At 71.6% G+C, this 43,998-nt stretch carries 42 protein-coding genes and 1 pseudogene; 25 read left to right on the top strand and 18 right to left on the bottom strand.

Annotated features, from left to right (window positions below; genetic code table 11):
* Positions 1 to 84 precede the first annotated feature (84 nt).
* From AB0B98_RS22875 to AB0B98_RS22890, 4 genes are all read left to right on the top strand, one after another.
* Positions 85 to 696 carry a class F sortase gene (locus tag AB0B98_RS22875; protein WP_357365129.1) on the top strand — a complete coding sequence of 204 codons (612 nt, stop codon included), beginning with the start codon at positions 85 to 87 and terminating at the stop codon, positions 694 to 696.
* A gap of 155 nt (positions 697 to 851) precedes the next feature.
* Positions 852 to 1,952 carry a magnesium and cobalt transport protein CorA gene (locus AB0B98_RS22880; protein ID WP_357365131.1) on the top strand — a complete coding sequence of 367 codons (1,101 nt, stop codon included), beginning with the start codon at positions 852 to 854 and terminating at the stop codon, positions 1,950 to 1,952.
* A 169-nt stretch (positions 1,953 to 2,121) separates the two neighbouring features.
* Positions 2,122 to 2,547: a YchJ family protein gene (locus tag AB0B98_RS22885; RefSeq protein WP_357365132.1), complete on the top strand. Its 426-nt coding sequence runs from the start codon at positions 2,122 to 2,124 to the stop codon at positions 2,545 to 2,547.
* Between the two features lie 372 nt (positions 2,548 to 2,919).
* Positions 2,920 to 3,306, top strand: a complete 387-nt coding sequence (locus tag AB0B98_RS22890; RefSeq protein ID WP_357365134.1) for a VOC family protein — start codon at positions 2,920 to 2,922, stop codon at positions 3,304 to 3,306.
* Between the two features lie 46 nt (positions 3,307 to 3,352).
* Here AB0B98_RS22890 and AB0B98_RS22895 read toward each other — a convergent pair whose 3' ends face one another.
* On the bottom strand, positions 3,353 to 4,681 hold the full coding sequence (locus tag AB0B98_RS22895; protein WP_357365136.1) for an MFS transporter: 1,329 nt from the start codon (positions 4,679 to 4,681) through the stop codon (positions 3,353 to 3,355).
* Between the two features lie 403 nt (positions 4,682 to 5,084).
* The gene (locus tag AB0B98_RS22900; protein ID WP_357365138.1) at positions 5,085 to 6,197 is read right to left on the bottom strand and encodes a hypothetical protein; all 1,113 of its coding nucleotides are present in this window, start codon (positions 6,195 to 6,197) and stop codon (positions 5,085 to 5,087) included.
* A 210-nt stretch (positions 6,198 to 6,407) separates the two neighbouring features.
* Here AB0B98_RS22900 and AB0B98_RS22905 point away from each other — a divergent pair, with 210 nt between their 5' ends.
* The 4 genes from AB0B98_RS22905 (at position 6,408) to AB0B98_RS22920 (ending at position 10,689) form a co-directional block, all read left to right on the top strand.
* Complete coding sequence (locus AB0B98_RS22905; RefSeq protein WP_357365140.1) at positions 6,408 to 7,517, top strand: N-acetylmuramoyl-L-alanine amidase; 1,110 nt, start codon at positions 6,408 to 6,410, stop codon at positions 7,515 to 7,517.
* 88 nt (positions 7,518 to 7,605) lie between these two features.
* Positions 7,606 to 9,180, top strand: coding sequence for an FMN-binding glutamate synthase family protein (locus AB0B98_RS22910; protein WP_357365142.1), 1,575 nt, complete (start codon positions 7,606 to 7,608; stop codon positions 9,178 to 9,180).
* Positions 9,181 to 9,571: 391 nt separating this feature from the next.
* Entirely contained in the window at positions 9,572 to 10,096 is a 525-nt protein-coding gene (locus AB0B98_RS22915) for an N-acetyltransferase (RefSeq protein ID WP_357365144.1), read from the top strand.
* A gap of 11 nt (positions 10,097 to 10,107) precedes the next feature.
* On the top strand, positions 10,108 to 10,689 hold the full coding sequence (locus tag AB0B98_RS22920) for a GNAT family N-acetyltransferase (RefSeq protein WP_357365146.1): 582 nt from the start codon (positions 10,108 to 10,110) through the stop codon (positions 10,687 to 10,689).
* On the opposite strand, the gene AB0B98_RS22925 is transcribed toward AB0B98_RS22920, so the two are convergent.
* The gene (locus AB0B98_RS22925) at positions 10,581 to 11,558 is read right to left on the bottom strand and encodes a YafY family protein (protein ID WP_357365148.1); all 978 of its coding nucleotides are present in this window, start codon (positions 11,556 to 11,558) and stop codon (positions 10,581 to 10,583) included. The two genes, AB0B98_RS22920 and AB0B98_RS22925, sit on opposite strands and share 109 nt — an antisense overlap.
* Before the next feature lie 61 nt (positions 11,559 to 11,619).
* Between AB0B98_RS22925 and AB0B98_RS22930 the strand changes: the two genes are divergently transcribed.
* The 3 genes from AB0B98_RS22930 to AB0B98_RS22940 all read left to right on the top strand — a co-directional run bounded on the left by AB0B98_RS22930 (position 11,620) and on the right by AB0B98_RS22940 (position 13,822).
* Positions 11,620 to 12,090: a VOC family protein gene (locus AB0B98_RS22930; protein WP_357365149.1), complete on the top strand. Its 471-nt coding sequence runs from the start codon at positions 11,620 to 11,622 to the stop codon at positions 12,088 to 12,090.
* A 56-nt stretch (positions 12,091 to 12,146) separates the two neighbouring features.
* Positions 12,147 to 13,334, top strand: coding sequence for a DNA polymerase IV (gene dinB / locus AB0B98_RS22935; protein WP_357365151.1), 1,188 nt, complete (start codon positions 12,147 to 12,149; stop codon positions 13,332 to 13,334).
* Between the two features lie 122 nt (positions 13,335 to 13,456).
* Positions 13,457 to 13,822, top strand: a complete 366-nt coding sequence (locus AB0B98_RS22940) for a hypothetical protein (RefSeq protein ID WP_357365152.1) — start codon at positions 13,457 to 13,459, stop codon at positions 13,820 to 13,822.
* 104 nt (positions 13,823 to 13,926) lie between these two features.
* Here the strand turns inward: AB0B98_RS22940 and AB0B98_RS22945 are convergent, their stop codons facing one another.
* Positions 13,927 to 15,336: a nitrilase-related carbon-nitrogen hydrolase gene (locus tag AB0B98_RS22945; protein WP_357365154.1), complete on the bottom strand. Its 1,410-nt coding sequence runs from the start codon at positions 15,334 to 15,336 to the stop codon at positions 13,927 to 13,929.
* A gap of 109 nt (positions 15,337 to 15,445) precedes the next feature.
* On the opposite strand from AB0B98_RS22945, the gene AB0B98_RS22950 reads away from it, so the two are divergent.
* Positions 15,446 to 16,564, top strand: a complete 1,119-nt coding sequence (locus tag AB0B98_RS22950) for a sensor histidine kinase (protein WP_357365156.1) — start codon at positions 15,446 to 15,448, stop codon at positions 16,562 to 16,564.
* Positions 16,564 to 17,217 (top strand): response regulator transcription factor, encoded by a 654-nt coding sequence (locus AB0B98_RS22955; RefSeq protein WP_357365158.1) that lies wholly within the window; start codon positions 16,564 to 16,566, stop codon positions 17,215 to 17,217. Before AB0B98_RS22950 ends, AB0B98_RS22955 begins: the two co-directional genes overlap by 1 nt.
* 58 nt (positions 17,218 to 17,275) lie before the next feature.
* Here the strand turns inward: AB0B98_RS22955 and htpG are convergent, their stop codons facing one another.
* Positions 17,276 to 19,204 (bottom strand): molecular chaperone HtpG, encoded by a 1,929-nt coding sequence (htpG, locus tag AB0B98_RS22960; RefSeq protein ID WP_357365159.1) that lies wholly within the window; start codon positions 19,202 to 19,204, stop codon positions 17,276 to 17,278.
* A gap of 149 nt (positions 19,205 to 19,353) precedes the next feature.
* Between htpG and AB0B98_RS22965 the strand changes: the two genes are divergently transcribed.
* Positions 19,354 to 20,052 (top strand): SDR family oxidoreductase, encoded by a 699-nt coding sequence (locus tag AB0B98_RS22965; RefSeq protein ID WP_357365162.1) that lies wholly within the window; start codon positions 19,354 to 19,356, stop codon positions 20,050 to 20,052.
* A 61-nt stretch (positions 20,053 to 20,113) separates the two neighbouring features.
* Here AB0B98_RS22965 and AB0B98_RS22970 read toward each other — a convergent pair whose 3' ends face one another.
* A complete protein-coding gene (locus AB0B98_RS22970) occupies positions 20,114 to 21,565 on the bottom strand; it encodes a M28 family peptidase (RefSeq protein ID WP_357365164.1) in 1,452 nt (483 codons plus the stop codon).
* Between the two features lie 202 nt (positions 21,566 to 21,767).
* Between AB0B98_RS22970 and AB0B98_RS22975 the strand changes: the two genes are divergently transcribed.
* A complete protein-coding gene (locus AB0B98_RS22975; RefSeq protein WP_357365166.1) occupies positions 21,768 to 24,539 on the top strand; it encodes an ATP-binding protein in 2,772 nt (923 codons plus the stop codon).
* A gap of 14 nt (positions 24,540 to 24,553) precedes the next feature.
* Here AB0B98_RS22975 and AB0B98_RS22980 read toward each other — a convergent pair whose 3' ends face one another.
* On the bottom strand, positions 24,554 to 25,312 hold the full coding sequence (locus tag AB0B98_RS22980) for a hypothetical protein (protein ID WP_238669584.1): 759 nt from the start codon (positions 25,310 to 25,312) through the stop codon (positions 24,554 to 24,556).
* Positions 25,309 to 25,809, bottom strand: a complete 501-nt coding sequence (locus AB0B98_RS22985; protein ID WP_357365169.1) for a SigE family RNA polymerase sigma factor — start codon at positions 25,807 to 25,809, stop codon at positions 25,309 to 25,311. Before AB0B98_RS22985 ends, AB0B98_RS22980 begins: the two co-directional genes overlap by 4 nt.
* 138 nt (positions 25,810 to 25,947) lie before the next feature.
* On the opposite strand from AB0B98_RS22985, the gene AB0B98_RS22990 reads away from it, so the two are divergent.
* On the top strand, positions 25,948 to 26,778 hold the full coding sequence (locus tag AB0B98_RS22990; RefSeq protein WP_357365170.1) for a DUF3152 domain-containing protein: 831 nt from the start codon (positions 25,948 to 25,950) through the stop codon (positions 26,776 to 26,778).
* Positions 26,779 to 26,791: 13 nt separating this feature from the next.
* Here AB0B98_RS22990 and AB0B98_RS22995 read toward each other — a convergent pair whose 3' ends face one another.
* From AB0B98_RS22995 to AB0B98_RS23010, 4 genes and pseudogenes are all read right to left on the bottom strand, one after another.
* Positions 26,792 to 27,436 (bottom strand): hypothetical protein, encoded by a 645-nt coding sequence (locus AB0B98_RS22995; protein ID WP_357365172.1) that lies wholly within the window; start codon positions 27,434 to 27,436, stop codon positions 26,792 to 26,794.
* Positions 27,437 to 27,562: 126 nt separating this feature from the next.
* Positions 27,563 to 28,252, bottom strand: coding sequence for a trypsin-like serine protease (locus tag AB0B98_RS23000; protein WP_357365203.1), 690 nt, complete (start codon positions 28,250 to 28,252; stop codon positions 27,563 to 27,565).
* An 18-nt stretch (positions 28,253 to 28,270) separates the two neighbouring features.
* Positions 28,271 to 28,849, bottom strand: a pseudogene (locus AB0B98_RS23005) (snapalysin family zinc-dependent metalloprotease); the annotation flags it as partial.
* Positions 28,850 to 28,976: 127 nt separating this feature from the next.
* The gene (locus tag AB0B98_RS23010) at positions 28,977 to 30,854 is read right to left on the bottom strand and encodes an FG-GAP-like repeat-containing protein (protein ID WP_357365174.1); all 1,878 of its coding nucleotides are present in this window, start codon (positions 30,852 to 30,854) and stop codon (positions 28,977 to 28,979) included.
* A gap of 389 nt (positions 30,855 to 31,243) precedes the next feature.
* Here AB0B98_RS23010 and AB0B98_RS23015 point away from each other — a divergent pair, with 389 nt between their 5' ends.
* Entirely contained in the window at positions 31,244 to 31,807 is a 564-nt protein-coding gene (locus AB0B98_RS23015) for a hypothetical protein (RefSeq protein WP_357365176.1), read from the top strand.
* Between the two features lie 153 nt (positions 31,808 to 31,960).
* Here the strand turns inward: AB0B98_RS23015 and AB0B98_RS23020 are convergent, their stop codons facing one another.
* The 6 genes from AB0B98_RS23020 to AB0B98_RS23045 all read right to left on the bottom strand — a co-directional run bounded on the left by AB0B98_RS23020 (position 31,961) and on the right by AB0B98_RS23045 (position 35,551).
* Positions 31,961 to 32,539 (bottom strand): dihydrofolate reductase family protein, encoded by a 579-nt coding sequence (locus AB0B98_RS23020; RefSeq protein ID WP_357365178.1) that lies wholly within the window; start codon positions 32,537 to 32,539, stop codon positions 31,961 to 31,963.
* Positions 32,536 to 33,741: a sigma-70 family RNA polymerase sigma factor gene (locus tag AB0B98_RS23025; RefSeq protein WP_357365179.1), complete on the bottom strand. Its 1,206-nt coding sequence runs from the start codon at positions 33,739 to 33,741 to the stop codon at positions 32,536 to 32,538. The genes AB0B98_RS23020 and AB0B98_RS23025 overlap by 4 nt, the downstream gene beginning before the upstream one ends.
* Before the next feature lie 20 nt (positions 33,742 to 33,761).
* Positions 33,762 to 34,115, bottom strand: a complete 354-nt coding sequence (locus AB0B98_RS23030; RefSeq protein WP_357365181.1) for a YciI family protein — start codon at positions 34,113 to 34,115, stop codon at positions 33,762 to 33,764.
* A gap of 39 nt (positions 34,116 to 34,154) precedes the next feature.
* Positions 34,155 to 34,568 carry a DUF6069 family protein gene (locus tag AB0B98_RS23035; RefSeq protein WP_357365182.1) on the bottom strand — a complete coding sequence of 138 codons (414 nt, stop codon included), beginning with the start codon at positions 34,566 to 34,568 and terminating at the stop codon, positions 34,155 to 34,157.
* A gap of 221 nt (positions 34,569 to 34,789) precedes the next feature.
* Positions 34,790 to 35,209, bottom strand: coding sequence for a hypothetical protein (locus tag AB0B98_RS23040; RefSeq protein WP_357365183.1), 420 nt, complete (start codon positions 35,207 to 35,209; stop codon positions 34,790 to 34,792).
* A gap of 27 nt (positions 35,210 to 35,236) precedes the next feature.
* The gene (locus AB0B98_RS23045; RefSeq protein WP_238669573.1) at positions 35,237 to 35,551 is read right to left on the bottom strand and encodes an L-rhamnose mutarotase; all 315 of its coding nucleotides are present in this window, start codon (positions 35,549 to 35,551) and stop codon (positions 35,237 to 35,239) included.
* A gap of 165 nt (positions 35,552 to 35,716) precedes the next feature.
* Here AB0B98_RS23045 and AB0B98_RS23050 point away from each other — a divergent pair, with 165 nt between their 5' ends.
* The 8 genes from AB0B98_RS23050 to AB0B98_RS23085 all read left to right on the top strand — a co-directional run bounded on the left by AB0B98_RS23050 (position 35,717) and on the right by AB0B98_RS23085 (position 43,892).
* Positions 35,717 to 36,397 (top strand): response regulator transcription factor, encoded by a 681-nt coding sequence (locus AB0B98_RS23050; RefSeq protein ID WP_357365185.1) that lies wholly within the window; start codon positions 35,717 to 35,719, stop codon positions 36,395 to 36,397.
* An 11-nt stretch (positions 36,398 to 36,408) separates the two neighbouring features.
* The gene (locus AB0B98_RS23055) at positions 36,409 to 37,878 is read left to right on the top strand and encodes a HAMP domain-containing sensor histidine kinase (protein WP_357365187.1); all 1,470 of its coding nucleotides are present in this window, start codon (positions 36,409 to 36,411) and stop codon (positions 37,876 to 37,878) included.
* Entirely contained in the window at positions 37,875 to 38,774 is a 900-nt protein-coding gene (locus AB0B98_RS23060) for a Gmad2 immunoglobulin-like domain-containing protein (RefSeq protein ID WP_357365189.1), read from the top strand. Before AB0B98_RS23055 ends, AB0B98_RS23060 begins: the two co-directional genes overlap by 4 nt.
* Before the next feature lie 381 nt (positions 38,775 to 39,155).
* A complete protein-coding gene (locus tag AB0B98_RS23065; protein ID WP_203117656.1) occupies positions 39,156 to 39,338 on the top strand; it encodes a hypothetical protein in 183 nt (60 codons plus the stop codon).
* On the top strand, positions 39,335 to 40,681 hold the full coding sequence (locus AB0B98_RS23070) for a glycosyltransferase (RefSeq protein WP_238669569.1): 1,347 nt from the start codon (positions 39,335 to 39,337) through the stop codon (positions 40,679 to 40,681). The genes AB0B98_RS23065 and AB0B98_RS23070 overlap by 4 nt, the downstream gene beginning before the upstream one ends.
* A 151-nt stretch (positions 40,682 to 40,832) precedes the next feature.
* Complete coding sequence (locus AB0B98_RS23075) at positions 40,833 to 41,462, top strand: TetR/AcrR family transcriptional regulator (protein WP_357365191.1); 630 nt, start codon at positions 40,833 to 40,835, stop codon at positions 41,460 to 41,462.
* A 33-nt stretch (positions 41,463 to 41,495) separates the two neighbouring features.
* Positions 41,496 to 42,989 (top strand): MFS transporter, encoded by a 1,494-nt coding sequence (locus AB0B98_RS23080; RefSeq protein ID WP_357365192.1) that lies wholly within the window; start codon positions 41,496 to 41,498, stop codon positions 42,987 to 42,989.
* Positions 42,990 to 43,100: 111 nt separating this feature from the next.
* Positions 43,101 to 43,892 (top strand): maleylpyruvate isomerase family mycothiol-dependent enzyme, encoded by a 792-nt coding sequence (locus tag AB0B98_RS23085; protein WP_357365194.1) that lies wholly within the window; start codon positions 43,101 to 43,103, stop codon positions 43,890 to 43,892.
* Positions 43,893 to 43,998: the final 106 nt, after the last annotated feature.

Raw genomic sequence — 43,998 nt, forward strand, 5'->3', positions numbered from 1 at the left:
GCCCCCCTCCCCCCCCGTGGGGGGGGGCCCCCCGCGGCCCCCCCGGGGGCCCCCCCCCCGACGACCCGGTACGGAGGTGCACACGTGCGGTGGCGGCGAACCCTACCGGCAGTGGTAGCCCTGCTCGGCGTGACCGGGCTCGGGCTGATCACCGTCGGCCTCACCGCCGACCCGGCGCGGCCACCACTACCGTCGGCCGACGCGCCGACCCGCACCCACCCCGCACCGGACCTGGCGCCGCTGCCACCCGCCGCGCCGGTCCGGGTGCAGATCCCCGCCATCGACGTACGCGCCGACATCGTCCCCGTCGGCGCCGACGCCGCCGGGGTGCTGGAGGTGCCGCCGCTGGACCGGCCCACCCTCGCCGGCTGGTACCGGCACGGGGTCAGCCCCGGTGAGACAGGCAACGCCGTCCTGGTCGGACACGTCGACGCGCCGTCCGGCCCCGCGGTCTTCTTCGACCTCGGTCGGCTCCGCGCCGGGCAGCAGGTACAGGTCACCCGCGCCGACGCGCGGGTCGCCACATTCACAGTGGACGACGTGCGGGCGTACCCCAAGGAGCACTTCCCCACCACGCTGGTCTACGGCCCGGCCGACGCCGCCGGGCTACGCCTGATCACCTGCGGCGGCCGGTTCGACGCGGCGACCGGCAACTACGTCGACAACATCGTCGTCTTCGCCACCCGCACCGCCTGAACCGGACCGCCCGCCTCAACCGGACCACCTGCCTGAAACCGAGCCGCACGCCCGCGCCGCCGCCTCCCCGCTGTCGGGAGCCGGACCCTGGTCGGCAGAATGCGGTGGCACCATCGCCTGATCGGGACGATGCGCCGGCGACAGGGAGGCACGCGGTGGATCAGCGACCGGTACGGGACCGGACCGGTCGAGGCGTACGCGCCCTGGCCCGGCGACTGCTCGGACGGGTCGAGGGCGCCTCCCCCACCCCCCGCCGGTCCAACCCGGACGCCGTGGTCGACTGCGCCGTCTACGTCAACGGCCGTCGGGAACCCGGCCAACCGCACTACGCCGACGCGTACACCCGGGCACGCCACCGCCGCGACGCCTTCGTGTGGCTGGGACTTCACGATCCCGGCCCGGCCGTGCTCGCCGCAGTCGGCCAGACCTTCGGCCTCGACGAACTGACAGTCGAACAGGCGCTCGCCGACGGGCACCGGCCCACAGTGCAGCGCCACGGTCCGGTCACGCTGCTGGTCCTGCGCACGGCCGGGTACGTGGAGCACGACGAGCTGACCGACACCTCCGAGGTGATCGACACCGGTGACGTGATGGTGCTGCTCGGCGACCGCTTCGCCATCACGGTGCGGCACGGCGCCGCCGGGGCGCTGCGCAGCGTCCGCGCCGACATCGAGCGCCGCCCCGCGCTGCTGGCCGCCGGCCCGTGGGCGGTGGCGTACGCGGTCTGCGCCCGGATGGTCGACTCCTACCTGGAGGTGGCCGGGCACGTGGAACGGGACCTGGAACGGGTCGAGGAGGCGGTGTTCGCCCGCGACCGCAGCGCCGACATCCAGCACATCTACCAGCTCAAACGGGAGGTGGTGGAGTTCAAGCGGGCAGTCCTGCCGTTGCAGGCGCCGATGCGTACGCTGCTCGAACCCGACGGTCCGCCGCGTGCCCTGCACCGCTGGTTCGTCGACGTCGACGGCCGGCTGAGCCGGGCGGTGGACCCGGTGGCCGCGTACGACGACCTGCTCACCTCGATCGTTCAGTCGCGACTGGCGCAGCTCGCCGTCGAGCAGAACAACGACATGCGCAAGATCGCCGCCTGGGCGGCCATCGCGGCCACCCAGACCGGCATAGCCGGCATCTACGGCATGAACTTCAACCACATGCCCGAGCTGGCCTGGCGTTACGGCTACGCCGGGGCCCTCACCCTGATGGCGGCGGCGGCCCTGTTCCTGTACCGGCTGTTCCGCCGCTCCGGCTGGCTGTGAGCCCACCCTCACCCCGCCCCGCCCCCGCCCTCGCCCCCGCCCCCGCCCCGCGATCTTGCAGTTTGTGTCGTCGATACGCACCCTTAATTACTTATGTCGCCACAGAAAGTGCAAGATCGCGTGAGGCGGGCCTGGGCGGGGCCGGGCCAAAGACCGGGGGTGCGGCAGGATGAACGACGTGGGTAAGGGTGCGGGACGTCGGCGGGCGAACGCGACGACGGGACGGGTGTGCCCGTGCGGTTCCGGTCGGGCGTACGCGGACTGCTGCGCCCCGGCGCACGGCGGCGACGCCCCGGCGACGGCCGAGGCGTTGATGCGCTCCCGGTTCAGCGCCTTCGCCCTCGGCGACTCCGGTTACCTGCTGCGCAGCTGGCACTCCTCGACCCGGCCCGCCTCCCTGGAGCTCGACCCGGGGCAGCGGTGGACCCGACTGGAGATCGTGGAGACCGAGCGGGGCGGCCTGCTCGACACCGCCGGCACGGTGACCTTCCACGCCCACTACCGGGACGCGGGCCGGCCCGGCACGTTGACCGAACACAGCCGGTTCGTCCGCGAGGACGGCAGGTGGGTCTATCTCGACGGTGACCAACCCTGACGGCTGTTCGGGCGTAGGATGACGTCGGCGTAGTCCTGCGCCGCACCTCCCTCCCGGCGCTCACGCCGTCGGCAACGCGGAGGCAGAGGGGGCCTTGAGCCCTCGGGACGTGGTGCCACATGCCCCACTCCGGCGGGGTCGGCGGGAGCGTGGGCCGGGCCCGGATGGAGAAGACCGGCGGGAGCTACACCACCGCCCGTCGGCACCTGATCAAGCGGGTCGCCGAGCCGGCGCTGCCGGCGAGTCAAAGGCCCGGGTCAACGTCCGGCACGAGAAGCTGACCGGAGCGGAGCAGGCTGCGGAGTTGAAGGCGTACTGGCGGGACCGGCTCACCGCGCCGAAGGTGTTGCCCGAAACGGACGGAGACCACCGATGACAATGACATTCATCAACCTGCCGGTGCGCGACCTCACCACCGCCACCGAGTTCTACCGGGCGATCGGCTTCACCAGCGACCAGGCCGGGCCGGACGGCGACAGCACGGTGCTCACCATCTCCGACACCACCCGGCTGGTGCTGCACCTGCGCTCGGGCTTCGAGACGTACACCGGGGTCGCCACGCCGGACACGGCGACCAGCCGGGAGGTCATCATCGGGCTGTCGGCGTCGAGCCGAGGGCAGGTCGACGAGTTGGTCGACCAGGCGGCGGTCGCGGGTGGGGAGTCGCTCGGGCCAGGGATGGCCAACGGCCCGATGTACATGCGCGGCTTCCGCGACCTCGACGGCCACCAGTGGTCGTTCCTGCACATGGCCGGCTGACAGTGCAGCCCGGCGGCGGCCCGAGGAGGCCGCCGCCGGGCCCCGGTCAGTCCGGCACCGCCGCGGCCACGCCGACGGGCACTGCCGTCCGGCGGCGGTGGGTCAGCAGCACCAGCGCCACCACGAGGTACGCCCCGGCGGTCAGCGCGAACGCCACAGCGTTGCCGGCCGCCGTGGCGAGCAGACCGTAGCCGGCGTACGTCACGATGATCAGCACGTCGGTGGCCATCCCGGCCAACGAGGTGACAGTGGCGCGGGTGGTGCCGGTGATCCGGGCCTGGAGCCGCGCGTCGGCCAGCACTGTGGCCAACTGCGCGGCCCCGAAGGCCACCGCGAGCAGCACGAACCCCGCCGGGTGCCGGAGCAGGGCCCCTGCGGCCAGCGCGACGCCGACCAGCCCCAGCAGGGCGGCGTAGCCTCGGCTGCCCAGCCGCTCCCCCGCCGGGGCGAGCAGCCCACCGACCGTCACTCCGGCCCAGAGCAGCAGGAGCAGCAGCGGTACGGCCCGCGCCCCGACGCCGGTGTCCAGTGCGAGCAGCGGGGTGTACTCGTCCAGGGCACCCCAGTCGGCGGCGACAACGGCCACCAGCAGCACAGCGGCCCGTACCGGCGGGCGGGTGCGGACCTGCGACACTCCGGCCCGCAGCGTGTCCCACCACCCCAGGTCCCCATCGTCGGCCGGGCTCGCGGGCGCGACGGTGTCCGGGGCGTCCGGTCCCGGGGCTGCGGCACCCACCGGCCGGGCGGCCATCGCCGGCTCGGCGACCGGGACGGCCGCGGCGGTCGGCGCGCGGTGCTCCGGGAAGCGGGTCGCGACGATCGTGGCGAGCAGGCAGGCGAGCACGCTGGCCGCGCCGACCATCGGGTACCCGCCGACGGCGAGCACCGGGCCGGCGAGCACTCCGGAGACCACCACGCCCAGCACACCCGCCGTCCGCGCCCGCCCGAGCACCCGCGCGTACCGGCCGACAGCGCCGAGCCGGTCCAACTCGGTCCAGACCAACGCCTCCAGCGCACCGGAGACCAGTGCGCCACCGGCGCCCCAGAGCAGGAAACCGACAGCGAAGGCCGGGTACGACGGCAGCAGCACCCAGAGCGCGAAACCCGCGGCGGTCACCAGCGGGGCGAGGCACAGCAGCAGCCGGCGGGACAGCACGTCGGCCCAGGCGCCGGAGGGCACCTCGAACAGGATGCCGGCGGCGGACCAGATGACGAAGAGCGACGCGATCTGCCCCACCGACAGCCCGGTGTCGGCGAACAACACCACGTACAGCGGATAGAGCAGGACGAGGTCACTGAGGAACGAGTACCCGTAGAGGGTCGCCGTCAGCCGACGGACCGCCGGCTCGGGCACGCGCGGGTCGATGCGGGTCATGGGGCCTTCCCGTGAGAGTGGAGACGGACACCGGACGTGCGGTGCCCGTGGTGGCCCACGGGATCGGCCGACGCTGCTGGATCAATGTCGCCAGGTCATGGCCGCGATGCTAGACAACCTGCGCGGCTACGGCCAGCGCTTTCGGTGTGCCGGGAAACGCGAACCGCGCCGGCTGGGCGGACAACGAGAGGCGGGGCGGGATCAGATCGGGCCCGCCCCACGCGCGTGTCGCGCAACCCACTGTTAGCGTCGTCTGCCATGGCCGATCACGCGCTGCTCGCCTCGGGGCGCGCCGGCGCCTGGTTCGTGGCGGGCGCGCCTCCGCCCCCCGGCGCGGGCGCCCCCCCCGGGGGGGGGGGGGGGGCGACCCCCCCCCCCCCCCCCCGCCGCCGTACCGCTGGTGTCAGCGCCTGTCGACCGGCGGAATGACAGTGGTGGTCTCACCGTCGTCGCTGGTGCGCTGCCCGGGCACCGCGCGATCGGTGCCGCCCGTGACCACCTGGGTGGCGTCGGGGTCGACGCCGGCGCCCACCACCTGCGTGGTGTCCGAATCGGCCGAGCCGCTGACCACCTGGGTCGTGTCGTCGGTGGCGGAGGGTCGAACCGGCGTCGGCGTCACGTCGTCGACGGTGCTGCGATCGACCGCCTGGGTGGCGTCGGAGCTGACCGGAAAGTGGACGACCTGGGTGGCCTCCGGGTCGGTGGGCCGGGTCACCACCTGGGTGGCGTCGGCGTCGGCCGGCCGGGGCACCACCTGGGTGGCCTCCGCGCCGCTGGTGGTGGCCGACCGGCGGGCCAACTCGGCCTCGGCGTCGCGGCGACCGGCCCGGTACGCCTGGGCGTGCTCGGCGATCACCTGCGACTCCTGCTCGGCGCGGGTCAGCCACGACTCCCAACGACTCTGCATCGGACGGATCAGACCGCCGCCGACACCGACGACGAGGATGCCGCCGATCGTGGCCAGCACGGCGATCAGCACGGGAGTGGTGACCGCTGTGGCCACGCCGATCTGGTTCAGCGCGGCGATGACGCCGAGACCGAGGATGAACACCGAAGCGATGGTGGCCAGCACCCGGCCGTACGACAGGCCGCCGAGCGCGCCGCTGATGATGTCCTTGACCGCGTTGGCGATGGCGGCGGCGACCACGACGATGACGATCGCGACGAAGGCGCGGGGCAGCCACGCGATCACCGCGCCGAGCAGGTCGGAGATCGGGTTCGGCCCCCAGATGCCGAAGGCGAGCTGAAGGGTGAACAGCAGCACCGCGTAGTAGACGAGCTTCGCGACGATGTCACTGGCGTCGTACCGGGAGCGGCTCAACGCGCGGCGGATGCCGCCGCGTTCGACGGCGCGGTCGAAGCCCACCCGTTCGAGGACCTTCTCCACGATCTTCAGTGCGGCCTTGGCGATCAGCCATCCGGCCACCAGGATCGCCAGGAAGGCGACGGCCTTGGGCAGGAAGAGCATCACCGAGCGGAGAGCGTCGCCCACCGCGTCGCTGACGTTGTCACTCATCTGGTCATTCCTTAAATGTGGCAGCCGGAACGGTCAGTCCCGACCTACCCCCGACCCGACGCGCGGAAACGCCGACCAGGCAGGACCACCCCTCTGGCGCGGGGATGAGTCTTGGCAATATTCTCCGGAGTAAGTGCGGCCACTGGAGCTACTTTTCATCCCCCGCCGTCGGCCGCAGGAGGAGACGCAATGCACGTCGACCATTCCGAAGTGGATCGCCGGACGCTGCTGCGGGCCGGTCTCGGCGCCGCCACTGTCGCCGTCGTCGGGAGCGAACTCGCCTTCCCGGGCGCGGCGCAGGCCGCGCCGGGCGCCGACCTGGACTGGATCATCAGCTGTGACGAGTGGGCCGCCCGCCCACCGAAGGACCCGCTGTCGGTGAGCGCCATCGCCACCAACAAGATCATCGTGCACCACATGGCGTTCCCGAACGTCACCGACTACTCCCGCGAGCAGGCGGTCAAGCTGGCCCACGACTGCCAGGACCTGCATATGGACGGCAACGGCTGGTCGGACACCGGCCAACACTTCACTGTGAGCCGTGGCGGGTACGTGCTGGAGGGTCGCCGGGGCAGCCTGGAGCGCCTGGAAGCCGGCGACCGGCAGATGATTTCGGCGCACTGTCCGGGTGAGAACGGCAGGGCCATCGGCATCGAGAACGAGGGCACCTACGTCACCGAGACGCCACCCGAGGCGTTGACCGACTCGCTGGTCAAGCTCTGCGTCGCGATCTGCCGGCAGTACGGGCTGCACGCACACGACATCTTCGGCCACTGGGACTTCCGCACCACCGAGTGCCCGGGCGCGGCCTTCTACCGGCAGTTCCCCGAGCTGCGGCGGCGGGTGCACGCCGCCCTGGGCACCAAGCTCGGTGAGGTGCCGGCACGCCGCTGGCCGGATCTGTGGCGTTTCGTCAACTCCCCCTCGGTTCGCGTGGTGCAGCACCTGCTCGCCTACCGGGGCTACCCGGTGACCGTCAGCGGCACGTTCGACGCCGCGACCGTCGCGGCGGTGCAGGACTGGCAGGCCCGCAACGGCATCGCGGTGGACGTGGACGCCACACTCACCACGCCGACCTGGGAGACCCTCGCCCCGGAACTGGACCAGCACGCCGCCGGGGCGCCGGTCACGGCCGTGCAGGAAATCCTCGCCACCAAGGGGTACGCGGTCACCGTCACCGGGGCGTACGACCACGCCACCCGGAGGGCGGTGCAGGACCTTCAGGCGCTGCACGGTCTGCCCCGCAACGGCAAACTCAGCACGAGCACGTGGTGCACTGTCGTCGGCGGATCGGTCCGCGAGTCGTTCCGGCACCGCTGAGCGCGGGGTGGCGGTGCGGGCCGCACCCGCACCGCCACCAGCCAGCTCACCGGTTTGATCCGCCGCCCGGGCGGAAAGACTCCCGGGCATGACCTGGGCCCGTCGAGCCGTACCCGCTGCCGCCGCCGCCGTCGCGGCCCTCGCCGCGCGGGACCTGATCCAGCGCGACCACGCGCTGTTGCGCAACTTTCCGGTCCTCGGCCGGGCCCGCTACCTGTTGGAGACGATCGGGCCGGAGCTACGGCAGTACATCGTGGCCGGCAACAACGAGGAGCGGCCGTTCACCCGCGACCAGCGCCGCTGGGTGTACGCGTCGGCCAAACAGGAGAACAACTACTTCGGTTTCGGCACCGACAACGACATCGAGTACACCCCCGGGTACCCGATCATCAAGCACCGCACGTTCGGCCGTGCCGTGCCGCCGTCGTCACCGACAGCCGGGCACGACGTGCGGTTGCCCTGCGCGAAGGTGCTCGGAGCGGCACGGGGACGCGCCCAGGCGTTCCGACCGGAGTCGGTGGTCAACATCTCCGGGATGAGCTTCGGCTCGCTCTCTGGCAATGCCATCTCCGCGCTCAACAGGGGGGCGGCGCTCGCCGGCTGCCTGCACAACACCGGCGAGGGCGGCCTGTCGCCGTACCACCGCAACGGCGGTGAGCTGGTCTTCCAACTCGGCACCGCGTACTTCGGCTGCCGCGACCAGCACGGCCGGTTCAGCCTCGACCGGCTGAAGGACCTGGTCGCCGACGCACCGGTGCGGGCGCTGGAGATCAAGCTGAGCCAGGGCGCCAAGCCGAGCCTCGGTGGGCTGCTGCCCGGGGCGAAGGTGTCCGCCGAGATCGCCGCCACCCGCGGCATCCCGGCCGGTCAGGACTGCGTCAGCCCATCCCGACACGCCGAGTTCTCCGACTGCGACAGCCTGCTCGACTGGGTGGAGTTGCTGGCCGCCGAGACGGGTCTGCCGGTCGGCATCAAGTCGGCGGTCGGTGACCTGAGCTTCTGGCAGGAGTTGGCCACCCTGATGCGGGACACCGGCAGGGGTGTGGACTTCGTGACGATCGACGGCGGCGAAGGTGGCACCGGGGCCGCACCACTGATCTTCACCGACTCCGTGTCGCTCCCGTTCCAGCAGGGCTTCTCCCGGGTCTACAAGATCTTCGCCGAGCGGGATCTGCACGAACAGGTGGTCTTCGTCGGCGGCGGCAAGCTCGGCCTGCCCGACAACGCCATAGTGGCGTTCGCGCTCGGCTGCGACATGGTCAACGTCGGTCGGGAGGCGATGCTCGCGATCGGCTGCATCCAGGCGCAGAAGTGCCACACCGACACCTGCCCCACCGGCGTCGCCACCCAGAACGCGTGGCTCGCCCGGGGCCTGGACCCGACGTCGAAGTCGGTCCGGGCGGCCAACTACCTGCGGACGCTGCGCCGGGACCTGACCAAGGTCGCCGAGGCCTGCGGCGTCGAACACCCCGGCCTGATCGGCACCGACGCCGTGGAGATCCTGGACGGCCGCACCGGCTCCACCCCACTGCACCAGGTGTACGGCTACCGACCGGAATGGGGACTGCCCTCGCCCGCCGACCAGGCGGAGATCATCCGGCTGATGGTCCCGGAGGCACCCCAGGGCGGCAGCGCCCCGCCCTCCGCCACTGCCGTCGGCTGAGATGGCGCCCGACCCGACCCGACCCGGGCCGGGCCTTGCCCCGGCCTCCGACCGGACCTGGACTCCGACCCGCCGTCCGGCCTACTACCCCGCTGGTCTCGGGCCGGGAGCCCTATCCGCTCATTCGCGCGATGCCTGTGAGTCATCAATATGACTGACAGTCATCGCCCGTTTCCGCGACATGCCCTCCAACTACCGTCGGTTCGGCAACAGCCCCGGCGAGGCAACCGACCGGCCCGCGCCAACCCGGCCGAGCACAGCGCCGAACCGCGGGCGTCCAGACGATCGTCGCCACGGGCGCCACGGGTGGGCGGGCCGAGGACGCCGCGTCGTCGGCATTCGACGGGATAACGCGTGGAGCCGTTGCCGAGGGCACCCGTATGGTGGCGCGGTGCTGATCAGACGCGAGACACCCGCCGACGTCGACGCCGTTCGGGCGGTGCACTGCGCAGCCTTCGCCAAGGCCGACGGCGGTGACGGCGTACCGGTCGAGGCGACCCTTGTCGACGCGCTGCGCGCCGACGAGGGCTGGCTGCCCGCGTACTCCCTGGTGGCGACCGATGTGGACGGCCGGGTGGTCGGGCATGTGGTGGCCACCCGCGGCCGGGTGGGCGGTGCGCCGGTGGCGTTGGGCCTGGGGCCGCTGGGCGTGTTGCCGGACCGGCAGCGGAGCGGTGTGGGCAGCGCGTTGATGCACGCGGTGCTCGGCGCGGCCGACGCACGGGACGAACCGCTGGTGGTCCTGCTCGGGCATCCCGACTACTACCCGCGCTTCGGGTTCCGGCCGGCCGTCGAGCTGGGCGTCACCCCGCCCCAGCCGTGGGGGCCGCAGTACTTCATGGCGCGACAGTCGCACGCCTGGCGCGAGTCGATCCGCGGCGAGTTCCGCTACGCCAGCCCGTTCGACGACCTGTGAACCGACAGGCTGTGCGTCGACGACGCGCCACCGACCTGGACGGCTGCGTCGCGGCGCTCGCCGAGGTTCACCGGGTCGACGGGTACCCACTGAACTGGCCCGCCGACCCGCACCGCTGGCTGCGCGAGCCGCACCCGGCGCGAGCCTGGGTCGCCGTCGACGCCGACGCGGCCGTTGTCGGACACGTCGCGGTGCATCGGATCCCCGATCAGGTGGACGGCCCGCCCGGCCGGCCGACAGCCGAGGTGGCTCGTCTCTTCGTCGCGCCGAGAGCCCGTGGGTTGGCGCTGGGCAGCGCGCTGCTGGACCGGGCCCGCCAGTGGGCGGACAAACGCGCAACGGACCTGGTGCTGGAGTTGGCCGCCGGTGGCACCGCGGCCGCCGCGCTGTACGAGCGCGCAGGGTGGCTGTGGGTCGGCACCAGCACGGCACCATGGACCGCTCCCGACGGCAGCCCGGTGTCGCTGCGTCACTACACGCTGCGTCACCGCGCGTCGGGCTCCGAGGTCGCGCCGGCCAGCCCCGCGAGGCGACGGGCCAACCGGCCTGCGGCCTCGCGCAGCCCGGGAGGCTCCAACACCTCCATCTCGTGATCCAGGCGGGCGAGGTGCGCGGCGAGCCAGTCCAGGCTGTCGCCGCCGACGACCAGCACTGACCAACCGTCGCGGTCTTCCTCGACCTGCCCCACCTGTGCTGGGATAACCTCCCGCAACCGCTCCGGTCGGGTGTGCACCCGCACCCGGGCGAGGTACCGGTACGGCGCCCCGGTCACGGAACGCTGCACGAAGGAGACCGGATCCGGGTGGTCGCGCGCGGGGAAACGCCAGGTCGTCGCCACCGCAGCCCGCATCCGGTCCAGTCTGAACGTCCGCCAGTCGGCGCGGTCTGCGTCCCAGGCCATCAGATACCAGCGGCGGCCGGTGGTGACCATCCGGATCGGCTCGACAGTCCGTTCCTGCTCACCAGCGTCCCGGCCGGGATAGTGGAATCGAACGCGGACCCCGTCCCGACAGGCCCGGGCGAGTGTCACCAGCAGTTCCGCGTCGATCTCGGCGACCGGGCCGATGAGGGTGTCGGTGGAGCCGTGCACCGCCCGCACCTCGGCGCGGAGCCGCGACGGCATCACCTGGTCGAGCTTCGCGAGTGCCCGCAGCGCCGCCTCGCTCGCACCGGCGATCGTGCCCCCGGAGGCCAGCCGCAGCGACACCGCCGTGGCGATCGCCTCCTCGTCGTCGAGGAGCAACGGCGGCAGCCGGGTGCCCGCACCGAGTCGATAGCCGCCGCCGACGCCCGACACCGCGTGCACCGGGTAGCCGAGCGCCCGCAGACGCTGCACGTCGCGGCGCACGCAACGGCCGGTGACCCCCAGCTCGGCGGCGAGTTCGGCAGCCGTCCAGGACAGCCGTCGTTGCAGCAGCGCCAGCAGGCGCAGCACCCGCTCGGTCGTCGCCTCGACTGTCACGCGTCGATCGTTTCACGGATAGCGGAACAACCCTGTCCGCTATCCGCGAGAGGCTGAGATCATGACCGACCAGAACAGGAAGCAGGGATCCGCCGTGACCCGCGACGTCCAGATCACGTTCGACTGCGCCGACCCGGCGAGGTTGGCCACGTTCTGGGCCGAGACGCTCGGCTACCAGGTGCAGGCACCACCCGGAGACTTCGAGTCCTGGGACCAGGCGCTGGAGGCGATGGGTGTGCCGCCGGAGAAGCGCAACGACGCGTCGGCGGTAGTCGACCCCGAGGGCTCGCGGCCACGGCTGTTCTTTCAGCGGGTGCCGGAGCACAAGCAGGTGAAGAACCGCGTCCACCTCGACGTACGCGCGGCCCCCGGACTGGAGGGCGAGGAGCGGATGGCGGCCCTGGAGGCGGAGGCCGAACGGCTCGTCTCGCACGGCGCCAAGCGGCTCAGCCGGCACGAGCCCACTCCCCCGTTGGGCGCCGGTCATCTCATCATGGCCGACCCCGACGGCAACGAGTTCTGCCTCGACTGACCGACGTTCGCCCAGCTCACTGCCGCATCAGACGGACGCCATGCGAACATGTGTACGTGTCGCCCGGCGCCAGCATCCTGCACGCCGACCTGGACGCGTTCTACGCGTCGGTCGAGCAGCGTGACGACCCGCGTCTGCGGGGGCGGCCGGTGATCGTCGGTGGCGGCGTGGTGCTCGCGGCCAGCTACGAGGCGAAGGCGCGGGGCGTCCGCAGCGCGATGGGCGGCCAGCAGGCGCGGAGGCTGTGCCCGGACGCGATCGTCGTGCCGCCTCGGATGTCGGCGTACACGGCGGCGAGCCGCGCGGTCTTCGAGATCTTCCGGCAGACCACACCGCTGGTCGAAGGGCTCTCCATCGACGAGGCGTTCCTCGACGTGGGTGGTCTACGGCGGCTGGTCGGGCCACCGGCCGAGATCGCCGAGCGACTGCGCCGGGAGGTCCGCGACCGGGTCCACCTGCCGATCACGGTGGGGGTGGCCCGCACGAAGTTCCTGGCCAAGGTGGCCAGCGGCGTGGCGAAACCGGACGGCCTGCTGGTGGTCGCACCGGACGCCGAGCTGGCGTTCCTGCACCCGCTGCCGGTGGAACGGCTCTGGGGCGTCGGCCCGGTCACGGCCGCGAAGCTGCGCGAACGCCGGATCCGTACCGTCGGGGAGGTGGCCCGCCTCGGTGAGGCGGCGCTGGTGTCGCTGCTCGGTGCGGGCGCCGGCCGGCACCTGCACGCGCTGGCGCACAATCGCGACCCCCGGGCGGTGCAGGTGGGGCGGCGGCGCGGTTCGATGGGCGCGCAACACGCGCTGAGTCGCACCCCGCACGCCTCGACGGAACTGGACGCCATCCTCGCCGGCCTGGTCGACCGGGTCAGCCGGCGGATGCGGACGGCCGGGCGGTCCGGCCGCACCGTGGTGCTGCGGCTGCGCTTCGGCGACTACACCCGGGCGACCCGCTCGCACACGGTGGGTAAGGCGACGGCGGAGACGACGCCACTGCTCGCCGCCGCGCGTGCGCTGCTAGGCACCGCGCTGCCCGAGATCGATCGGCGTGGCATCACCCTGATCGGTGTCTCAGTGGGCAACCTCGACGACAACCCGGTCCAGCCTGAGCTGCCGTTCCAGCCGGACTCCGGGTCCCATCTGGACGCTGCGGTCGACGCGGTCCGCGACCGGTTCGGATCAGCGGCGCTCACGCGGGCGGTGTTGCTCGGCCGGGAGCCGGGCGTGGAGATGCCGCTTCTGCCGGACTGACCGATAAGCGTGCGGCGTCCTCGGCCGAGCTGCGATCAGAGACACATCACAGCAGGTCGGCGGTTTAGCCGGCGGCTGACGGGTGACCCTTGGGGGGTACAGCCTGACGAGGGGGGCCCACCATGTCCGACGACACCAGCAACCGACCGAGTCGCACCGCCGAGCGTCCGCACGACGTGACCGACCCGCTGCTGTGGCAGTTGGCGATCGACGTGCTGAGCGCACACGAGCCGGACGACGAGGGCCAGTGCCGCAACCTCCAGTGCGCCGGGCAGTCCTGGCCGTGCGCGGCCCGCACCGGTGCCGAGCACTCACTGCGGCTGGCCCGCAGCACACCCGCCTCGGTCGAACTGACCGTCGACGGAACCGACGGCGACGACGCCGACACGGACGGGCGTCGTGACGCGGCGGTACCGGCCCCCCGCTGGGGCTGGAACGCCGGACCGGTGGCGTCGCACCGAGGGGCGAAGGCCGCCTCCGCGGCGTGACGGGCCACCAACCCCTGCGCTGATCCGCACCGCACAGGCGAACGCTCGGCCGGTTGTCCGGTCGAGCGTTCGCCTGTCGCGGCGGAGCCTGGCAACGATGGACCTCAAGCCCGGTCCGTGGGCCGACGCGGACGCGTTCTCCCACTGGAACCGCTGGTAACCGGCCACCACCGCGCGCCACCCACGGCCAGCAGCAACAGGACCACTGACAACAGCGGAAACCAATCTCCGGTACGCGAATAGACAGTGCCCCACCCCGACGTCGGTGTGGTGAGCAGCAACTGCGCGTCACCGGCGGTGGCCTCGCCCACCATCCTGCCGCCGGGGTCGGTGACCGTCAGCCGGCCGAACGCCGCGGCCCGGACCACGACGAGCCCGTTCTCCACGCCCCGGACCAGTGCCATCCGTCCGTGCAGCCAGCCATCGGAGGTGAAGTCCAGGGCGGGGACGAGCAGCACCGAGGCGCCCTGCGCCCGATACCGCCGGACCAGGCCGGGAAAGTCGAGGTCCTTGCAGATCGCGATGCCGAACCGCCCGTCCACGAGCACCTCGTCACCCGGCGTCAGCCAGTCTTCCAGGCCCGGGACGAGATGCTGCTTCTCGTACGTCGCGATGGTCCCGCCCGGTGTGAGCACCAGCGCGACGTTGCTCGCCCTGTCGGCCCGTCGCCGCACCGCGCCGACGACGACCTGAGCCTCGGTCTGCTGGAGCGCGGCCACGAGCACCGGCATCGTCGTGTCCGTCACGGCGAACACCTTCTCCGGCAGGACGACGATCCGCGCCCCGCGGGCGACCAGGTTCTCGACCCGCGCGGCGTAACGGGCGAGCAGGTCACGGCCGGGCTGCCCGTCGATCGGGAGCCCGTCCTCGGGCTGCCGCAGTGCCACCAGGCCGACGGTCAGCCGCTCGGCCGGCTCGGGCGAACGGCCCAGCGACCAGGCCGACCACCCGCCGGCGCCGAGCAGGAGGACGAGAAGGCAGGTGAGGGCGGGACGAGGGCTTCCGCGCAGGGCGGCGAGGGCGATCGGGACGGCGAGCAGCAGGTAGGTGACGCCCCAGACGCCGGTGAGCGCGGTCAGTTGGATCACCGGGCGGACGTCGGCCTGCGTGTAGGCGAGGCTCCACCAGGCGCCGTTGGGCAGCAGGCGGGACGCTACGTACTCCCCCAGCACCCAGAGCGAGGGCACGGCGAGGACGGCGAGGACTGTTCGTCCGCGCAGCAGCAGTGCGCGGGCGAGCAGGACCGTGCCGGTCGCGAGACCGACGCCGAGCAGGACCACACCGGCGACCACGGGGACCGGTAGTCGCAGGGTGCCGAGGTAGTAGCCGAGCACGCCGCACTGACCGATCGACCAGGCGAGGGCTGTCGCGCAGAGCGCCGTCCTCGGGCGTACCCGCGTCGAGGCGAGGATCAGCGGGAGCGGGGCGAGCCAGGTCAGCGCGGGGACCGGGTGCAGCCCGGTGCCACCGAACCAGAGCAGGCCACTCAGGAGCGTGGCGAGGATCGTCATCATGTGTCGAGCGTGCGGCGGTGGCGGCCGGGTCGGATCGCCCTGCGAGGCCGGATCGATCTGGTCCCGTGGAGGGAGGCGTCAACGCGCCGGGTCGGACGATACTGCCGACGTGAAGCGGTACGTCAATCTCGCCGTCACCGTGGCCGCCGTCGCGGCGACAGTGCTGCCCGCCCTGGCCGGTGGGCCACGCGAGTGGTGGGTGCTGCCGCTCGCGGTGGCGTCGTCGGTGCCGGTGCTGTGCCGGGACCAGGCGTTGCTCCGGGTCGCCCTCGTGGTGGGCGTCGCCACCACCGTGTCCGCCTCGCTCGGCGCGCCCCCACTGCTGCCGGTCGGACCGCTCGTCTGCCTCTACACGTTCGCGGCGCGGGCCTCAGTGCCGATCCGCCTGCTCGGCATCGTGCTGACCGCCGCCGGCCTGCTGGTCTCGTTGCTGTATCCCCGCCCGGACGTGGAGGTGCTGCGTTACCTGTCGGTCGCCTACCTCTTCGCGTACGCGCTGGGCACCAGCACCCGGGCACGCCGAAGCCAGACCGCGGCCCTCGCCGAACGCGATCGTCGCATCGCCGGTGAACGTGCGGCGGCGGTGCTGCGCGAACGCACCCGGATCGCCCACGACCTGCACGACATCCTCACCCACGCGGTCGGCGTCATGATCGTCCAGGCGGAGGCGGGTCCCCTCCTGGTCCGTCACCAGCCGGATCGCGCCGATGCCACGTTCGCGACGATCGCCGCCACCGGCAGGGACGCTGTCGTCCAGCTCCGCCGCGCGGTCGGCAGCCTGCACGAACCCACCGACCAGCCACTCGACCAGCCGGGTCTGGACCACCTTCCCGTCCTGGTCGAGCGGGTCCGCGCCACCGGCCTCGATGCCGTGCTCACCGTCACGCCGTCCGCGGGTGCCGTCGAGCCGCCGCTCGCGCCGCCCCCGGACGTCGGGGTGGCCGCCTACCGGATCGTGCAGGAGTCCCTGACCAATGTGGTGCGCCATGCCGGGGCAGGATCGGTTCGCGTCCGACTGGACTACACGGCGAACTCGCTCACCGTGTCGATCACCGACGACGGGCGCGGTCATCGAGCGTCCGACGCCGGCCGGGCCGGGTACGGGATCGTCGGCATGCGCGAGCGCGCCCACGCCTGCGGCGGCACCCTGCACACGGGCCCGACCTCCGACAGCCAGGGCTTCGCGGTGACCGCTGTCCTGCCGCTGTCGACACCGGCGGTGATCTGATGCTGCGTGTCGTGCTCGCCGATGATCAGGACCTGTTCCGGGCGGGGTTCGCCACCATCCTCGGCGCCGAGCCGGACATCGAGGTGGTCGCCGAGGCCCCGGACGGCGCAGCCGCAGTGCGGGTTGCCCGCGAACACCGCCCCGACGTCGTCCTGATGGACATGCGGATGCCCGTCCTGGACGGTGTCGCAGCGACCCGCCAGGTCTGCGCGCTCACCCCGAGCCGGGTCCTCGCCCTGACCATGTTCGACACCGACGACTACCTGTACGCGGCCCTGCGGGCCGGGGCCAGCGGCTTCCTGCTCAAGGACGCTCCCCGAGCCGACCTGGTGAACGCGGTCCGCGTGGTGGCCGCCGGGGACGCGCTGCTCGCTCCCGCCGTCACCGCCCGAGTGATAGGCGAGCTGCACCGGCGGGGCCATCCGGACCCCGCCCGGGCCGCTGCGGTGTCTGCCCTGACCGCCCGTGAGACGGACGTGCTGCGCCTGATCGCGGCCGGCCTGTCCAACGCCGAGATCGCCGCCCATCACCACCTCAGCGAGCACACGGTGAAGACCCATGTCGGCAACCTGCTCACCAAACTGCACCTGCGCGACCGCGCCCAGGCGGTGATGATCGCCTACGAGTCGGGTCTGGTGATCCCCGGCCGGTGATGTGACCGGCCGGCGGGGCCCGCTGTTCGGGCGACCCGCCGGCCGGGGGGGACGCCAGTTACAGGGTGCGCGCCAGTCGGTCGGCGAGCGTCCGGGTGAAGCGGGCCGGATCGGTCAGCTCACCGCCCTCGGCGAGCACCGCCAAGCCGTAGAGCAGCTCGGCGGTCTCGGTCAGGGCGGCCGAGTCGCTGCCCTGCTCGTGGGCCTTGCGCAGCCCGGACACCAGCGGGTGACCGGGGTTGATCTCCAGGATCCGCTTGGTGGTGGGGATCTCGTGCCCCATCGCCCGGTACATCTTCTCCAGGGTCGGCGTGAGGTCGTGGGCGTCGCCGACGACGCAGGCCGGTGAGGTGGTCAGCCGCGACGACAGCCGGACCTCCCGGACGCTGTCGGTGAGGGTGGTCCCCAGCCAGTCGAGCAGCCCGGCGAACTCCTGTCGCTGCTGCTCGCGCTCGGCTTCGGCCTGCTGCTTCTCCTCGTCGGTGTCCAGGTCGATCTCGCCCTTGGCGATCGAGCGCAGTGGCCGACCGTCGTACGTGCCGACCCGCTCGACCCACACCTCGTCGACCTGGTCGGTGAGGAGCAGCACCTCGTGCCCCTTGGCGCGGAACGCCTCCAGGTGCGGAGAGTTCTCGATGGCGGCGCGGGACTCGCCGGTGGCGTACCAGATGTCGCTCTGGCCGTCCTTCATCCGCGAGACGTAGCCGGCCAGGTCGGTGGGCTCGGCCGGATCGTTGGTGGAGGCCACCGACAGCAGGTCCAGCAGGGTGTCCCGGTTGTCGGTGTCGTCGATCAGCCCTTCCTTGACCACCGCGCCGAACTCGGTCCAGAAGGTGCGGTAGCGCTCGGCGTGGTTGGCCTTGAGGTCCTTGACAGTGGCGAGGACCTTCTTGACCAGGCGGCGGCGGACGATCTGGATCTGCCGGTCCTGCTGAAGGATCTCCCGGGAGATGTTCAGCGACAGGTCGTGCGCGTCGACCACGCCCTTGACGAAGCGCAGGTAGGTCGGGACCAGCGCCTCGCAGTCGTCCATGATGAAGACGCGCTTGACGTAGAGCTGGACGCCGCGGCGGCCCTGCGGGGAGAACAGGTCCAGTGGGGCGTGGCTGGGCAGGAAGAGCAGCGCCTCGTACTCGAAGGTGCCCTCGCCCTTCATGTGCACGACCTCGAGCGGGTCGGCCCAGTCGTGGCTGACGTGCTTGTAGAACTCGTTGTACTCGGCGGCGTCGACCTCGTCGCGGGGTCGCGCCCAGAGCGCCTTCATCGAGTTGAGGGTCTGCACCTCACGGGTGGCGGCCGCACCGTCGGCGCCGGGGCGTTCGACGCTCATCCGGATCGGCCAGGCGATGAAGTCGGAGTAGCGCTTGACGATCTCGCGGACGGTCCACTCGGCGGTGTAGTCGTGCAGGTTGTCCTCGGTGTCGGCCGGCTTGAGGTGCAGCGTCACCGTGGTGCCCTGCGGCGCCTCGTCGACCGCCTCGATCGAGTAGGTGCCCTCGCCGGTGGACTCCCAGCGGGTGCCGCCGGTCTCGCCGGCCTTGCGGGTCAGCAGGGTGACCCGGTCGGCGACCATGAACGCGGCGTAGAAGCCGACCCCGAACTGGCCGATGAGGTCCTGCTTGGCGTGGGCGTCGGCGGACTCGCGCAGTTGGCGCAGCAGCTCGGCGGTGCCCGATTTGGCGATCGTGCCGATCAGCTGGACGACCTCGTCGCGGGTCATCCCGATGCCGTTGTCGCGCACTGTGAGGGTGCGGGCGTCGCTGTCGATCTCCAGGGCGACGTGCAGGTCGTCGGTGTCGGCGACGAGGTCCTTGTCGACGAGGGTGGCAAGCCGGAGCTTGTCCAGTGCGTCGGACGCGTTCGAGATGAGTTCCCGCAGGAAGACGTCCTTGTTCGAATAGATCGAATGGACCACCAACTGGAGGAGCTGACGCGCCTCGGCCTGGAATTCCAACGTTTCGGCCTGGTTGCTCACACCGTCTCCCATCTCGGCTCGTGCGAAGGTTCGCGGAAAGGATACGAGTCGTCACGGGTCGGGGTGTGGGCGCATCCGGGTCGTATTCCCGATCCGGCTGACGACCCCCGTGACATGGCTGACTTTGCTTAACAGAAGTCAGGTCGGATAGCGTGACCGCCATGAAGATCGCTGGAAGCACCGCCCTCGTCACCGGCGCCAACCGTGGCCTCGGCCGGCACCTGGCCGCCGAACTCCTCGCCCGGGGCGCCACCGTCTACGCCGGTGCCCGTAACCCCGACAGCGTCGACCTGCCCGGCGTGACGCCGGTGCGCCTCGACATCACCCACCCCGCCTCGGTGGCCGCCGCCGCCGAACTGGCCGGCGACGTCAACCTGCTGATCAACAACGCCGGCATCGACAACCGGGCCGATCTGCTGGACGGCGACCTGGACCTCATCCGGCTGGAGCTGGAGACCCACTACCTCGGCACCCTGTCGATGATCCGGTCATTCGCGCCGGTCATCGCCGGCAACGGCGGCGGAACCATCCTCAACGTGCTCTCCGTGCTGTCCTGGGTGAACTTCCCCCTGCATGGGTCGTATGGTGCCGCCAAGTCCGCCGAGTGGGCGATGACCAACGCGCTGCGCCTCCAGCTCGCCGACCGGGGCGTCCGGGTGGCCGGCCTGCACGTCGGCTACCTGGACACCGACATGGCCGCGACGGTCACCGGCCCGAAGTCCGACCCGGCGGTGATCGCCGGGCTCGCCGTCGACGGCGTCGAGGCCGACGCCTACGAGATCGTGGCCGACGACGTCAGCCGGCGGGTGCAGGCCGGGTTCCCCGGCGGCGTCGCCGCGCTCTACCCACAGCTCCCCTGACCCACGACGTGACGGGCCGCCGCCGGACGCTGCCGGCGGCGGCCCTTTTCGGGGTACGCGGTCAGCTCGCCACCAGCGTCACGTCGTCGATCACGAAGCTGGTCTGCAACGACGAGTCCTCGGTGCCGGTGAAGCGCAGCGTCACCGTCTGCCCGGCGAACCCGGCCACCGAGAAGCTGCGCTGGACGTAGCCGGACGCCCTGTTCAGATTCGAGTACGTCGCCAGCGTGGTCGACCCCAGTTGCACGGTGAGCCGGTCGTACGCCGTGGAGCCGGTGGTCTCGGCGGTGTCGATGTGCAGCCAGAAGGACAGCGTGTAACTGGCGCACCCGGCCGGCAGTGTCACCGACTGCGTCAGGCTCTCGGTGCCGCTGCTGCCGTTGCCGTTGAGCCACGCTTTGTACGACCCGGTCCGGGCCGGCTGGGCGCTGGCGTTGGTGATCACGCCGGAGGACGATGTCCACGGCGTGCTGCCGCTCTCGAAGCCACCGTTTGCGACCACCTGACCGCCCGTGCAGGTCGGGGTGCCGCCGCCCACGGCGAGTTGCCACAGCGCGTACGCGACACCGTCGGCCGCCCGGTTCAGCACGGTGGCGCTGACGTTGGCGGTGGTGTCGCAGGACCGGTGGTAGCACGGGTCGTACGCGGAGTTGGCGGTGCCGCCCCACTTGGCCACCTGGGCGCTGGTCTTGCGCGCGCTGGCGCCGGCGGCATAGCCCGAGGTGGGGATGCCGGCCTGCTGGAAGTAGTAGTCGTCGGAGCGGCCCTGGCCCTCGACGTTCTCCTCCGGTTGCAGGCCCAACGAGTCCCAGTACGCCTTCAGCGGCGCCGCGGTGGTCGAGGTGACGCGGTTGATGAAGTAGCCGCCGTTGGTCGAGCCGACCATGTCGAAGTTGTAGTAGCCCTTGAGGTAGCCGCGCTGGGTGGCGCTGAGCGAGTTGACGTAGAACCGGGAGCCGTTGAGCCCCTGCTCCTCGTCTGTCCACCAGGCGAACCGCACCCGTTTGGTCATCGTCGGGTTCTGCGCGGCCAGGACCAGCGCGTTCTCCAGCAGGGTCGACGAGCCGGTGGCGTTGTCGTTGATGCCCGGACCGGCCGCGACGCCGTCCAGGTGCGCGCCGAACATGACCACCTGGTCGGCCGGGCCGCCGGGCCACTCGGCGATGAGGTTGTTCGAGGGGTACCGGCAACTGGAGCAGTACTGCTCGCTGACCGTGTAGCCGGCCGACTGGAGCCTGGTCTTGACGTAGTTGAGCGAGGCGGTGTAGCCGGCCGAGCCGGCCCGTCGGTTGCCACCGTTGCTGGTGGCGATGGCGTTGAACTGGGTCAGGTGCGCCTGGACGTTGGTGATGGAGATGTCCGGCGCCGCCAACGCGGCGGCGGACGCGGCGATCGGCCGGGTCACCGTCGTGGCGGTCGGAGGTGACGCGGTCGCCGGTTGGGCGACCAGCGGCACCGTCATCCCGGCGAACACGGCGAGCGCGATTCCCGCGCTCAGCGTTCTGCCTCTCATGGGGGCTCCTCGGGGTTGGAGAGATACCCGAGACACTTACAGATATCTATTTCTTGAGCATCGGTCGTTCGTCCCGAACCGCCGCCGGTTCGACTGTGGGTACCGGCGTCGGCACAGGTGAGTAGAGGTGTCAGGATGGGTAGGTAACGCGGCAGGGGTCGTCGGGCCCGGAACGGGGGCTTGCGATGGGGTCGGATCGAGCGTGACGCGACCCAGCACTGACCTGTTCCTCGGCGGCGACACCGGGCGGTTGATGGCACAACTGGACTGGGCCGGCACCCCGCTGGGCCCGGTCGACGAATGGTCGCAGAGCCTGCGCGCAGCCGTCCGGATGGTGCTCTCCTCCCGGTACCCCATGCTGCTGCTCTGGGGTGAGAGCTACTCCCAGCTCTACAACGACGCGTACTCCGCCCTGATCGGCGACAAGCACCCCGCCGCGCTCGGCGACGACGTACGGGTGACGCTGGCCGAAGGCTGGAACGTGCTCGCCCCCCTGATCGAGGAGGCCATGGCGACCGGGGTGGCCAGCTGGGTTCCCGCCCTGCAACTACTGCTGGAGCGGGCCGGCTACCGCGAGGAGGCCTACTTCAGCGTCTCGCACGCCCCGGCCCGCGACGACGACGGCCGCACCGTCGGCGTACTGACCGTGTGCAGCGAGGTCACCCAGCAGGTGGTCGGCGAACGCCGGCTCCGTCTCCTTCGCGACCTGTCAGTGCTCGGCGACGGGCGCACCGTCGACGTGGACGCCACCGCCGCTCGGCTGATCGACGTGATCGACGGTCACCCCCTGGACGTGCCGTTCGCCGCCATCTACCTGCGCGACGGCACGGCACTGCGCCGGATCACCTGCACCGGCGGCGACCAGGGGCACGCCCCGGCCCTGCCGGACACCGTCGAGCTGACCGACCCGGGCCCGCCCGCGTACGCCTGGGGGCTGGCGGACGCCGCCGAGGGCCGGGCGACCCAGGTGACCGACGTCGCCGACCGGCTGCCGCTGCCCGCCGGCCCGTGGAACGACCCGGTTCGCACCGCGCTGGCGCTACCGCTGCCCTCCGCCGACGAGGATCAGCCGCTCGGCGTCCTGCTCGCCGGGGTCAGCCCCAGCCGAGGGCTCGACGAGGCGTACCGCTCCTTCCACCAACTGCTCGCCCAGCAGATCTCCGTGGCGTTGCGCAACGCCCAGGAGTACGAGGAGGAGCGGCGCCGGATCGAGGCGATGGCGGAACTGGACCGGGTCAAGACCGACTTCTTCGCCAACGTCAGCCACGAGTTCCGTACCCCGTTGACCCTCATCCTCGGCCCGCTGACCGACGCCCTCACCGACGCCACCGCGCCGTTGGCGGCGGTGCAGCGGGAGCGGGTGGAGACCGGCTGGCGCAACGCCACCCGACTGTTGACGCTGGTCAACAGCCTGCTCACCTTCTCCAGCCTGGAGGCCGGGCGGGCGCGAAGCGACGCCCGGGTGGTGGATCTGGCCGCGCTGACCGCCGAACTCGCCGGGGTGTTCCGGGCCGCCGTCGAGCGGGCCGGGCTGACTCTCGAGGTGAGCTGCCCACCGCTGCCCCGGCCGGTAGCTGTCGACCCGGTCAACTGGGAACGCATCGTCACGAACCTGCTCTCCAACGCACTGAAGTACACGTTCATCGGCCGCATCCGGGTCACCGTCGACGCCGACGACGAAGAGGTGCGCCTCACCGTCGCGGACACCGGCATCGGCATCGCGGAACGGGACCTGCCGAAACTCTTCGAACGCTTCCACCGGGTGCGGGGCGCCCGCTCGCGCAGTCACGAGGGCACGGGCATCGGGCTGGCCCTGGTGCACGAGTTGGCCCGGCTGGAGGGCGGCGACGTGCACGTGACCAGCCAGGTGGGCGTCGGCAGCAGGTTCACGGTGACGTTGCCCTGGTCGGCGGCGCACCGCACAGCGGTCGCCGGGCCGGCGGTGGACGGGCGGGGTGACGCGGCACGCGCCGCCGTCGAGGAGGCGATGGGCTGGCTCACCGAACCGGACGCGCTGACCGAGCCCGATCCCGCGTCCGGGCCGGCCACTGACGAACTGGCCGGGGCCCGGATCCTGCTCGCCGACGACAACGCCGACATGCGGGCGTACCTCACCCGGCTGCTCACCGGGCAGGGCTGGCGGGTGCGGGCCGTCACCGACGGCCGGCAGGCCCTCGACGAGATCCACAGTGAGCTGCCCGACCTGCTCCTCACCGACGTGATGATGCCGGTGCTGGACGGCTTCGACCTGGTGCGCCGACTACGCGCCGACCCGACGACCCGGACGCTGCCGGTGCTGGTGCTCTCCGCCCGTGCGGGTGGGGAGGCCAGCGTGGAGGGCCTGAGCCTGGGTGCCGATGACTACCTGGTCAAGCCGTTCGCCGCGGCCGAGTTGATCGCCCGGATCCGGGCCAGCATCCGCCGAGCCCGCGACCGTACCCCTGCCGCGGCCGTCGTCGGTGACCCGGCGGCTGTCGCTGCCGCAGCTCCCTCGGCTCGGCCCGCCCCGGTGGGACCGGGCGCGCCGGGCCCGGCGGTCGAACCCGTCCGCGACGCGGCCGTGGTCGTGCAGGCGCCGGCCGAGCCGGAAGGGCTGGGCGACCTCCTGGACGAGGGGTGGACGTACCCGTCCGCCCCCACCTCCGCCGCCGCGATGCGTCGGGACGTCCGTGGCGCGCTGGGCGACCTGGACGTGGACCCGGACGTGTTGGAAGATCTCCTGCTCGCCGCCTCCGAGGCCATGAACAACGCCGTCGAACACGCACAGCGACCCAGCCGTCCGGAGGTACGGGTGCGCGCCCAGGTGGGTGGCGGGCTGATCCGGATCTCGGTACGGGACTTCGGCACCTGGCGGGACCGCCGGCCGGCGATGGACCGGGGACGCGGCGCGCTGCTGATGAACGCCTACGGCGACGTGCGGCTGGTCTCCACCGCCGAGGGAACGACTGTGACCATCGAACGTCGACTGGCCTGAGTGCCGGCGGCGGGTCAGAGTCGGCGGCCGCTGGCGTCACGGGCGATGATGCCGTCCAGCCGCTCCCCCGGAGTGAGCCGCGCCGGGTCGAACCAGAAGATCAGCACCTGCTTGTCGCCACTCCATGGCGCCACTCGGGCGTCGACCTGCCGACCGCCGACGGTGCCGATGATCCGCCTGGCGGGGCCGACGAAGTAGCCGAAGGTGGGCACCGGCGCGGCAAAGCCCTCGTCGTAGCCGATCTGGTGGAACCCGGCGCCGCGGTCGCTGCCGTGGACGTCGTTGACCAGGATGTCGGTGCTCAACGAGCCGTCCGGAGCCTGGCGACCGGCGGCCAGCCCGATGGACACCTTGGGCTCACCGGGCACGGACACCGCGACGAAGTAGTAGACCCGACGCTCCGCGCCGTGCCGCACCCCGCTGTCCACGATCTGGCCCAGGGCCTTCGGTGGCGGCTCGTCGCGGCCCACAGTCGGCGGTGGCGTGGAGCCCAGCGACTTCTCCGCCCACGGCGAGACACCGACCGACGGTGGGGCGACGGCGACCGGCGGCGGGCGCTCGGTCGGCGCCGGATCGCCGGGCCCGGACGCGCCGACCGCCACCACGACGACCACGGCGGCCAGGCCGGTCACGAGCGTCGCCGCCCCGGCTCCGGCGAGGCGTCGACGGGTACGCAGCCGACGTCCCTCGCGCATCACGGAGTCCAGATCGAGCACGGCGTCGGGACGCTCGGTCGCCCGCATCGCGTGGCGGAGCCGTTCCAGCTCGCTCATCGGCGCGCCCTCTCATCGGCCGTGCGGGGGGTTGCGGTGCGCAACTTCTCCAAGGCTCGCGAGCTGGTGCTCTTGACAGTGCCGACGGATACGGCGAGTTCCCGGGCCACCTGCGCCTCCGGCAGGTCGAAGTAGTAGCGCAGGACGACGATGGCGCGCTCCCGGGGGCTGAGCGCACCGAGGATGGTGATCAACCAGCGCCGGGTGGTCACGTCGTCGGCCACGTCGCCACGCCGTTGCTCCGGCACCTCGTCGGTCGGGTACTCCCGCATCGGCCGTCGCCACCCGTCGACCAGATGGTTGACCAGCGTGCGGCGGGCGTACCCGTAGGCGTCGTCGTCGTGGATCCGCGACCACGACGCGTAGGTGCGCACCAGCGCTGTCTGCGCGGCGTCCTCGGCCTGGTGGTGGTCACCTGTCATCAGGAACGCGGCATGCACCAGTCGCGCGGACGCCGCCCGCGCGAACTCGACGAAATCCGCGTCACCCCGCGCCACCGCGAACCCTCCCCGTGCCACAGAGCTAGAGACGGGCGGAGCCGGCAAAAGGTTGAGCCCTGGGTCACATCAACTTTTCGCCACTGTCACCCGTCTTCTCCTCCGCGCCGCCACCCGGCGACGCGCGAGGGGAGAGACATGTCGACGAAGGTTACCCGCCGCCGGGGTACCGCCTCGATGGCGTCACTGCTGGTGGTGGCGCTGCTCACCGGGTGCGGCCTGCCAGCCGCCGGGCAACCCGCCGCCGTCCCGGTCGCCGCTGGGCCGGTGCCCAGCCGACCGGCGACACCTACCGGTCGGCCGACCGGGGCCGCCGAGGTCCGACCCAGTTCCGCGCCCGTCGTCCCGGTCAGCTACCCCGCCACCGGCGGTAACCGCTGGTCGGTGGCGCCCGGCGAGACAACCCCCGGGCGCGCGACGGCCGGCCGGTTGCTGCGCTACCGGGTCGCCGTCGAGCGCGACATCCGGGGCCTGCCGGCGAAGGACATCGCCACGGCGATCACCACCACGTTGAACGACCCACGCGGGTGGACGGCGGGCGGGGCGTGGCGGTTGCGTCGGGTCGGTGCCGGCGAACCGACCGACTTCACCATCTACCTGGCGACCCCCGGCACCCGCGACACCCTCTGCCAGGACGTACCGGACGCCTACACCTCCTGCCGCAACGGGGGCCGGGTGGTGCTCAACGTGGCGCGCTGGGTCAAGGGGGTGCCGGGTTACGGCGCGACGGTGCAGACCTACCGGCAGTACATGGTCAACCACGAGGTGGGGCACAAACTCGGGTACGGCCACGAGCGGTGCCCCGGGCGGGGCCGGCCGGCGCCGGTGATGCAGCAGCAGACGCTGGGCCTGCACGGCTGCGCCGCGAACGCCTGGCCGTACCCGAAGGGCAAGGCCCGCTACAGCGGGCCGGTCGGGGCGTACGACGACGCGATCCCCCGGCGTGAGGGCGCCTACTCGGCATCGTGAGGACGGCGTGCCCTCAGGTACGGCGGCGGCGCTCCTGCTCGATTCGCTCGTCCTGCCGGCCCATCTCGTAGATGGCGTTGAGGCTGGTCGGCAACCGGCTGACGTTGTCCGGCGTCGGGCCGGGATCCGGCTCCGGCCCGGGATCCGACGTCGGACCTTGATCGGGTGCGGCGGCGGAAACGGGGGCCCGGCGGCGCAGGAGCAGCAGTGCCAACACCGCGAGGACCGCAACGACCAGCAGGTACGACACTGGTGGCCAGGCATTGCGGGTGGGGTTGGCGAGCGCAGGCGGGGCGGTCGGTGCGGGGGTGTCGCCGTCGCGCCAGGGCGCGGCTGCCTCGCTGGTGCCGCTGCTCGCCCCAGCGGTGCGGCGATCGGGGGCTGCTGGTGCGGGGACGCTGCCCGACACGGCGGGCCCGGGAATCACTGTGGATTCCACCGGGCTGGGCTTACCGGTGACCGGTGGCCGACTCGGCGTTGCCGCCGCGGAGGCGGTGACGCTCGGCGTCGGAGCGGCACTGGGGGTGTCGCCACCGAGCAGGTCGTCGACGATCTGGCCGACGCCGCCGACGATGTCACCGAGCGGGTTCGAGGTGGCCGACGGGGACGGCGCGGGCGCGAGGGCGAGGGTCAGCGCGAGAACGACGACGGTAGGCATGACGCCACCTCCGATGTGCCGATATGCCACGCACCGTACCGCATCGTGGGATCGCGTGGGTGACACCGGCACACCGGGGCGGGGGCGCGCCTGACACTCGCCCCCGCCCCGCAATGTCGTTGATGGTCAGACCGGTAGGCCACCCACCTGAGTGGAGATCCACGATCGGATCGACGGCAGGTCGACGTAGATGGACGGGCCGGTCGCGCAGGTGGAGTTGTTGTTGCCGGCCCGACTCGTGGCGCCGATCAGGTTCCACACTCCGTTGACCCGGCGCACCTGCGGGCCACCGGAGTCGCCGTAGCAGGCGCCGGAGTTGCCGTTGGTGTTGTTGGTGCAGATCTCGTACGTGCCGTTGATGCCGGAGCACCGGCTGTCGGCCACGATGGACGTGTCGAGTTCGTTGGCCACGGCAGGGGCCGAACCGCAGCCCCGTGGGGCGCAGGTCTGGCCCCAGCCGATGATCCGGGTGGCGGTTCCGACAGCGCCGGAGGTGCTCGGGATCGGGGCCGGCGCGTACGTGACCGAGCTGGCCAGTTGCAGCAGCTTGACGTCGACGCTGGGGTGGTTGACCGCCCGGGTCACCCGCACCACGGTCCCGCCGCTGGTGCGGTTGACGCTGCCCACCCGCACCGAGGACGGCGTCGAACAGTGCTTGGCGGTGACCGCCCAGTTGCCAGTGATCAGCGTGCCGGTGCAGCCGGAGACGTACACCATGAAGGGGTAGTTCTCGGTGGCTGGCCGGCCGCCGACCACCAGCGGGCTGATGTCCGAGGCGTCGTTCCAGGTGTACGTCGTGCTGGCCGGTGCGGCCAGGGTGCCGGCGAACAGCGAGTTGACCCGGCTCGCCTCGGCGGCGCTGGGGTTCGCGTTGCGGCAGGAGACCGGTGCGCTGCTGCCGGACATCAGGTCGGAGCAGAGGCCGGTGCGCCGGTCCGGCAGGCCCAGGATGTGGCCGACCTCGTGGGTGGCGATGCGGGTGCGGTCGTAGCCCTGGTTGACGGCCGTGCGGCCCATCCAGATCCGGCCCGAGCCGAGACCGGTCGGCTGCGCGCGGGGCCAGCCGTCGTCAACGTAGATGGTGATGCTGGCCGGGGTGCCGGCCAGGAGTCGGACGTTGCTGACCCGGCTGTTCCAGATCTGCGCCGCCTGGTCGAAGTTGGTGCGGAACTCGCCGGTCCGGCTCGCGTCGTAGTAGACGGTCCGGACGGCGGCGGCCGGCGTGCCGGTGGCGAGCTGCATCCCGGCCGCCGCCAGGATCGCCACCAGCATGGCCAGCGCCGCGCGTCTCAGTTGTCCTCGGAACATCGGGTACTCCCCTACGGTCGTCCGACGACCATCGGGCCGTCGGTCATCGATGTACGCCGATATTAGTGTGACGGCGTTCGATGTTCGGCATAGCGGAAGCGTCATACCGGCGACGTCGACGGCGGTTGGGCGCCACCCGGCACCTGCGCGGCCGAGGACACGGCGTCACGACAGCGACGCGGCCTCCGCACCGTCCTGCGGAGGCCGCGCCGTGGCATGCCAGAGTCGGCGCCTACCAGTTGCCGAGCACCAGACGCCCGCCAACCTGGCTGAGGTTGAACGGTCCACTGTCGTACCAGACACGGGCGGCGAAGTTGCCGTTGCGCCACACGTAGTAGGAGAACGTGCCGTCGCCGTGCCGGTAGGCCATCACGATGTCGTCCCTGCCATCACCGTCCACGTCGCCGGAGGCCATCCGGTCACCGACAACGCTGAGCCGGAAGGCTCCGGAGTCGTAGTCGCTGGTGCGGTTGAACGAGTCACCGTCGGACAGCCACCGGTAGATCCGCATCGTCCCGTCACCCTGGTCGTAGGCCATCGCCGGTTCCGCCTTACGGTCACCGTTGAAGTCACCGAGCACCAAGCGCCCGCCGACCCGCCTGAGACCGAACGGCCCGCTGTCGTACCAGACACGGGCAGCCGAGTTGCCGTTGCGCCACACGTAGTACGAGAACGTGCCATCCGGCTGCTGGTAGGCCATCACGATGTCGTCCCTGCCATCACCGTCCACATCACCGGAGGCCATCCGGTCACCCACGGCGCTGAGCCGGAACGGCCCCGAGTCGTAGTCACTGGTGCGGTTGAACGAGTCACCGTCGGACAGCCACCGGTAGATCCGCATCGTTCCGTCACCCTGGTCGTAGGCCATCGCCGGTTCCGCCTTACGGTCACCGTTGAAGTCACCGAGCACCAAGCGCCCGCCGACCCGGCTGAGACCGAACGGCCCGCTGTCGTACCAGACACGGGCAGCCGAGTTGCCGTTGCGCCACACGTAGTACGAGAACGTGCCGTCGCCGTGCTGGTAAGCCATCACGATGTCGTCCCTGCCGTCACCGTCCACGTCACCGGAGGCCATCCGGTCACCCACGGCACTGAGCCGGAAGGCTCCGGAGTCGTAGTCGCTGGTGCGGTTGAACGAGTCACCGTCGGACAGCCAGCGGTACATCCGCATCGTGCCGTCACCCTGGTCGTACGCGACTGTCGGGGCGGCGCGACCGGCCGGCTTCGGCGGGGACGGCGGCGTGGTGGGTTTCGCGATCTTCGTGTACCGCCGCGCCACGTAACTGGTGGCCCGGTGGCTGTCGATGGTCCCGGCGTCGATCGCCGCCGTTCGGATCTTCACCGGTGTCGACCCGAAGGTGTAGTAGGTGAAGTGCCGACGGTCTGTCTTCCAGCTCTTGAAGAGGACGACGTGCTTCGCGGCGAGGTTGAGGATGTCGCCGGGCTGGAGCTCCGCCTTGCCGATCTGGGTGGAGAACTGGTGCAGGGTCCGGGTGCTGGGGTCGGCATTCAGGTGCCAGGCCATGCCCACGTAGCCGGAGCAGTCACGCCGGTACTTGCGGGTGTGCGTGGGGTCCCAGGAGAACGCCCGCTGACTGTACGGGCCGGGCTGATGGTCCACCCAGCCCTGGGCACGCTGCATGACCTCGGCTCGCGTGATCGGCCCCCCGATCGAGGAGGCCAACGCGGACATCGTGCCGTCGGAGCCCTGCGAGGGATCCTCGGTCTCGTCGACCGGATCGTCGTCGGGCAGTTCGTCGCCGGGGTCGTTCAGTTGGCACCCGTCGAGCTGGGCCACGATCTCGGTCGGCACCGACTCGTCGCAAACCCCGCCCGAGCCGACGTTGAGCGGCTTCCACTGCTGCGCCACATCCTCGTAGCGGAACAATACGAACGACGCGTCGTACTCGCCCTCCGCCGGAACGACAGCGGTGGCCCAGGGCAGGGCACAGCTCACGCTCTCCAGCACGGCCGGGTTGCCGGCCGCCTCGTCGGTGAGCGCGTCGGCCCGCAGACCGGCCAGCAGGGTGGCCGGCGTCGGACACACCGGAGCCTCCGCCGCAGCCGCCTGGGCCGGGACCCCACCCGGAACGGTGAGAACACCAGTCATCACCAGTACTGTCGCGAGCTTTCGCCCGCCTGATTCCTCACGCACAGCCTTCCTCCCCGTTTGTCATCGATGAGACGTCGGCACGTCGGATGGTCGAGGGCGAACTGCTCGCACCACGGCAGACGTCAGTGGCTGGACGCACGTGTCACCCCGGATGCATCCGGGGCGCAACTCCCGACGGTGGCCACATGTCGAGGACCGCGTCCGAAATGGAGGCTACGACACTCGTCGATGTCCGTCTGTCCCCGATCTGACGGTCCGGCCGCCTGCTGTTACTCGGCGGTTACGTCGCGGCGAAGCTCCTGTGCCGGGACCGGACGACGGTGGCGGCAGAGGGTCACCGGCAGCGCCGCCGCGACGTGACCCCGGAACCGGACGGAGAAGAAACCATGAGGATCAGGAGCGCACTGACCGCGTTGGCGGTCGTCCTCGCCGGGCTGGTCGCCAGCGCCGGCAGCAGCACCGCGGCGGGCACCACGACCGGAGCGGCGTACTGCGGGATCACCTGGGGCAGCGCGGAGAAGGCGGCCGGCTCGCTGAGCGACGCCCCGTTGATCGACGTACGGACCGGCCGGCACGACTGCTACGACCGGGTGGTGTTCGAGTTCAACGGCCCCGTCGACGGTTACGCGATCGGCTACGGGGAGACGTGGACCGAGGGCGAAGGGCTGGCGCTGTCGCCGTACACCGCCGGCGGCGCCCTGCTGCGGGTCTCGCTGCGGGCACCGGCGTACGACGACGACCACCTGGGCACCGTGCCCTACGCGGTAGGCGAGCACGTGGCGAACCTGCTGCGCTACCCGACGCTGCGCGACGTGGTGTTCGGCGGCAGCTTCGAGGGCTACAGCACCTTCGCCGTCGGCGTACGGGCGCGGCTGCCGTTCCGGGTGCTCGTGCTCGCCGGCCCCGGCACTCACAGCCGGGTGGTGCTCGACGTCGCCCACAAGTGGTGATCGGAACCGGCCGATCTGCTTGGCCGTCCGCCGAGGTGAGGCGGACGGCCAAGCGTGACACCAATCCGGCTGGGCGCGGCGAGCCGTACCGAACCGGCGTTGGTGGGCGGCGGGGCTGATCGACAGCTTCCGGCGAAGCCCCGGCGTGATGACTCAGACGTGCAGTGTGGGCCGATAGACGAGCTCCTGGGTGCGGCCGTCGAGGGTCCGGCTCTCGATCAACTCCAGGTCGAAGTCGGCCGCTCCCTGGAAGATCGGCTCGGTGCCGGTCTGTCCGGTGATCACCGGGAAGAGCGTCACCTGGACGAAATCGACCAGTCCGGCGGCCATCAGCGCCCGGTTCAACGACAGGCTGCCGTGCGATCGCAGGGGCACGGCGGACTCCTCCTTGAGCCGGGCGACGACGTCGACCGCGTCACCGCGCACGACGGTCCCGTCCGGCCAGTCGAGGGGGCCCTCCAGCGTCTCCGACACCACTGTCGCCGGGAGGTTCCTCATCTGGGTCACCCAGGCGTCGCGGACCTCGGACTCCTCGCTGCTCGCGGCCAGCATCTGCGCGAACACCCGGTACGTGTTGGCCCCGAAGACCATGCGCTGCTCGGCGCTGTACACGGACAGGCGGTGTGCGAGCAGTTCGGGCCCCTGCTTTCCCCAGTAGCCGCCCCAGTTTCCGCTGGTGGTGCCGAAGCCGTCGAGGCTGGAAAAGACGTCGACTGTGTAGGTAGCGGTCATGATGCTCTCCATTCACCGGTGAGTTCGTCGCGACGGGTCTCCAGGTAGGCCCGCTCGGTCGGGTTGGTGGCCAGTGCCGCGGCCTGGTCGTAGGCGGCTCGGGCCTCGTCGTTGCGCCCGAGCCGGACGAGCAGTTCGGCCCGGGTGGCGGGCAGCCGGTGATAGCGCGGGAGGTCGACGCCCTCCAGCGCGGCGAGGGCCACCGCCGGCCCGTGCACCTCGGCGACGGCCACCGCACGGTTGAGCGCGACGACAGGGGTTGGCGCGAGTGCGAGGAGCTGGTCGTACAGGGCGAGGACCTGCTGCCAGTCGGTGGCGGCGCCGTCGGTGTGCACAGCGCCGATCGCGGCCTGGATCTGGTACGGGCCGGGCCGGTTGCGGCGTAGGCATCGGCGGACCAGTTCATGCCCCTCGACGATGAGCTGCCGGTTCCACAGTGATCGGTCCTGGTCGGCCAGCAGCACCAGGTCGCCGGCCGGGCCGAGCCGGGCCGGACGGCGCGCCTCGGTCAGCAGCAGCAGGGCGAGAAGACCCAGGACCTCGGGCTCGTCGGGCATCAACGCGGCGAGTTCGCGGGCGAGCCGGACCGCCTCGGCGCACAGGTCCGTTCTGATCAACGGGCCGGCGGTGGACGCGTAGCCCTCGTTGAACATCAGGTAGAGCACGGCGAGGACGGGCGGCAGCCGGTCCGGCAGCTCATGTTCGGCCGGCACCCGGTACGGGATGGCGGCGTCGCGGATCTTCTTCTTGTTCTTGGCGCGCACGATCCGCTGGGCGACGGTCGCCTCCTGAACCAGGTAGGCACGGGCGATCTCCGGTACGTCGAGGCCGCCCAGCAGGCGCAGGGTCAGAGCCGTCCGTGCCTCCGGGGCCAGCGCCGGGTGACAACAGGTGAAGATGAGTCGCAGCTGATCGTCCCGCACCGGTCCCACCTCCGAGGGCTCATCCTGGTGATACAGCAGCAGGGCCTGGGCGTGCCGGGCCTCGCGTGTCGACTCTCGGCGAAGCCTGTCGACGGCACGGTTGCGTGCGGTGGTCACGATCCAGGCGCCCGGATTCGGCGGCAGGGTCTGCCACTTCTGCAGCGCGGTGGTGAAGGCGTCCTGGACGGCCTCCTCGGCGAGGTTGATGTCACCGAGGAGGCGGGCCAGGGTGGCGACGCAGCGGCCGTACTCCGCGCGGTAGATGCCCGCCAGGTCCATGTCGGGAGACCGGCTGCTGGTCAGGCCTGGGACAGGTCGTCGAAGGGACGCACCTCGACCGGGCCGCAGGCCGCCGCGCACCTCTCGGCCCAGGCCAGCGCCGCGTCCAGGTCCGCGCACCTGATGACCCAGAACCCGGCGATGTGCTCCTTCGTCTCGGCGAACGGCCCATCGCTCATGGCGGTGACGCCGTTCTCGACCCGGACGACAGTGGCGCTGTCCGGCGAGGTGAGTCCCCCGCCGAAGACCCAGGCGCCCGTGGCCTGCATGTCGTCGTTGATCCGGCCGGTCTCGGTGAACATGGTCTGCGTCTCCTCGTCGGACGGCGTCGGCGCGCCCTCGACGATGTGCACGGACAGCAGGTACTGCTTCATGACAATCCTCCGGTAGCTCGATGGTGGGTTGGGCTCAGGTCAGGCGGCCAGGCGGCGCGCGACGGCGGGGATCACGATCGCGGCAGCGACCAGGTGGGTGAGCATCAGCAGCGCCTTGGTGGCCGTCCCGGCGTCGGCGATCACGTCCGGCACCACTGACAGTGCCGTCAGCACCACCGTCGTGCGGACGAACGTGAGCCGGGGGCGTCGGGCGAAACGCGCCAGCAACCCGGCGATGATCACGCCGATCAGCGAGAAGACGGCGGTCAGCACGCCGAACCCCGTCACGGGGATCGGGGCACCGCCCAGCTCAAGGCTGATCCCGGCCAGGTGCCCGACGGCGGCGACGGCCATGGTGGCGACGCTCGCCGCGACAGTGGCGGCGACACCGGTCCGGATCAGCGCACCGACGTTCGACGTGGCGGCGCGGGTCGTGTTCGCAGTGGCGGTCATCGTGCCCTCCAGTGGGTGTGCGGCCCGTTGCGATGCGGGCTCTCACCACTGCTACGAACTGAACGGATCCCAATCGACAGCACTACCAGAATTTTTGTGGACCTGTTTCGACGGCGGCGCGAGACGACGGAATCTCGGGACACGGCGGACCAGCCCGACCACGATTCTCGCAGCTCGGCTGCCCGGCGGCCCACGGCACGCTGACCGCGCTGCCAGCCTGATCAGTAGGGGCGGTAGACGAACAGGGCCCAGAGAAGTGGGACGGCAGCAACCGGCGCCACGCACAGGGCGCCGATGCGCACCCACTGCGGCAGGGCAGCTCTGAGGGCCAGGACAACGGCGGCGATGCCGTAGCCGTCCGCCAGCAACGCGGTCGGGAGCAACGCCAACGGCTCGGGTCCGCAGTCCGAGGGATCCGGCACGAACGGGGGTCGGCAAGGCTCGGACGGAGCCATGCTCGTGACAAGCGCCAGCCCTGACAGGCACATGATCGGCAGTAGCGGGACCGCCAACAGCGCGAGTGCGACAGCTACCCCGACGCTGGTGCGCTGCGGCGTCGTCCCGCGCTCGCCCCGCCCCGCCCCGCCGATCATGGAGTTGCGGTGGGTGACAAAGCGACCGCCAGCCCCCACAACGGGCACCACAACTCCATGATCGGCGCCGTCAACCTAGGCCTCGTCGGCCAGGTGCCAGACCTCGCGCATCGGGGCCCACCAGTCCCCCGAGCCGGGCTCGGCGATCGACTCCTGACACGGGTCGGTCAGCTTCCACCACTCCTGCGTCTGCGGGTCCGCCGCGATCAGCCGCGAGTCGGCCTCGTAGTCGTCGCCAACGTACTCGTAGTAGCCGAAGAGCAGATCGTCGTGGAGGAAGATGGTGTAGTTGCGGAAGTTCGCCTCGCGCAGCGTCTTCTCCACGCTCGGCCAGACGGCGGCGTGCAACCGCAGGTAGGTCTCCCGCTGCTCGGGGCGGAGTCGAATCACGCAGCCATGACGTTTCACGTCGTGCCCTTTCGTGTGAGCCGGTTCAGGGGTGCCGAAGGCACCTGACCGTAGCGGTTGGGCGGTGCCCGGAGGGGGCCAGCCGGTCGCCGATGTCGGCCGTTCTGCCAGGGCTACGCACTGTGGCGTCGGGTCTACCCTCGGGTGATGGAGGGCCGCGTGTTGGTGGTCGAGGACGACTTCTCGATCCGGGAGGTCACCGCCCTCGGTCTGCGTCGCGCCGGTTTCCGGGTCGACACCGCGTTAGACGGACGGCAGGCCCTGGCCGCGTTCCGCGCCCACCCGGTCGACCTCATCGTGCTCGACCTCATGCTGCCGGGCCTGGACGGCCTGGAGGTCTGCCGGGAGATCCGGCGGAGCAGCCAGGTGCCGATCCTGATGCTGACCGCGCGCACCGACACCATCGACGTGGTGGTCGGGCTGGAGTGCGGCGCGGACGACTATCTGCGCAAGCCCTTCGACCTGCCCGAGCTGGTGGCCCGGGTTCGCTCGGTGCTGCGCAGGGTCAGCCTGCCGGCCCCCTCGACAGTCATCGAGGTCGGCGGTCTGGAGATCGACCCGGACGGCTTCGTGGTGCGCCGGCACGGCCAGGAGGTGGCGCTCACCGCCACCGAGTTCCGCCTCCTGCTGGAGCTGGCCCGCCGGCCCGGTCAGGTCTTCACCCGGGAGTTGCTGCTGGACCTGGTCTGGAACCACGACTTCCTCGGCGACTCCCGACTTGTCGACGTGGCGGTGCAGCGGCTACGCGCGAAGGTCGAGGACGACCCGGCGCAGCCACGGCTGATCCGGACCGTGCGCGGCGCCGGTTACAAACTGTCGACGGGCTGACGGGGGCGGCGATGGCCGGACGCGCAGTGTTCCCCGGGCGCCTGCGGCGCCGGCTGACGATCGCGTTCGTCCTGGTGGCCGGCGTTTCGGCCGGGCTGCTCGCCGGCGGGACCGGGCTGCTGCTGCGGCAGTCCTGGTTGGACGCGTCGCTGCACGAGGCCGCTGCCGACGCCCGCTACCAGCTCGTTCTCGCTGGGCAGTTCCTGCCGCTGACCGAGCAGCGCAGCACCGAACTGCTCAGCAGCTTCGAGGGCAGCGGTCGGCACGTGCTGCTCGTCGACGGCCCGACTCGCGCCTCGCATCCCGCGTACGCCCCGGTGCTGGGCACCCGGTTGCGGGCCGTCGTCGCGGACGGGCGGCTCGGCTATCAGCGCTCCGCGCCGAAGGAACGTCCTCGGCTGCTGGTGATCGGTGGGCGCATCCCCGGCTCGACCGCCGAGCTGTACGTCCTGACCGTGGAGGACGACGTCGCCACCGACCTGGGTCAGCTCCGCACCGCGCTGGTGGCCGGCTGGGCGCTCGTGGTGCTGCTCGCCGCCGCCGTGGGTCACGCACTGGCCCGCCGCACGTTGGAGCCGGTGGGCCGGGCCAGCCGGGCCGCCCGAGCACTCACCGAGGGCCTGCTCGCCACCCGTCTGCCGGTCCGCGGGCGCGACGAGTTCAGCGTCTGGGCGGCGACGTTCAACGAGATGGCCGGGGCCCTGGAGTCGAAGATCGCCGCACTGTCGGCCGCACAGGCCCGCGAGCGACGGTTCACCGCCGACGTCGCGCACGAGCTGCGTACCCCGGTGACCGCGTTGGTGGCGGCGGCGTCGCTGCTGCGCGAGCACCTCGACCAGCTGCCCGACGACGCCCGGCCGGCGGCCCGGCTGCTGGTCAGCGACGTGGTCCGGCTGCGCCGGTTGGTCGAGGACCTGATGGAGATCTCCCGGTTGGATGCCGGGCGGGAGCGGCTGGACGTCGGGTCGGTCGACGCGTTGGGGCTGCTGCACGGCATCGTCGCGGCGCGCGGCTGGTCGCCGCGGGTGCGGGTCACCGGTGATCCGGTAGCGGCGCGCACCGACAGGCGTCGGCTGGAGCGCGTGCTGGCCAACCTGGTCGCCAACGCGGTCGAGCACGGCGGTGGCGAGATCACGGCCAGCGTGGCGCGCGCCGGTCCCCTTGTCGTCTTCGAGGTGACCGACGAGGGGCCGGGCATCCCGGCCGAGCATCTGTCCCGTGTGTTCGACCGGTTCCACCAGGTCGATCCGTCCCGCTCCGCGCCGGGCAGTGGGCTCGGGCTGGCCATCGCGCGGGAGCACGCCGAGCTGCTCGGTGGCGTGCTGAGCGTGCGCAGCGAACCGGGTGAGGGCACCCGGTTCCGGCTGGAGCTGCCCGCTGACGGTCCCGCCGGCCCGCACGGTGACCCGCCGCACCGGGACGACCGCGCCCACCCGCGGCCGGTTGGGCGTACCACCGGCACGCCGGGCGGTGTGGGGTGACCGGCCGCGGCGCGGTCGGGCTGGGCGCGTCGGCGCTGGTCGCGGCGCTCCTCCTCGGTGGCTGCGGCACTCCCCGCTCCGGTGACCTCGGCCCGGCGCCCACCGCGCCGCCGCCGAACGTCGCTCCCACCGACCGTCCGGAACCCACCCCGACCCGCGCCGCGGCACCAACGTCACCGCCCGCGAACCGGCCGTCGGGTCCGTCGACGGCGGCGTCCACCGGCACGCGCCGGCCGGACCTGGTGACCATCGAGCTGTGGTACGTCCGCGCCGGGCTGCTCGTGCCGACCCGGCGCACCCGGCCGGCCACCGTCTCGACGTCCCGGCTGGCGCTCACCGAACTGGCCGCCGGGCCGAGCCCGGCCGAGGCTGCCACCGGGATGATCACCCTGCTTCCGGCCGGCGTCACTGTCACCCGCATCGCCGACGGCGTGGCGACGCTGCGGCTGCCGTCCGTGGGCGACCCGGCCAGCCGGCGGCTGCGCGAGGCGCAGGTGGTGTGGACGCTCACCCAGTTCCCCAGCGTGCGTCAGGTCCGCCTCGACGGCGCGGCCCCGGTCGACCGGGCGGACTACGCGGACCTGCTGCCACCGATCGTGGTCACCGGCCCGATCCCCGGCGAGCGCGTCTCCGCCCCGCTCGTCGTCACCGGCACGGCCACCGTGTTCGAGGCCACTGTGAGCGTCCGGGTGCTGGACGCCGGCGGTCGGACGGTGGCCACCGGTTTCGGCACCGCCAGTTGCGGCAGCGGCTGTCGGGGCGGCTACCGGGTGGTGATCGGCTGGGGCACGATCCGCGAACAGAGGGGCACTGTCGAGGTGTACGAGGTGTCCGCCGACAACGGCACGCGGATCAACACGATGGCCGTGCCGGTGGTCCTCGCACCCCGCGACTGACCACCCTGCCCCAGAGGGTGTTAACCCGATGCGTCATCCATTTGTCGACAGCGACGTGCGGCCCTGACGTCTACCCGACAGCGCGGATCCTCGCCGACGTTCCCGGGCCTGACCCGGCCACGCGGTGAAAGCGCAGGCCAAGTGCCGTGGAGCCGGGAGGGCGTCTCCGACACGCCGGCAGCGGGAAGGTTCCTCGGACCGGGCCGGACGACCGTTCACGTGACCTTCGAGATTGACCTGGACAAACTTGTTTGCGAACGTGAGCGCGTCATTGCGCAGAGTCATATTCGCAGTTCAGCAGTGTGACGGCCGGGCCACATTGGCGTCGTACCGGTCGCCGCCGCTACAGCCTCAGCATCCCTCGAAGAGCGGAGATACATCATGTCCGGTGGCAGCCTTCCCCGTACCGGTATGGGCGTTGTCACGATCGGCGGCGCGGCCGGTATCGGCAGCTACGCCCTCCCCCTGCCGCTCACCATCGCCCTCACCGGAGCGACAGCCGTCCTCGTCGGCTTCATCATGATCCGGATGACGTTCCGTCGTAAGCAGTCGGTCGGACAGTGACCGCGAGCGTCACGAAGGGTCGTGTCCTGTTCGCCGCGGCGGTCGTCCTGGCCGCCGCGGCGGCGTGGACCGCCCATCACGTCCTCGCCGTGATCGGCGCCATCGACGGAGGTGGTCACCGCTTCACCTTCGCGTACGCCGCCATGTTCCTGCTGCTGATCTGGCAGCTCGGCACCTCTTATCTGGAGAAGCCCGCAGTGGTCACCGACCGGATGCAGGGGCACCTCGACGCTCTGCACGTGGTGGGCATCGTGCCGGCGTACAACGAGGATCCGGGCGCGCTGCGGGCCTGCCTCGAATCCATGATCTTCCAAACACGCAAACCAGACACCATCTACGTGGTGGACGACGGCTCGAAGCTGACCGAGGGCTACCAGCCGATCAAGCGGTGGTTTCTCGATGTCGCCCCCGTACACGGGATCATCGCCGCCTGGCACATCCAACCCAATGCCGGCAAACGGCACGCCCAGGCGGCCGCGGTGCGGTCGACCCCGGCAGCCGACGTCTACTGGACGGTGGACTCGGACACCATCTCGGACCCGAACGCCCTCAGGGAGTTGTTGAAACCCTTCGCCGATCCGGCGGTGCAGTCTGTGGCCGGGGTGGTGATGGCAGCGAACGTGCGCAGCAGCTTCCTCACCCGGTTCACTGACCTGTGGCTGGTGACCGGGCAGCTCACCGACCGGTCGTCACTGTCGGTGTTCGGGTGCGTGTGGGTGAACTCGGGCCCGATCGCCGCCTACCGCGCGGAGGTGGTTCGCGACAACCTCGGCGCGTATCTGACGGAGACGTTCTTCGGCCAGCGGGTGCCCTTCTCCGACGACTCCCTGCTCACCCTCTTCGCGATGGTCCGGGGACGTACCGTGCAGCAGCCGTCGGCGTTCGCGTTCTCCCTCATGCCGGAGAACGCCGGGCACTTCTGCCGGATGTTCCTGCGCTGGATGCGCGGCAGCTTCATCAGGACCTGGTGGCGGGTCCGGTACCTGTCGTTGCGGTCGATCGCGTGGTGGCTGCATCTGCTGCGCTGGGCGGCCACCGTGGTCGCGACGGTGTTGTTCGTGGCGGTGGCGATCCTGTCGCCGATCATCGACCCCGATCCGCGGGCGATTCCGTGGCTGGTGGCTGTGCCGTTGATCGTCGGGTACGGGCAGGCGCTCCGCTACATGACGGTACGACGATCGGACCAGTCGACGGCCTACCAGTGGGGCACCTGGCTCCTCACGCCCGTCGCTGTGGTGTTCGCCCTGGTGGTGCTCCGGGCGATCCGCTGGTACGGCATCGCCACCTGCTGGCGCACCGGCTGGGGCACCCGCAAGAAGGTGGAAGTGGCGCTGGGTTCCTGACCACACGATTCGTACTGATCCTGCCACCTGGGCTGACACCGCGTGAAACGTGACCGTTTCACCGGCTCGGTGCGAGGCAACTCACGAAACCCTGCACGATCAGCCAACCGCGAACTAGGGTCAGTACGACATCGTTTCGCGGGGGGTCGGGATGCTGGGTGGTCAGCAGGTGGGCGCGGGTGCCGGGGTGCCGGCAGCCCGGGCTCCGCGCTGCACCGACAACGACCTGTTCACAGTCGTCATCGACGCCCTGCGCGAGGTCGGCTTCGACCGGATGACCATCGACGCCGTCGCCGCCCGCGCCCACGTCAGCAAGGCCACCATCTACCGACGCTGGGACGGCAAGGCCGAGCTGGTCGTCGCCGCCCTGCGCGAGCGGCAGGTGGGAGTACACAACCCGCCCGACACCGGCTCCCTCCGCGGGGACCTGATCGAGTTGCTGCGGGCCACGGCCGCGATCTGCACCGCCGACTGCGACCTCATGCAGGCGTTGACCTTCGCCATGCGGACCAACCCCGAGCTGGAACGCCTGGTGCGTCACCAGGTGCTGCCGGCCGGGCGGGTGGCAAGCACCGCCATCCTGGTCCGGGCCGCCGCCCGCGGGGAGATCCCGCCGGAGGCCGGCGAACGGGAGCTGTTCCACGATCTGGCGCCCGCGCTCACCATGTCCCGCATCGTCGCGCACGGCCTACCCGCCGATGACGCGTTCCTCACCCAGGTCGTCGACCAGGTGCTGATCCCGGTACTCCGCTATCAGCACGACCGTCCGTCGCCGGCCTGATTCACCGATATTCGCAACACGGAAGGCTTCACCATGCCCGGAACCACCTCGACCGCGCCCGGCGCGCCCAACGCCGGGGCGTCGACAGGCGCACCGCACCCGCGGCGCTGGATCGCGCTGGCGGTCATCGCGGTCTCACAGCTGATGGTCGTCCTGGACGCCACCATCGTGAACATCGCGCTGCCGCAGGCCCAGTCGGACCTGGGGATCACCGACGCGAACCGGCAGTGGGTGATCACCGCCTACACGCTGGCCTTCGGTGGTCTGCTGCTGCTCGGCGGTCGCATCGCCGACTACTGGGGGCGCAAGCGCACCTTCATCGTCGGCATGACCGGTTTCGCGCTCGCCTCCGCCCTGGGCGGTCTGGCCACCACCGGTGAGATGCTCTTCGCCGCCCGCGCGTTGCAGGGCGCCTTCGGCGCGCTGCTCGCCCCGGCCGCGCTGGCACTGCTCACCGTCCTGTTCACCGAGGCCACCGAGCGGGCCAAGGCCTTCGCGGTGTACGGCGCGATCGCCGGCGGTGGGTCGGCGGTCGGTCTGCTGCTCGGCGGTGTGCTCACCGAGTACGCCGACTGGCGCTGGTGCCTGCTGGTCAACATCCCGGTCGCCGCCATCGCCATCGCGTTCGCGCTGCCGCTGGTGCCGGAGAGCCGGGCACACGGCAACACCCGCTACGACGTACCCGGTGCGATAGTGGTGACCGCCGGCCTGGTCTCCCTGGTCTACGGCTTCACCAAGGCCGCCGAGGACGGCTGGGACGCCACCGCGACGCTCGGTTTCATCGCCGCGGGCGTGGTGCTGCTCGCCGCCTTCGTGGTGATCGAGCTGCGCTCCAGCCACCCGCTGCTGCCACTGCGGATCGTGCTGGACCGCAACCGGGGCGGGGCGTTCCTCACCTCGACGCTGATCGGCGCCGGCCTGTTCGGGGCGTTCCTGTTCCTGACCTTCTACTTCCAGGTGGTGTTGCAGTACAAGCCCCTCGAAGCCGGTCTCGCGTCCCTGCCGGTCACCGCAGGTGTGCTGATCGCCGCTGGTGGTGCCAGCCAGCTGATGCCCCGCCTGGGTGCCAAGCCGCTGATGGTCGCCGGTTCGGTGCTCGCCGCCCTGGGCATGCTGGTGCTGACCCAGATCGACGTGGACACCTCGTTCCTCACCCACCTGCTGCCCGCGCAGGTCGTCCTGGGCCTGGGGCTGGGCTTCACCTTCGTCCCGCTGTCCAGCCTCGCCCTGGTCGGGGTGCCGGAGCACGACGCCGGCGCGGCCAGCGCGACGCTCAACGCCACCCAGCAGATCGGTGGCTCGCTCGGCACCGCGCTGCTGAACACCTTCTACACCAGCGCGGTCGCCGCCTATCTGGTCGGCCGGGCGCCGAACCCGGTCAACCAGGTCGAGGCGCTGGTGCACGGCTACCGGGTGGCCTTCGCCTGGGGCGCGGCGTTGATCGTGCTCGCCGGACTGGCCACCCTGGTGCTGGTGAAGGTCCGCAAGGAGGACATCCCGACCGGCAACACAGTGCACATGGGCTGAGCCCGACCGACGTGGCCGCCGGCCGGAACGCGCCCGACACCGGGGCGGGCCGGCCGGTGGCCACGTCCGGTAACGTCCCGACCATCGTCGAAAATCCGTTTGAGGAGATCCATGTCGACCCCTGCTGACCAGATCATCACAGCTCTGCGGGCGGGCCACGAGGAGCTCGCCGCGCTCGTACGGGACCTCAAGGAGGACGACCTGCTCCGGCCGTCGGGCGCCAGCGAGTGGCAGGTTTCCCAGGTGCTGAGCCACCTGGGCAGCGGCGCCGAGATCAACCTGGCGACGCTGGACGCCGCCCGTTCCGGCGCGCCCGGTCCGGACGGGGACTTCAACCGTGGCGTCTGGGCACGCTGGGACGCGATGTCCCCGGCCGAGCACGCCGCCGGCTTCCTCGCCACCAACGAACGGCTGGTCGAGGCGTACGAGGCGCTGGACGCCGACACCCGGGCCTCGATGCGGATCGACCTCGGCTTCCTGCCGGAGCCGGTCGACGTGGCCACCGCGGCCCGGTTCCGGCTCAGCGAGTTCGCCCTGCACCAGTGGGACGCCGAGGTGGCGTTCAACAGGTTCGCGGCGGTGACGCCGGGTGCGGTGGCGCTGCTGCTCGACCAGATCGGCGGCATGCTGGCCTGGACCAGCCGACCCCAGGAGCTGGCCGGCCGGGAGGCCACAGTGCTGGTCCGGCTGCACGCGCCCGAGCGGACGTTCGGGCTGCGGCTGGGCGAGAAGGTCGAGATCGTCGACGCGCCGGAGCGTCCCGACGGGGAGCTGGTGGCCCCGGCCGAGGCGTGGCTGCGGCTGGCCACCGGACGGCTGGGCCCCCAGCACACCCCCGACGGGGTGCAGGTGACCGGCTCGGTGACCCTCGACGACCTGCGCCGAGTCTTCGTGGGCTTCTGACCAGCGGCCGTGGGGGGGGGGGGGGGGGGGGGCCCCGCGCCCGGCCCCCCCCCCCCCCCCACCCCAACCGCGAGGGGGGCGGCCCCCCCCCCCCGCGGCCCGCCCG

The organism is Micromonospora sp. NPDC048947 (assembly GCF_040649495.1).
In the GTDB taxonomy this organism is placed as follows: domain Bacteria; phylum Actinomycetota; class Actinomycetes; order Mycobacteriales; family Micromonosporaceae; genus Micromonospora; species Micromonospora alfalfae.

Bases quoted from the DNA above. Each gene is read 5' to 3' on its own strand.
- AB0B98_RS22885 (WP_357365132.1), top strand. From the start codon at position 2,122: ATGAACGACGTGGGTAAGGGTGCGGGACGTCGGCGGGCGAACGCGACG.
- AB0B98_RS22890 (WP_357365134.1), top strand. From the start codon at position 2,920: ATGACAATGACATTCATCAACCTGCCGGTGCGCGACCTCACCACCGCC.
- AB0B98_RS22895 (WP_357365136.1), bottom strand. From the start codon at position 4,681: ATGACCCGCATCGACCCGCGCGTGCCCGAGCCGGCGGTCCGTCGGCTG.
- AB0B98_RS22900 (WP_357365138.1), bottom strand. From the start codon at position 6,197: ATGAGTGACAACGTCAGCGACGCGGTGGGCGACGCTCTCCGCTCGGTG.
- AB0B98_RS22910 (WP_357365142.1), top strand. From the start codon at position 7,606: ATGACCTGGGCCCGTCGAGCCGTACCCGCTGCCGCCGCCGCCGTCGCG.
- AB0B98_RS22930 (WP_357365149.1), top strand. From the start codon at position 11,620: ATGACCGACCAGAACAGGAAGCAGGGATCCGCCGTGACCCGCGACGTC.
- AB0B98_RS22940 (WP_357365152.1), top strand. From the start codon at position 13,457: ATGTCCGACGACACCAGCAACCGACCGAGTCGCACCGCCGAGCGTCCG.
- AB0B98_RS22945 (WP_357365154.1), bottom strand. From the start codon at position 15,336: ATGATGACGATCCTCGCCACGCTCCTGAGTGGCCTGCTCTGGTTCGGT.
- AB0B98_RS22955 (WP_357365158.1), top strand. From the start codon at position 16,564: ATGCTGCGTGTCGTGCTCGCCGATGATCAGGACCTGTTCCGGGCGGGG.
- htpG (WP_357365159.1), bottom strand. From the start codon at position 19,204: ATGGGAGACGGTGTGAGCAACCAGGCCGAAACGTTGGAATTCCAGGCC.
- AB0B98_RS22965 (WP_357365162.1), top strand. From the start codon at position 19,354: ATGAAGATCGCTGGAAGCACCGCCCTCGTCACCGGCGCCAACCGTGGC.
- AB0B98_RS22970 (WP_357365164.1), bottom strand. From the start codon at position 21,565: ATGAGAGGCAGAACGCTGAGCGCGGGAATCGCGCTCGCCGTGTTCGCC.
- AB0B98_RS22980 (WP_238669584.1), bottom strand. From the start codon at position 25,312: ATGAGCGAGCTGGAACGGCTCCGCCACGCGATGCGGGCGACCGAGCGT.
- AB0B98_RS22990 (WP_357365170.1), top strand. From the start codon at position 25,948: ATGTCGACGAAGGTTACCCGCCGCCGGGGTACCGCCTCGATGGCGTCA.
- AB0B98_RS22995 (WP_357365172.1), bottom strand. From the start codon at position 27,436: ATGCCTACCGTCGTCGTTCTCGCGCTGACCCTCGCCCTCGCGCCCGCG.
- AB0B98_RS23010 (WP_357365174.1), bottom strand. From the start codon at position 30,854: ATGACTGGTGTTCTCACCGTTCCGGGTGGGGTCCCGGCCCAGGCGGCT.
- AB0B98_RS23015 (WP_357365176.1), top strand. From the start codon at position 31,244: ATGAGGATCAGGAGCGCACTGACCGCGTTGGCGGTCGTCCTCGCCGGG.
- AB0B98_RS23020 (WP_357365178.1), bottom strand. From the start codon at position 32,539: ATGACCGCTACCTACACAGTCGACGTCTTTTCCAGCCTCGACGGCTTC.
- AB0B98_RS23025 (WP_357365179.1), bottom strand. From the start codon at position 33,741: ATGGACCTGGCGGGCATCTACCGCGCGGAGTACGGCCGCTGCGTCGCC.
- AB0B98_RS23030 (WP_357365181.1), bottom strand. From the start codon at position 34,115: ATGAAGCAGTACCTGCTGTCCGTGCACATCGTCGAGGGCGCGCCGACG.
- AB0B98_RS23035 (WP_357365182.1), bottom strand. From the start codon at position 34,568: ATGACCGCCACTGCGAACACGACCCGCGCCGCCACGTCGAACGTCGGT.
- AB0B98_RS23050 (WP_357365185.1), top strand. From the start codon at position 35,717: ATGGAGGGCCGCGTGTTGGTGGTCGAGGACGACTTCTCGATCCGGGAG.
- AB0B98_RS23055 (WP_357365187.1), top strand. From the start codon at position 36,409: ATGGCCGGACGCGCAGTGTTCCCCGGGCGCCTGCGGCGCCGGCTGACG.
- AB0B98_RS23065 (WP_203117656.1), top strand. From the start codon at position 39,156: ATGTCCGGTGGCAGCCTTCCCCGTACCGGTATGGGCGTTGTCACGATC.
- AB0B98_RS23075 (WP_357365191.1), top strand. From the start codon at position 40,833: ATGCTGGGTGGTCAGCAGGTGGGCGCGGGTGCCGGGGTGCCGGCAGCC.
- AB0B98_RS23080 (WP_357365192.1), top strand. From the start codon at position 41,496: ATGCCCGGAACCACCTCGACCGCGCCCGGCGCGCCCAACGCCGGGGCG.
- AB0B98_RS23085 (WP_357365194.1), top strand. From the start codon at position 43,101: ATGTCGACCCCTGCTGACCAGATCATCACAGCTCTGCGGGCGGGCCAC.